At 34.0% G+C, this 57671-nt stretch carries 57 protein-coding genes, 3 pseudogenes, 1 riboswitch and 2 other annotated features (1 of these 63 running past the window's edge); of the genes and pseudogenes, 47 read left to right on the top strand and 13 right to left on the bottom strand.

Annotated features, from left to right (window positions below; genetic code table 11):
• Positions 1–239 carry the 3' portion of a YolD-like family protein gene (locus DN410_RS03610; protein WP_149175386.1) on the top strand. It extends 109 nt beyond the left edge of the window, so 239 of the gene's 348 nt are visible here — the last part of the coding sequence; the start codon falls outside the window, past its left edge; it ends in the stop codon at positions 237–239.
• Positions 240–434: 195 nt separating this feature from the next.
• Here the strand turns inward: DN410_RS03610 and gerPF are convergent, their stop codons facing one another.
• Positions 435–650 carry a spore germination protein GerPF gene (gene gerPF / locus DN410_RS03605; RefSeq protein ID WP_001141569.1) on the bottom strand — a complete coding sequence of 72 codons (216 nt, stop codon included), beginning with the start codon at positions 648–650 and terminating at the stop codon, positions 435–437.
• Between the two features lie 211 nt (positions 651–861).
• Here gerPF and DN410_RS03600 point away from each other — a divergent pair, with 211 nt between their 5' ends.
• From DN410_RS03600 to DN410_RS03585, 4 genes are all read left to right on the top strand, one after another.
• Positions 862–1197, top strand: coding sequence for a hypothetical protein (locus DN410_RS03600; protein ID WP_001066875.1), 336 nt, complete (start codon positions 862–864; stop codon positions 1195–1197).
• Between the two features lie 318 nt (positions 1198–1515).
• The gene (locus DN410_RS03595; RefSeq protein ID WP_149175385.1) at positions 1516–2238 is read left to right on the top strand and encodes an SDR family oxidoreductase; all 723 of its coding nucleotides are present in this window, start codon (positions 1516–1518) and stop codon (positions 2236–2238) included.
• 218 nt (positions 2239–2456) lie between these two features.
• Positions 2457–3131, top strand: a complete 675-nt coding sequence (locus DN410_RS03590) for a DUF6944 family repetitive protein (protein ID WP_149175384.1) — start codon at positions 2457–2459, stop codon at positions 3129–3131.
• Between the two features lie 193 nt (positions 3132–3324).
• Entirely contained in the window at positions 3325–3537 is a 213-nt protein-coding gene (locus DN410_RS03585; protein WP_000990214.1) for a YqaE/Pmp3 family membrane protein, read from the top strand.
• A gap of 70 nt (positions 3538–3607) precedes the next feature.
• On the opposite strand, the gene DN410_RS03580 is transcribed toward DN410_RS03585, so the two are convergent.
• Positions 3608–3817 (bottom strand): KTSC domain-containing protein, encoded by a 210-nt coding sequence (locus tag DN410_RS03580; protein WP_149175383.1) that lies wholly within the window; start codon positions 3815–3817, stop codon positions 3608–3610.
• Positions 3818–4281: 464 nt separating this feature from the next.
• Between DN410_RS03580 and DN410_RS03575 the strand changes: the two genes are divergently transcribed.
• A complete protein-coding gene (locus DN410_RS03575; protein WP_149175382.1) occupies positions 4282–6756 on the top strand; it encodes a transglycosylase domain-containing protein in 2475 nt (824 codons plus the stop codon).
• Between the two features lie 81 nt (positions 6757–6837).
• On the opposite strand, the gene DN410_RS03570 is transcribed toward DN410_RS03575, so the two are convergent.
• On the bottom strand, positions 6838–7071 hold the full coding sequence (locus DN410_RS03570; protein ID WP_255446662.1) for a hypothetical protein: 234 nt from the start codon (positions 7069–7071) through the stop codon (positions 6838–6840).
• Between DN410_RS03570 and DN410_RS28295 the strand changes: the two genes are divergently transcribed.
• From DN410_RS28295 to DN410_RS03525, 9 genes and pseudogenes are all read left to right on the top strand, one after another.
• Entirely contained in the window at positions 7028–7171 is a 144-nt protein-coding gene (locus tag DN410_RS28295; RefSeq protein WP_255446664.1) for a hypothetical protein, read from the top strand. The genes DN410_RS03570 and DN410_RS28295 overlap by 44 nt on opposite strands.
• Positions 7172–7371: 200 nt before the next feature.
• Positions 7372–8517: an MFS transporter gene (locus DN410_RS03560; RefSeq protein WP_149175380.1), complete on the top strand. Its 1146-nt coding sequence runs from the start codon at positions 7372–7374 to the stop codon at positions 8515–8517.
• Positions 8518–8532: 15 nt separating this feature from the next.
• Positions 8533–8756: pseudogene (locus DN410_RS28140) on the top strand (HesB/YadR/YfhF family protein).
• A gap of 414 nt (positions 8757–9170) precedes the next feature.
• Entirely contained in the window at positions 9171–10292 is a 1122-nt protein-coding gene (mmgD, locus tag DN410_RS03550) for a citrate synthase (protein WP_149175379.1), read from the top strand.
• A gap of 98 nt (positions 10293–10390) precedes the next feature.
• The gene (gene prpD, locus DN410_RS03545; RefSeq protein WP_098214746.1) at positions 10391–11827 is read left to right on the top strand and encodes a 2-methylcitrate dehydratase; all 1437 of its coding nucleotides are present in this window, start codon (positions 10391–10393) and stop codon (positions 11825–11827) included.
• An 18-nt stretch (positions 11828–11845) separates the two neighbouring features.
• Positions 11846–12754, top strand: coding sequence for a methylisocitrate lyase (gene prpB / locus DN410_RS03540; protein ID WP_000312630.1), 909 nt, complete (start codon positions 11846–11848; stop codon positions 12752–12754).
• Positions 12755–12906: 152 nt separating this feature from the next.
• Entirely contained in the window at positions 12907–14616 is a 1710-nt protein-coding gene (locus DN410_RS03535; RefSeq protein WP_149175378.1) for an acyl-CoA dehydrogenase family protein, read from the top strand.
• Positions 14617–14632: 16 nt separating this feature from the next.
• Positions 14633–15523, top strand: a complete 891-nt coding sequence (locus tag DN410_RS03530; protein WP_149175377.1) for an NAD(P)-dependent oxidoreductase — start codon at positions 14633–14635, stop codon at positions 15521–15523.
• A gap of 36 nt (positions 15524–15559) precedes the next feature.
• Entirely contained in the window at positions 15560–17020 is a 1461-nt protein-coding gene (locus DN410_RS03525; protein ID WP_149175376.1) for a CoA-acylating methylmalonate-semialdehyde dehydrogenase, read from the top strand.
• Between the two features lie 71 nt (positions 17021–17091).
• Here DN410_RS03525 and DN410_RS03520 read toward each other — a convergent pair whose 3' ends face one another.
• Together DN410_RS03520 and DN410_RS03515 are read right to left on the bottom strand one after the other, a co-directional pair.
• Entirely contained in the window at positions 17092–17724 is a 633-nt protein-coding gene (locus DN410_RS03520; protein WP_149175375.1) for a LysE family translocator, read from the bottom strand.
• Between the two features lie 223 nt (positions 17725–17947).
• Entirely contained in the window at positions 17948–19000 is a 1053-nt protein-coding gene (locus DN410_RS03515) for an enoyl-CoA hydratase/isomerase family protein (RefSeq protein WP_149175374.1), read from the bottom strand.
• Between the two features lie 311 nt (positions 19001–19311).
• Between DN410_RS03515 and DN410_RS03510 the strand changes: the two genes are divergently transcribed.
• The 4 genes from DN410_RS03510 (at position 19312) to DN410_RS03495 (ending at position 24249) form a co-directional block, all read left to right on the top strand.
• On the top strand, positions 19312–19569 hold the full coding sequence (locus tag DN410_RS03510) for a hypothetical protein (protein ID WP_149175373.1): 258 nt from the start codon (positions 19312–19314) through the stop codon (positions 19567–19569).
• Positions 19570–19751: 182 nt separating this feature from the next.
• On the top strand, positions 19752–19991 hold the full coding sequence (locus DN410_RS03505) for a DUF2584 family protein (protein ID WP_149175372.1): 240 nt from the start codon (positions 19752–19754) through the stop codon (positions 19989–19991).
• Between the two features lie 14 nt (positions 19992–20005).
• Positions 20006–21163, top strand: a complete 1158-nt coding sequence (locus DN410_RS03500; protein WP_149175371.1) for an exonuclease SbcCD subunit D — start codon at positions 20006–20008, stop codon at positions 21161–21163.
• A complete protein-coding gene (locus DN410_RS03495; RefSeq protein ID WP_149175370.1) occupies positions 21160–24249 on the top strand; it encodes an AAA family ATPase in 3090 nt (1029 codons plus the stop codon). The genes DN410_RS03500 and DN410_RS03495 overlap by 4 nt, the downstream gene beginning before the upstream one ends.
• Positions 24250–24356: 107 nt before the next feature.
• Here DN410_RS03495 and DN410_RS27820 read toward each other — a convergent pair whose 3' ends face one another.
• Positions 24357–24530, bottom strand: a complete 174-nt coding sequence (locus DN410_RS27820) for a hypothetical protein (protein ID WP_179958573.1) — start codon at positions 24528–24530, stop codon at positions 24357–24359.
• 342 nt (positions 24531–24872) lie between these two features.
• Here DN410_RS27820 and DN410_RS03490 point away from each other — a divergent pair, with 342 nt between their 5' ends.
• A complete protein-coding gene (locus DN410_RS03490) occupies positions 24873–25172 on the top strand; it encodes an ArsR/SmtB family transcription factor (RefSeq protein WP_000214795.1) in 300 nt (99 codons plus the stop codon).
• Between the two features lie 58 nt (positions 25173–25230).
• On the opposite strand, the gene DN410_RS03485 is transcribed toward DN410_RS03490, so the two are convergent.
• The gene (locus tag DN410_RS03485; protein WP_000646790.1) at positions 25231–25416 is read right to left on the bottom strand and encodes a YkvS family protein; all 186 of its coding nucleotides are present in this window, start codon (positions 25414–25416) and stop codon (positions 25231–25233) included.
• Positions 25417–25840: 424 nt separating this feature from the next.
• Between DN410_RS03485 and DN410_RS03480 the strand changes: the two genes are divergently transcribed.
• The 5 genes and pseudogenes from DN410_RS03480 to DN410_RS03460 all read left to right on the top strand — a co-directional run bounded on the left by DN410_RS03480 (position 25841) and on the right by DN410_RS03460 (position 30682).
• Positions 25841–27043 carry an L-lactate MFS transporter gene (locus DN410_RS03480; RefSeq protein ID WP_149175369.1) on the top strand — a complete coding sequence of 401 codons (1203 nt, stop codon included), beginning with the start codon at positions 25841–25843 and terminating at the stop codon, positions 27041–27043.
• Positions 27044–27433: 390 nt separating this feature from the next.
• Positions 27434–27690 (top strand): annotated as a pseudogene (locus DN410_RS03475) (hypothetical protein); the annotation flags it as partial.
• Between the two features lie 286 nt (positions 27691–27976).
• Positions 27977–29056, top strand: coding sequence for an RNA-guided endonuclease InsQ/TnpB family protein (locus DN410_RS03470; RefSeq protein WP_149175368.1), 1080 nt, complete (start codon positions 27977–27979; stop codon positions 29054–29056).
• A gap of 298 nt (positions 29057–29354) precedes the next feature.
• On the top strand, positions 29355–30110 hold the full coding sequence (sfp, locus tag DN410_RS03465) for a 4'-phosphopantetheinyl transferase Sfp (protein WP_149175367.1): 756 nt from the start codon (positions 29355–29357) through the stop codon (positions 30108–30110).
• Positions 30111–30139: 29 nt separating this feature from the next.
• Positions 30140–30682: a chorismate pyruvate-lyase family protein gene (locus DN410_RS03460; RefSeq protein WP_149175366.1), complete on the top strand. Its 543-nt coding sequence runs from the start codon at positions 30140–30142 to the stop codon at positions 30680–30682.
• Positions 30683–30725: 43 nt separating this feature from the next.
• On the opposite strand, the gene DN410_RS03455 is transcribed toward DN410_RS03460, so the two are convergent.
• On the bottom strand, positions 30726–30998 hold the full coding sequence (locus tag DN410_RS03455; protein WP_001043908.1) for an HU family DNA-binding protein: 273 nt from the start codon (positions 30996–30998) through the stop codon (positions 30726–30728).
• 203 nt (positions 30999–31201) lie between these two features.
• Between DN410_RS03455 and DN410_RS03450 the strand changes: the two genes are divergently transcribed.
• Both DN410_RS03450 and DN410_RS03445 read left to right on the top strand, forming a co-directional pair.
• Complete coding sequence (locus DN410_RS03450; RefSeq protein ID WP_149175365.1) at positions 31202–31969, top strand: DUF3891 family protein; 768 nt, start codon at positions 31202–31204, stop codon at positions 31967–31969.
• A gap of 14 nt (positions 31970–31983) precedes the next feature.
• On the top strand, positions 31984–32514 hold the full coding sequence (locus DN410_RS03445; protein ID WP_149175364.1) for a DinB family protein: 531 nt from the start codon (positions 31984–31986) through the stop codon (positions 32512–32514).
• Between the two features lie 49 nt (positions 32515–32563).
• Here the strand turns inward: DN410_RS03445 and DN410_RS03440 are convergent, their stop codons facing one another.
• Both DN410_RS03440 and DN410_RS03435 read right to left on the bottom strand, forming a co-directional pair.
• Positions 32564–33931, bottom strand: coding sequence for an alanine/glycine:cation symporter family protein (locus DN410_RS03440; protein ID WP_149175363.1), 1368 nt, complete (start codon positions 33929–33931; stop codon positions 32564–32566).
• Positions 33932–34038: 107 nt separating this feature from the next.
• Positions 34039–34160, bottom strand: a riboswitch (glycine riboswitch).
• Between the two features lie 208 nt (positions 34161–34368).
• A complete protein-coding gene (locus DN410_RS03435; RefSeq protein WP_149175362.1) occupies positions 34369–34944 on the bottom strand; it encodes a hypothetical protein in 576 nt (191 codons plus the stop codon).
• Positions 34945–35085: 141 nt separating this feature from the next.
• Here DN410_RS03435 and DN410_RS03430 point away from each other — a divergent pair, with 141 nt between their 5' ends.
• The 12 genes and pseudogenes from DN410_RS03430 to DN410_RS28135 all read left to right on the top strand — a co-directional run.
• Positions 35086–35418, top strand: coding sequence for a hypothetical protein (locus tag DN410_RS03430; protein WP_149175361.1), 333 nt, complete (start codon positions 35086–35088; stop codon positions 35416–35418).
• A gap of 143 nt (positions 35419–35561) precedes the next feature.
• Positions 35562–36374: a nucleotidyltransferase gene (locus DN410_RS03425; RefSeq protein WP_149175360.1), complete on the top strand. Its 813-nt coding sequence runs from the start codon at positions 35562–35564 to the stop codon at positions 36372–36374.
• A gap of 252 nt (positions 36375–36626) precedes the next feature.
• Positions 36627–37247, top strand: coding sequence for a YdbC family protein (locus DN410_RS03420; RefSeq protein WP_149175359.1), 621 nt, complete (start codon positions 36627–36629; stop codon positions 37245–37247).
• A gap of 186 nt (positions 37248–37433) precedes the next feature.
• Positions 37434–38141, top strand: coding sequence for a 23S rRNA pseudouridine(2604) synthase RluF (gene rluF / locus DN410_RS03415; RefSeq protein WP_149175358.1), 708 nt, complete (start codon positions 37434–37436; stop codon positions 38139–38141).
• Between the two features lie 124 nt (positions 38142–38265).
• Positions 38266–38489 (top strand) — a binding site (T-box leader).
• 35 nt (positions 38490–38524) lie between these two features.
• Positions 38525–38747: a binding site (T-box leader), on the top strand.
• Positions 38748–38791: 44 nt separating this feature from the next.
• Entirely contained in the window at positions 38792–40714 is a 1923-nt protein-coding gene (gene thrS / locus DN410_RS03410; RefSeq protein ID WP_149175357.1) for a threonine--tRNA ligase, read from the top strand.
• Between the two features lie 249 nt (positions 40715–40963).
• Positions 40964–41731, top strand: a complete 768-nt coding sequence (locus DN410_RS03405; protein WP_149175356.1) for an ABC transporter ATP-binding protein — start codon at positions 40964–40966, stop codon at positions 41729–41731.
• A gap of 11 nt (positions 41732–41742) precedes the next feature.
• Positions 41743–43626: an FtsX-like permease family protein gene (locus DN410_RS03400; RefSeq protein WP_149175355.1), complete on the top strand. Its 1884-nt coding sequence runs from the start codon at positions 41743–41745 to the stop codon at positions 43624–43626.
• A gap of 231 nt (positions 43627–43857) precedes the next feature.
• A complete protein-coding gene (locus DN410_RS03395) occupies positions 43858–44889 on the top strand; it encodes an alpha/beta fold hydrolase (RefSeq protein WP_001226491.1) in 1032 nt (343 codons plus the stop codon).
• 224 nt (positions 44890–45113) lie between these two features.
• Positions 45114–45980 carry an ABC transporter permease subunit gene (locus DN410_RS03390; protein ID WP_149175354.1) on the top strand — a complete coding sequence of 289 codons (867 nt, stop codon included), beginning with the start codon at positions 45114–45116 and terminating at the stop codon, positions 45978–45980.
• 1 nt (position 45981) lies between these two features.
• Positions 45982–46983 carry an ABC transporter permease gene (locus DN410_RS03385; protein WP_149175353.1) on the top strand — a complete coding sequence of 334 codons (1002 nt, stop codon included), beginning with the start codon at positions 45982–45984 and terminating at the stop codon, positions 46981–46983.
• Positions 46984–47310: 327 nt separating this feature from the next.
• Complete coding sequence (locus tag DN410_RS03380) at positions 47311–47631, top strand: heterocycloanthracin/sonorensin family bacteriocin (protein WP_149175352.1); 321 nt, start codon at positions 47311–47313, stop codon at positions 47629–47631.
• A gap of 220 nt (positions 47632–47851) precedes the next feature.
• Positions 47852–47989, top strand: a pseudogene (locus tag DN410_RS28135) (peptide ABC transporter permease); the annotation flags it as partial.
• Positions 47990–48034: 45 nt separating this feature from the next.
• On the opposite strand, the gene DN410_RS03370 reads toward DN410_RS28135, so the two are convergent.
• Together DN410_RS03370 and DN410_RS03365 are read right to left on the bottom strand one after the other, a co-directional pair.
• Complete coding sequence (locus DN410_RS03370) at positions 48035–49735, bottom strand: pyruvate oxidase (protein WP_149175351.1); 1701 nt, start codon at positions 49733–49735, stop codon at positions 48035–48037.
• 82 nt (positions 49736–49817) lie between these two features.
• Positions 49818–50555 (bottom strand): ZIP family metal transporter, encoded by a 738-nt coding sequence (locus DN410_RS03365; protein WP_149175350.1) that lies wholly within the window; start codon positions 50553–50555, stop codon positions 49818–49820.
• Between the two features lie 123 nt (positions 50556–50678).
• On the opposite strand from DN410_RS03365, the gene DN410_RS03360 reads away from it, so the two are divergent.
• From DN410_RS03360 to DN410_RS03350, 3 genes are all read left to right on the top strand, one after another.
• Complete coding sequence (locus tag DN410_RS03360; protein ID WP_149175349.1) at positions 50679–51464, top strand: class I SAM-dependent methyltransferase; 786 nt, start codon at positions 50679–50681, stop codon at positions 51462–51464.
• A gap of 66 nt (positions 51465–51530) precedes the next feature.
• Positions 51531–52160 (top strand): immunity protein Imm33 domain-containing protein, encoded by a 630-nt coding sequence (locus DN410_RS03355; RefSeq protein WP_149175348.1) that lies wholly within the window; start codon positions 51531–51533, stop codon positions 52158–52160.
• A 102-nt stretch (positions 52161–52262) separates the two neighbouring features.
• Positions 52263–53129, top strand: coding sequence for an MBL fold metallo-hydrolase (locus DN410_RS03350; RefSeq protein WP_149175347.1), 867 nt, complete (start codon positions 52263–52265; stop codon positions 53127–53129).
• 74 nt (positions 53130–53203) lie between these two features.
• Here the strand turns inward: DN410_RS03350 and DN410_RS03345 are convergent, their stop codons facing one another.
• Positions 53204–53806: a DUF2441 domain-containing protein gene (locus DN410_RS03345; RefSeq protein ID WP_149175346.1), complete on the bottom strand. Its 603-nt coding sequence runs from the start codon at positions 53804–53806 to the stop codon at positions 53204–53206.
• 211 nt (positions 53807–54017) lie between these two features.
• Between DN410_RS03345 and DN410_RS03340 the strand changes: the two genes are divergently transcribed.
• The 5 genes from DN410_RS03340 (at position 54018) to DN410_RS28285 (ending at position 57643) form a co-directional block, all read left to right on the top strand.
• Positions 54018–54503 (top strand): DUF2798 domain-containing protein, encoded by a 486-nt coding sequence (locus DN410_RS03340; RefSeq protein ID WP_149175345.1) that lies wholly within the window; start codon positions 54018–54020, stop codon positions 54501–54503.
• A gap of 187 nt (positions 54504–54690) precedes the next feature.
• Positions 54691–55584, top strand: a complete 894-nt coding sequence (locus DN410_RS03335; protein WP_149175344.1) for an alpha/beta fold hydrolase — start codon at positions 54691–54693, stop codon at positions 55582–55584.
• A 261-nt stretch (positions 55585–55845) separates the two neighbouring features.
• The gene (locus DN410_RS03330; RefSeq protein WP_255446652.1) at positions 55846–56358 is read left to right on the top strand and encodes a HEAT repeat domain-containing protein; all 513 of its coding nucleotides are present in this window, start codon (positions 55846–55848) and stop codon (positions 56356–56358) included.
• Between the two features lie 75 nt (positions 56359–56433).
• On the top strand, positions 56434–57201 hold the full coding sequence (locus DN410_RS28290; protein WP_255446651.1) for an IS4 family transposase: 768 nt from the start codon (positions 56434–56436) through the stop codon (positions 57199–57201).
• Complete coding sequence (locus DN410_RS28285) at positions 57164–57643, top strand: transposase (RefSeq protein ID WP_255446650.1); 480 nt, start codon at positions 57164–57166, stop codon at positions 57641–57643. Before DN410_RS28290 ends, DN410_RS28285 begins: the two co-directional genes overlap by 38 nt.
• Positions 57644–57671 lie beyond the last annotated feature (28 nt).

The raw sequence follows: 57671 nt of genomic DNA, 5'->3' as shown, positions 1-57671 counted from the left end.
AAAAGCCGGTTTTAACAAACGAAGCGAAAGAAAAAATTTCTGATGAATTGTTAACTTCATTATTGTCTGAGAAAGAGATGTTGGTTACATATTTTGAAGATGGTTACATATTAACAAGCTATATGACAGTCGTACATATAAATCCGGTCAAGCAGATTGTAATATGTACAGACGCTTTTTATAAAACGTATGTATTTAATGGTACGGATATTATTAACGTGCAAGAAGTTGAAATGTAATATTTAATTTTTTGTTGATGAATAAGGAAAAAAGAAAAAATTATACGAAAAAGCAGCTAGCTTCATACTAGCTGCTGAGCCCCAGGGAAAGGGAGAAAAGATAGGGTACTCCAAAAATCAACAATAGCTGTATAACAGCCTGATTATAGTATAGACAAATTTAAAAATCCTAAACAAAATGATGAAAATATAGCGTTAGGCGGTGCCTACTTGGTTTTGATCTGCAAGGTCAGAATCAAACGTATTAGTCGCACTAACACCGCTAAAAGTATTAACGACAAAACCAACATTCGATGCGCCAGATCCATTATAAGCTTTCGTATTTTCTTTCGGAGAAACGTTATAGAAATCACCTAAGTTAAATGAACCGTTACTATTTTGTACAACTAAATTCCCTACAACTGATGGCATAATTTTCACCTGCTTTACAATTGATTGTTAACAATAATATATGGAGCTATAGTCCAAATGGTTCATTTAACAAAAATTGTGGAATAGTAAAACATTTGAATTACCGTTTAATCCTTTTATAAAAGTGTGTTAAAATTAATGTAAGGTTAAGTAATTCAAAGATTAAATTTGTATAATTAATATATACGAAAACAAAAGGAGGCAAAATGTTATGAATAATGTTATAAAAAAAGTGGATTTAACAGATGCAAAATCAAGTCCTCTTGTTGCGCTTATTTATAGCAATGAAGTTATATTGGTTGAAGAAGCATTTTGTCCAAATGAAATAAAATTAAAGTTTAATGAAATAGCGATTTTATCGGCAATTAAAACAGCACATATTACGAAAGTATCTATTAGGAAAGATCTCGAAGTGATTTTTCATGATACTGGTGTTTTATTAGTGAAGCAAAATGTTGATTATAGTAGTAATCAATCTATTACCATGCATTTTGAGCAATTCAAAAAGTTACAAAATGAAATTGAGTATTTACATAAAAGTATGTAAATAGGTTAGATGAAGATTCTTGTATGACAGTGGACTGTTTTGTGTTGGGGATTTTTGGGGTGAATCGTACTATAAACATAAATATAGTTTTATTAAGATGCAAGATAACGAGGTTTTTAAACTGATATATTAGGTGTAGCTCGCATTTTTCAGTGTGAGAAATGTGGGGGAATTAAAAGTAATATTGAATTTATGGATATATAAACAGGAGTAACCACTATGGTTATTCTTTTTTTTTACAATCTCAAAGATGCTACTAAAGTATGAAGTGAGTTGATACTTTAGTAAATGGCTGAATGAAAGTGAAGAGAGTAAAATATGGAAAGGGAGGCGGGGGAATTGAAGCAAAACGAAATTAGGAAACTTGTAATAATTACAGGAGTGACGCAAGGGTTAGGACGCGTAATGGTTGAAAGATTTCACGAATTGGGATGGAATATATGTGGATGTGGACGTTCAAAAGATAAAATTGAAGAACTAAAAAAATATTACGGTAATACACATGATTTTCAAATCATTGATGTTTCAGATTCTCAGCAAGTTAGTAGTTGGGCAAGTTATGTACTTCATAAATATAGGACCCCCGATTTGTTAATAAATAATGCATCAATTGTTAATCAAAATGCACCAATTTGGAAAGTTACAGCTAGTGAATTTGATAATGTAATGAATATAAACGTTAATGGTGTAGTAAATGTAATAAGAGCATTTGTCCCAGCGATGGTAGCTAGGAAAGAAGGGATTATTATTAATATGAGTTCTAGTTGGGGCAGAGAAGGTGAGGCTGAGCTTGCACCGTACTGTGCCTCAAAGTTTGCAATTGAAGGTATTACGAAATCTATGGCACTGGAATTGCCTCGTGGAATGGCTGTTGTCGCTTTAGATCCAGGAGGAAGCATTAAGACCCCGATGCTGTATTCATGTGCACCACAATATGTAAATGAATCACCTACACCTGAAATGTGGTCACATAAAGCAATTCAATATATATTAAATATAACATTAGACAACAATGGGGATTCATTGACGTGCCCAGGATAGCATCAAAAATAAGTATATATTGAATGATATAAATGTTTTTAACTGCTTATATTTTCATTGAGAAATGTGTTGATAAAAAAGTACCGTAAAGGTGCTTTTTTTGTATAATTAACACACTATAGAATGCACAAAATTACATGTGCAAAATAAAATAAGAGATTAAGGGCGACATTTGTTTACTTCGAAAGCAGTAGAAAATTTTGGTACGGGTGATAAAAATGAATCTGCGCAGTTTAAAAGTGACAGGGGCATGGTTTCAAGTAGGTGGAAATCTTACAGCGGCTATCGGAACAACAAGAGGATTTAATGGAGAAGAAAAAATTGAATCGGATCTTGTTATTGTAGGAAGCTCATTACAAGCCCTTGGATATATATTGCAAATGGTGGAAATTAATTGTAGTGAAGATGAAGGGGAAAAAGAAAATCAAAATATAGGTTTGGAAAATAGAAGTAAAATACTTGATAAAATGGGAATTGAATTATTAGCATTAGGAAATATATCGAATGTAATCGGAACGTATTTTAATATAAACGAACAACTGAAAGAGAATGATTATCTTATAATAGTCGGGAACAGTTTACAATCAATTGGTGCTTTTTTAGGAGTAGAAGCAGCATTGATGGAGAGAAAAGCTATACAAAGAATCATTATTCTAGGCAATTCTATGCAAAGTTTGGGGGCTGGGCTTCAAGCGTATCAGGGCATTATTAATTTATCAAAGGATGAAGTTGAAAATGAAGACAGTATTATGGATAAGAAGAATGAGAGGATAATAGCACTCATTGGTATTTGGATACAAGCAATCGGAACTGTTATTTCTGCAATTGGATTAACTATAATAGAGGGAGAAGAGAGTGTGGAAAACAATCAAGGTGTTAAAATATCCATTTAAAGAAAGTATGTAAAATTTCAGTTTTACGACGGGATAAAATTGATGTAGTAGGTTTTTCTTTCATATGAATAGAATATATACCAGTAAAGAAGTTTTTAATTTTTTTGATATGTATGAAATACCCAAATAATCGGGTTGGTTAGTGCATGAAAAGAAGAGAAATAAAAAATATAAAACAAGGAGTTTTCAAGTGATGATGTATTTGCTAGCAATTTTTCTTCCACCTGTAGCGGTATTATTTTGCGGAAAGCCATTTCAAGCAATAATAAATTTCATATTAACATTAATATTTTGGGTACCAGGAGTTATACATGCAATTTTTGTTGTACATGAAAAAAAAGCCGATCGGCGTTTGAAAAAACAAATTCAAGCATATGATGAGATTAATAGGAGAAATAGAAGGTAACCAGTTCGTGAAAATCTTTTTAAAAGAAAGGGGGAATTCTCCTCCTTTCTTTTTTATATGGTGTTTAAGTTTAAATTTTTGTGTAGCGGTAAGAATTTTTAATATAAGTATTATGATAATAACTTTTGGAATGTGCGTTTAATAAACCGTTGTAAATATTTTCTGGTACGTTAAAGAAATCATACATACCATTCTTAAGTTGAATTCTTAAAATCATAGATAAAGGATTATAGCCAACAGCAACTATACTTTTTGAGATAATGGGAGATAACTTCATCATTACGCAACTCCTTACTTTTCATTTTTGTTGATCTCTTGTAAATATTGGGATTGTGGTATTGAAATTGTAATAATTAAAGAGGTATTATACTTATATGCAATATATTAAATGTTCGTTATACGTAATTATAAGGAAGTTCACACGAAGTACATATCGTTGTGCTATTTTTATTTCACCTTTGATTTATAAATAAGAAAATATTGACCATTTGAAAAAAAGGTTTATTATTTATACGAGGTATTAAAAATTCACTTTTTACATTCTATGCTTGAAGGGGCAGCATTATTAGGAAAAATAGAAGTGAAAATAGCTTGTATAAGAAGTATTCTAAAAGTTATAATCTGTGAATTGGGAAAATATTGAATGCTCCAGGTCAATGTGCTTTCTGAATTAAATTTTTTAGAAAGTAACCTCAATATTTTCAAGTAAATCAACGGGAGAATTGAAAGGCAGGAGAAAGTAACATGTCAGAAAATTATCGTTCTCGAGAGGAGCGACGACAAGTTAAAAAGAAAAAACAGCCAGCTTCTAAAAATCAAAAACCAAAAGGTAAAACATCATTTTTTCGTAAGTTTTTAATTAGTTGTTTATTGCTTGGTATTATTGGTTTAGTGGCGGGGGTTGCTACCTTTTTCGTAATGATTAAGGACGCACCAAAACTTGAGAAAGCAAAACTTGTTAATCCGTTATCCTCAAAAATTTATGATAAAAATGGCGATTTGGTATATGAATATGGGAAAGAAAAAAGGACGAATGTAACGTATGATCAAATTCCTAAATTGGTAGAAAACGCCTTTTTAGCGACAGAAGATGCTCGTTTTTATGAGCATAGTGGCGTGGACTATAAAGGTACTGCACGTGCGGTGTTAGTTAGTCTTAAAGGAGATTATGGTTCTCAAGGTGGAAGTACGATAACGCAGCAGGTTATTAAGAATTACTTCTTATCTATGGATAAAACACCAAAGCGTAAGGCACAAGAAGTATACTTAGCGTATAAGCTAGAACAGCAGTATTCAAAACATGAAATATTAGAAATGTACTTAAATAAAATAAATCTAGGAAATCGTTCATATGGAATCGCAACGGCAGCGCAAAACTACTATGATAAAGAATTAAAAGAGTTAACATTGCCAGAGGTTGCGATGCTTGCAGGTTTACCGAAAGCACCAAACAATTACGATCCAACGAAACCAGAAAATGTTCAAAGGGCAACAGAAAGAAGAAATGTAGTTCTAGGCTTAATGAATCGACATGGTTTTATTACAAAAGAAGAAATGGAAAAAGCATCAAAAGTTCCAGTAACAGATGGACTTAAGCCAGCAACTGAACTACAAGCAATGCCACATACTGCATTTATGGATGCAGTAGTGAAAGAAGTAGAAAAGGAAATACCAGATGTAAATATTGGATCTGATGGTTTAGAAATTTATACAACATTAGACCCGAAAGCACAGCAATTAGCTGATAATATTTTGAATACAAATATTATTAATTATCCAAATGAGAAATTCCAAGGGGCTTTCACATTTATGGATACGAAAACAGGAGAAGTTCGTGCTATAGGTAGTGGACGCGGTGAAAATAAAGCAGTATTTAAAGGGCATAATATGGCGATTGAATTAGATCGTGCAGCTGGTTCGACAATGAAGCCAATCTATGATTATGGCCCTGCTATTGAATATTTAAAATGGGCTACATATCATCAAATTGATGATTCTCCATTTAAATACTCAACTGGACAAGAAGTTAGGAATGCAGACAGAAGTCATTTAGGCCCAATTACAATGCGTGAAGCATTAAAAATGTCGCGAAATGTTCCGGCAATTAAAACTGCAAAAGAAGTCGGAAGCAGTAAATCAAAAGACTTCTCCGAGAAATTAGGTATCCCATTAAAGAAAACACCGGATGAATCTACAGCTATTGGTACGAATGAAGTATCGCCAACTGAAATAGCAGGTGCTTATGCGGCGTTTGGTAATGATGGTAAGTATACGAAGCCACATTTCGTTAAGAAAGTAGTTTATCCAGATGGTAAGTCACAAAGCTTTGGACAAAAACCAAAACAAGTTATGTCAGATTATACAGCGTATATGATTACCGATATGCTTCGTTCTGTAGTTACGTCAGGTACTGGTACAGCAGCAAATATAAGTTCTTTAGATGTAGCTGGTAAAACAGGTACAACGAACTATGATCCAAGACAATTAGCGAAATATAACATTCCAGAAAGTGCAACTCGTGATAGTTGGTTTGCAGGTTATACGCCGCAATATACGATGGCAGTATGGACTGGATATATGAAAGATGGTAAAGAAGAGTATATTAGTAGTAAAAATACGAAAATTGCTCAGTTGATCTTTAAAGAAATGATGAGCGAGATGGCTACAGATAAATCACGCTTTAAAATGCCAAGTAGTGTTATTCAAGAAGGTAGTGAATTGCGTATAAAAGGTGAGAAACGTGATTCCTCTCCAAATACGAGCGTACCGGATACAACGGAACAACCAAAGCAAGATCAACAGCAAAAAACTGAAGAAGAGAAAAAGCAAGAAGAATTAAAGAAACAGGAAGAACAAAAGAAACAAGAAGAGCAAAGTAAGCAAGAAGAACAAAAGAAACAGGAAGAATTAAAGAAACAAGAAGAACAAAAGAAACAAAATGAACAAAATCAAGGAAATACAACACCGCCGAATAACGAAGGAAATCAAGGAAATACAACACCGCCGAATAACGGAGGAAATCAAGGAAATACAACACCGCCGAATAACGGAGGAAATCAAGGGAATACAACGCCGCCGAATAGCGGAGGAAATCAAGGGAATACAACGCCGCCAAATAGCGGAGGAGGCCAAGGGAATACAAACCCAACTCCACCAGCGACAACCCCACCGAATAGTGGTGGGAATGCAGGAGAGGTTCCTGTCAATAATGGACAATAAATAATGCATTTAAAAGCACCAAAGATACCGGGAAAAACGGTTTCTTTGGTGCTTTTTGTATTATAACGAGTTACATTATTTTTAAATGTTAAACGTACCATAGAAATTTTGAAAATAAATGGATGGAAAATGATAAAAGACTTGAGCTGGGGGGAGTGGAGCATAACTAGGGTGATAAAAGGTAGTACTACTTGGATGCGTACCATGATGCCAAAATGAGGGGGTGACTTGCCCCGGTAATTGGTATTGTTGCCAAGTTGCGGGAAGTTCAATGCCAACATCGGAACTTCCTGTATGGATGGCGGGAACGTGTATGGAGGGGACAGAAGGAACAGACGGAACAGACGGAACCGCAGCAGTTATTCTTAATGGTAGTTTCATGAAACGATCACTCCTAAGTTCAATAATAAAATAGTATATTCTTTTTGAATGTATAAAGGTACATATACAGGACTTTCGTTTAAAACATAAGTACAAAGTCGTAAGACCAATCTAGATTGGTAGTAGACCATTTATTAAGAAAAGATACGTCTATTTGCTGAGGGAAAAGAGATGGAGAAAATATAAAATAAAGATGTTAATCGCAATGTTTTACGTATTTATGGAGGTGTTTTTATGGAACGATTATGGACGAGATCATTTATTCAAATGACTTTCGCGATGTTATTTTTATTTACAGGGTTTTATTTACTTGTTCCAACGCTGCCTCTTTTTATTAAAGAGATTGGTGGAAATGAATCACAAGTTGGACTCATGATGGGAATATTTACAATAGCGGCAGTCGTAATACGTCCAATTATTGGAGGTATGTTAGATCTATATGGTAGGAGATCATTTATTATTTTCGGACTGATCTTTTTTGGAATAACGATGTATTCTTATAATTTAGCATCGTCTATTATTCTTTTAGCTTTTTTACGTGTAATTCACGGGATGACATGGGCTGTTTCTACAACAGCTGTAGGAACAGCAATAACTGATATTATTCCAGACTCACGACGCGGAGAAGGTATGGGCTGGTACGGGATGGCGATGACAATTGCAATGGCAATCGGCCCAATGATTGGATTATCGGTTGTACAAAATTATTCATTTCACGGCCTATTCTTGTTAGCAACTATTTTATCATTTATGGCAGTCGTATTATCGTTAATGACGAAAATGCCATTCACGCGACAAAAAGAAAAAGGTAAAATTCAGCTGTTTGAAAAATCCGTTTTATCAATTACAATTGTTGTTTTCTTTTTATCGTTTGCATATGGGGGTATTACAACGTTTTTACCGCTATTTGCATCATCCATTGAGGTGAATCCTGGAACGTTCTTTCTTGTATATGCAATTGCTTTAACCATTGTAAGACCAATTTTAGGTAAATTATTAGATAAATATGGAGAAGTATTTATCATACTCCCAGCGCTATGTATTACCATTTTAGCTATAGTTGTATTAACTATTTCAAATAGTTTAATGGGTGTAATTATCGCGGCGGCATTATACGGTGTTGGATTCGGTTCAGCACAGCCTGCTTTGCAAGCAGCGATGCTTACAATTGTTTCTCCGAGTAAAAGAGGAGTTGCTAATGCTTCATTCTTTACTGCATTTGATTTAGGTATTGGATTAGGTGCAATTTTACTTGGATTTGTTTCACAAATATTTGGTTACCGTATTTTATTCACGGGTAGTGCAATTTCAGGATTAATAGCTTTGGTTATATTTGTGATTTTTGTGAAGCAGCGATTAGGAAAAAGGGATTTTGCCTAATCAGTAGGAGCAGAGATGAAAATTTCACTTGATCATGATACTCTACAATGGTTTAAGGAAGAATTGCTTAAAAAGCATGATGAATCTATTTGATTTACTGTAAGATACGGAGGATACAATTAGCGAAATAGTGTCGATTGAGAAAGATGGTATATTGTTTTTTGGATGTTGATGAACTTTGGTACTTCCAAAACTATAATTTCGTTGTTAGCTATCGTAAAGAAACGAAAGAAAATTAATTTAATTATGTAAAATAATAACTTTACTAAAAATGAATAAGTTTTATATAAGAATTATATTTATGGGATAGTGAAATAAATATTATATAAAAACGAGCTGTATATGTGTACAGCTCGTTTTTTCTATTTCACAAATAATTTTGGGAGAATGATATATTTGGCGGGATTACATGAATCATCTTTATATTTTGTTTTGAAAATAAATATAAAGAAGTCTGTCCTTTCTTTCAAAAATATGAAAACTATTTTTAAAAAGTGCTATTGTTACATCGGTAAAAGTATAGGAAACTTATCATTATAAAATAAATTGAAATCTTCTAAAAACTCTGATACATTGAAATAGAAATGTAGTTTCACAGTTTTGTAAAGGCTTACAGTTATGTGCACGAAGATCTATTAGGATTGGAGGAAATAATGATGAAAGCTGAAGAAAAATTTTCCCCGGGATTAGATGGTATAGTAGCAGCGGAGACGAAGATTTCGTTTCTCGACACAGTAAAAGGTGAAATTGTAATTCAAGGGTATGATTTAATTGAACTCTCAAAAACAAAAGAGTATTTAGACATTGTGCACCTTTTATTGGAAGAACATCTACCAAATGAAGATGAAAAAGCAACACTTGAAAAGAAATTAAAAGAAGAATACGAGGTACCAGAAGGTGTATTCAACGTCCTAAAGGCATTACCTAAAGAAACACACCCTATGGATGGGTTACGTACAGGTGTGTCCGCATTAGCTGGTTACGATAATGATATCGAAAACCGCTCTTTAGAAGTGAATAAAAGCCGAGGGTACAAGCTATTAAGTAAAGTACCGAACATTGTAGCAAATAGCTATCATATTTTAAATAATGAGGATCCAATTGAACCTCTTAAGGAATTATCATATAGCGCGAATTTCTTCTATATGTTAACAGGTAAAAAACCAACTGAACTTGAGGAGAAGATCTTTGATCGTTCCCTTGTTTTATATAGTGAACATGAAATGCCAAACTCTACATTTACAGCGCGCGTTATTGCATCTACGCAATCCGACTTATATGGTGCTCTAACAGGTGCAGTTGCATCACTAAAAGGAAGCTTACATGGCGGTGCAAATGAAGCGGTTATGTACATGCTTTTAGAAGCTGGTAATGTTGAGAAGTTTGAAGAGTTGTTACAGAAGAAATTATATAACAAAGAAAAAATTATGGGCTTTGGACACCGTGTTTATATGAAGAAAATGGATCCAAGAGCACTTATGATGAAGGAAGCTTTAAAGCAGTTATGTGATGTAAAAGGTGATTATACACTATATGAAATGTGTGAAGCTGGAGAAAAGATTATGGAGAAGGAGAAAGGAATTTATCCGAACCTTGATTATTATGCAGCTCCAGTATATTGGATGCTTGGTATTCCAATTCAACTTTACACACCAATCTTCTTTAGCTCTAGAACAGTAGGACTATGTGCGCACGTGATTGAGCAACATGCAAATAATCGATTGTTCCGTCCACGTGTAAATTATATTGGCGAGCGACATGTGCTTAGTAAATAAGAACAACTGGGGAGTTGTTAGCGCCGCCCGCCAGATGGGTGTTTGACCGACACCCATCATTAATAATAACGAATTTTCGACAGAAAGGGAAGATTAGCATGATTAAAACAAATGAAATTAAACAAAAAGATGCATTATTAGAAGAAATTACGGATTATGTATTAAATAAAGAGGTTACTAGTGCAGAAGCATTTAGTACTGCTCGCTATGTATTATTAGATACACTTGGATGCGGAATTTTAGCACTTCAATATCCAGAGTGTACGAAATTATTAGGACCAGTTGTACCAGGAACAATCGTGCCAAACGGTACACGTGTACCAGGAACGTCTTACGTACTAGATCCAGTGAAAGGTGCATTCAATATTGGATGTATGATCCGTTGGTTAGACTATAACGATACTTGGCTTGCAGCAGAATGGGGACATCCATCTGATAACTTAGGCGGAATTTTAGCAGTTGCAGATTATATTAGCCGTGTTCGTATTTCAGAAGGAAAAGAACCGTTAAAAGTACGTGAAGTATTAGAAATGATGATTAAAGCTCATGAAATTCAAGGTGTACTTGCTTTAGAAAACAGCTTAAACCGTGTTGGTCTTGACCACGTATTATATGTAAAAGTAGCAACAACTGCTGTAGTTGCGAAAATGCTTGGTGGAACACGTGAAGAAATCTTTAATGCATTATCACATGCGTGGATTGATAATTCTAGTCTTCGTACATATCGTCATGCTCCAAATACAGGATCACGTAAATCATGGGCAGCAGGTGACGCAACGAGCCGCGGTGTTCATCTTGCAATGACTGCTCTAAAAGGTGAAATGGGTTACCCTACAGCATTATCTGCACCAGGATGGGGATTCCAAGATGTATTATTCAATAAACAAGAATTAAAATTAGCTAGACCATTAGAGTCTTATGTAATGGAAAATGTATTATTCAAAGTTTCATATCCAGCAGAATTCCATGCACAAACAGCTGCAGAATGTGCTGTGAAATTACATCCGGAAATTAAAGGAAGATTAGATGAAATTGACCGTATTACAATTACAACTCATGAATCAGCAATTCGTATTATTGATAAAGAAGGTCCATTAAATAACCCAGCTGATCGTGATCATTGCTTACAATACATTACGGCAATTGGTTTATTAAAAGGAGATATCGTTGCGGACGATTACGAGGATGCAGTAGCAAATGATCCACGTGTAGATGAATTACGTAATAAGATGGTTGTTGTTGAAAACAAACAGTACAGTTTAGATTACCTTGACCCGAACAAGCGCTCAATCGCCAACGCTGTTCAAGTTCATTTCAAGGATGGCACTGTAACAGAGAGCGTGGAATGTGAATATCCACTTGGTCACCGTTTCCGTAGAGACGAAGCGATTCCAAAAGTTGTTCAAAAATTCACTGCGAATATGGCAGGTCATTATTCTAATAAACAACAAGAACAAATTCATGAAGTTTGTTTAAATGAAGAAAAACTAGAAAATATGAATGTAAACGAATTTGTAGATTTATTCTTAATTTAATAATAGGGGGAATCTAGAATGGCTTGGGTTGTGGATAAACAGTCAACACAAGAAGAGCTTGCGAATCGCTTCCGAGCTTTAGTAGAAGCAAATGAAATTTTACAAATTCCAGGTGCTCATGATGCAATGGCAGCTCTTGTTGCGAAAAATACAGGTTTTTCAGCTCTTTATTTATCCGGAGCTGCTTATACTGCAAGCAAAGGGCTACCAGATTTAGGAATCGTGACGTCTACTGAAGTAGCAGAGAGAGCAAGAGATTTAGTAAGAGCTACAGATTTACCTGTTCTTGTTGACATTGATACAGGGTTTGGTGGTGTATTAAATGTAGCGAGAACCGCTGTAGAAATGGTGGAAGCGAAAGTAGCAGCTGTCCAAATTGAAGATCAGCAATTACCAAAGAAATGTGGCCATTTAAATGGTAAGAAACTCGTTACGACAGAAGAATTAGTTCAAAAAATTAAAGCGATTAAAGAAGTTGCACCGAGCTTATATATTGTAGCGCGCACAGATGCTCGTGGTGTAGAAGGATTAGATGAAGCAATTGAAAGAGCGAATGCATATGTAAAAGCAGGTGCAGACGCAATTTTCCCAGAAGCGCTACAATCAGAAGAGGAATTCCGTCTATTTAATAGCAAGGTAAATGCACCTTTATTAGCGAATATGACTGAATTCGGAAAAACACCGTATTATAGTGCAGAAGAATTTGCGAATATGGGCTTCCAAATGGTTATTTATCCTGTAACTTCACTTCGCGTTGCAGCGAAAGCGTATGAAAATGTGTTTACTTTAATTAAGGAAACAGGTTCTCAAAAAGATGCACTTTCCAATATGCAAACGAGAAGTGAGTTATATGAAACAATTTCATATCATGACTTTGAAGAGTTAGATACTGGTATTGCAAAAACAGTATTATCAGAAGATCAATAGATAAAACAGCGAAGGCGATGAAAATACATCTTTGGCAAAATAAAATGCTTGATGTGAAAAATCATCGTCTTCTATTTTCAAAAAAGATATTCCACTCATCGTAGACGAGCATAAGCAAAAAGCTATGAAAGCCGAATGATAGGGGGATACATATGGAGAAAACGAAGTTACCATGGGATGAATTTTTTTCACTCAAAAAAGATGTAAATCATACGTACTATACACCAGAAGATTTTTCAGGTGATGAGGAATTAATCGCAAAAACAACGGAACAATTTGTTAAACAAGAAATTGTTCCACAAATGGAGAACATTGAACAACATAACTATAAAGTTTCTCGTCAATTATTTGAAAAGGCTGGGGAACTTGGATTATTAAGTATCGAGGTCCCAGAAGAATACGGCGGGTTTGAGTTAGGAAAGGCAGTTTCAGGACTAGTAGCAGAAAAAATGGGATACGCTGGTGCATTTAGCGTTTCATTTAATATACACGCTGGTGTAGGTACATTGCCTTACATATATTACGGAACGAAAGAACAAAAAGAAAAATATTTGCCGAAAATTGCGTCTGGAGAATGGATTGGTGCTTATGCTTTAACTGAGCCAAATGCTGGTTCTGATGCTTTAAGTGCAAAAACGAGTGCAGTATTAAATGAAGATGGTACTGCTTGGAAGCTGAATGGTGAGAAGCAGTGGATTACAAATGCTCATATGGCAGATGTATACGTTGTTTTTGCAAAGACAAATAAAGGAATGACAGCGTTTATTGTCGAAAGAACATGTGAAGGTGTATCCATTGGATTAGAAGAAAAGAAAATGGGCATTAAAGGTTCTTCAACAGCGACTCTTATTTTAGAAGATGTTGTCATCCCTGCAGAAAATGTTTTAGGGGAAGTTGGGAAAGGGCATCACGTAGCTCTTAATATTCTTAACTTTGCTAGACTAAAACTTGCTTTTGGAAATATTGGAACAGCAAAGCAAGCAATTGGATTGTCCGTTCAATACGGAAAAGAACGCAAACAGTTCCAAACGGAATTAGTAGACTTTACGATGATTCAAGAGAAAATTGCAAATATGATCATTGCTACCTATGGAGCAGAAAGTGCAGCGTATCGTACAGCAGGTGTAATTGATGAGGCAATTCATGAGAGTGATGAGGATCTTATGAAGAAAATGTCTCAATTTGCAATTGAATGTGCACTAAATAAAGTAAATGCTTCTGAAACACTTGGTCACATCGTAGATGAAGCTGTACAAATTCATGGTGGATACGGTTATATGCAAGAATACGAAGTAGAACGTTTATATCGTGATGCTCGAATTAGTCGTATTTTTGAAGGAACGAATGAAATTAACAGATTAACAGTTGCCAAAATGTTAATGAAACAAATGGAACAAATTGAAGATACTGAAGTAGAGATTGATGTAGCAAATGTCGAAAGAAACCATCGTTACATTTTATTAGCGAAAAAATTGTTGAAACAATCTTTGAAAACGCTCTCTAAAACTCCAGGGTTAAAAATTGATCAAGAGCAAGAATATTCACGTGTAGTATCAAATATGTTAACGGACGTGTACGTCATGGAATCAGCATTTTTACGTACGAGTAAAGCGATTAGTAAAAATGGTGAAGAGAAAGAACGTACGAAACAAATGATAACTGACGTTATTTGTGAAGAAGGCTATCGTAAAGTAGAAGAAGCGGCGATTTCTATACTTTCAGCGGCTGTTACAGAAGAACAAGATAGACACGTAATTTTAGCTGAAATTCGTCAATTATTAGTACCTTTATACACGAACGTATTTACAAAAAAGAGAGAAGTTGCGAAAGCTATTATAAATCGCGGAAAGTATATTGTGTAAATAGGAGGAAAGCGATATGAAAAAGATTGGTTTTATCGGCTTAGGTAACATGGGTCTTCCAATGTCTAAAAATTTAGTTAAATCAAGTTACACAGTATATGGAGTGGATTTAAATAAAGAGGCCGAAGCTTCCTTTGAAAAAGAAGGAGGAATTATCGGCTTATCAATCTCAAAATTAGCAGAGACATGCGATGTGATTTTTACAAGTTTACCTTCACCTCGTGCTGTTGAAGCGGTATATTTTGGAGAAGAAGGATTATTTGAAAATAGCCACTCGAATGTCATTTTAATTGATACAAGTACAGTATCTCCACAGTTAAACAAACAGTTGGAGGAGTCGGCGAAGGAAAAGAAAGTAGACTTTTTAGCAGCACCTGTTAGTGGTGGTGTAATTGGGGCAGAAAATCGTACTTTAACATTTATGGTTGGTGGATCAAAAGAGGTATATGATAAAACTGAATCTATCATGGAAGTGTTAGGAGCGAATATTTTCCACGTTAGCGAGCAAATTGATAGTGGTACAACGGTTAAATTAATTAATAATCTATTAATTGGTTTTTATACAGCTGGTGTGAGTGAAGCTTTAACATTAGCGAAAAAGAACAATATGGATTTAGATAAAATGTTTGATATTTTAAATGTAAGTTACGGTCAAAGTAGAATTTATGAGCGTAATTATAAAAGTTTCATTGCATCAGAAAACTACGAGCCAGGTTTTACTGTAAATCTATTAAAAAAAGATTTAGGCTTTGCGGTTGATTTAGCGAAAGAAAGTGAACTCCACTTACCAGTAAGTGAAATGCTATTAAACGTATATGAAGAAGCAAGTGAAGCAGGATATGGTGAAAACGATATGGCTGCTTTATATAAGAAAGTTAGTGAACAATTAATTTCTAATCAAAAATAATAGACTTATAAACATCATAAAAAAGGAGAGAATATAATGATTACAACTGAAATTAAACGAGTAAAAAATCATATTAATGGTGAGTGGGTAGAATCTACTGGTACAGAAGTAGAAGCAGTTCCAAATCCGGCAACTGGAAAAATTATCGCTTACGTTCCACTATCTCCGAAAGAAGATGTTGAAAAAGCTGTTGAAGCGGCAAAAGCAGCTTACGAAACATGGTCTAAAGTACCAGTTCCGAATCGTTCAAGACAATTGTATAAATATTTACAGCTTTTACAAGAAAACAAAGAAGAGCTTGCAAAAATCATTACGCTAGAAAATGGTAAAACATTAACGGATGCAACTGGTGAAGTACAGCGTGGTATTGAAGCAGTAGAACTGGCAACATCTACGCCAAATTTAATGATGGGACAAGCTCTACCGAATATTGCTAGCGGCATTGATGGATCGATTTGGCGCTACCCAATTGGGGTTGTTGCTGGTATTACACCGTTCAACTTCCCAATGATGATTCCATTATGGATGTTCCCACTTGCAATTGCTTGTGGTAATACGTTCGTATTAAAAACATCGGAAAGAACGCCACTTTTAGCAGAGCGACTTGTAGAGTTATTCTATGAAGCTGGTTTTCCAAAGGGAGTATTAAACTTAGTACAAGGTGGAAAAGATGTTGTAAATAGTATTTTAGAAAGTAAAGATATTCAAGCTGTTTCATTCGTTGGCTCTGAGCCAGTAGCTCGTTACGTATATGAAACAGGTACGAAGCACGGAAAACGTGTGCAAGCATTAGCTGGTGCGAAAAACCATGCAATTGTAATGCCAGATTGCAACCTTGAGAAAACAGTACAAGGTGTAATTGGATCTGCATTTGCAAGTAGTGGAGAGCGCTGCATGGCATGCTCTGTTGTAGCGGTAGTAGATGAAATTGCTGATGAATTCATCGACGTACTAGTAGCAGAGACGAAGAAGCTAAAAGTAGGCGATGGTTTCCACAAAGATAATTATGTTGGTCCATTAATCCGTGAATCTCATAAAGAACGTGTGTTAGGCTATATTAATAGCGGTGTAGCTGATGGGGCAACTTTATTAGTAGATGGTCGCAAAATTAATGAAGAAGTTGGAGAAGGTTACTTTGTTGGTGCAACAATCTTTGATGATGTAAATCAAGAAATGAAAATTTGGCAAGATGAGATTTTTGCTCCTGTATTAAGCATTGTACGAGTTAAAGATTTAGAAGAAGGTATCAAACTGACAAATCAATCTAAATTCGCAAATGGTGCGGTTATTTATACGTCAAATGGTAAACATGCACAAACGTTCCGTGATAACATTGATGCTGGTATGATCGGTGTAAACGTAAACGTTCCAGCGCCAATGGCATTCTTCGCATTTGCAGGAAATAAAGCTTCCTTCTTTGGTGATTTAGGTACAAATGGTACAGATGGCGTTCAATTCTATACACGTAAAAAGGTTGTAACTGAGCGCTGGTTTTAATAAAGAATAAATAGCTAAATCAGTTATTAAATGAAAAACACCACACTGTAGATGTGGTGTTTTTCGTCTTGTTAATTACTTTTTTCAAAAGCTAGTTTAATGCCAAAACCAATTAAGACGATTCCTGTCAACCCTTGAATATAACGTTGCGTCTTCGGTTTTTTCATAAAAGCACTAATTTTATCAATTAAAAATATATAAAAAGCGAACCAAATAACTGTTAAAACGAGGTAAGTAAGGCCCATTACGAGAAGTTGGATAAGTGTATTATGATTTGGATTTAAAAATTGCGGTAAAAATGTTAAAAAGAAGACTGCGACTTTAGGGTTTAATAAATTCGTAAGAAACCCTTGGCGAAAGCAAGAAGTGTGTTCGTCTTCATTATTCAAAGAAATATCGTTCGTATCAACGCCTTCTTTATTTCTTACTGCTAAAAGGGCTTTAATACCAATATAAATTAAATATAGAGCTCCAACGTACTTGAAAATAGAAAATAAAAGAGCTGACTTTACAATAAGTGCGGAAAGTCCGATTACAGCTGCTAATGTATGAATCAATAGTGCAACACATGTACCGAACACTGTTTTTACTCCACCCGCCTTACCAGCAACTAATGTGTTTTTCGTAGCCATTGCAGTATCAGGGCCGGGTAAAATAATAAGACAAATAGACATAATGATGAAAAGAAAATAATTTTCAATCATAGTCGCTCCTCCTTTTTATTTTTAGAATATTTGATTAAAATTAGTGTAGCACACATGCCGATTTAATAAAATTAAATTTTATTAAAAAATATTAAATAATAAAAAGGCTATATAGTCATGTAATTACACGACTATATAGCCTCAGTTTTATCCCGCATGAACGGGCGATTGGTGAGGGCGAATAATAAGCAGGCGATGAACCTCCGCTTATTAAAGTTTCACTTTATGCATTAAGTAAGTTAAAGAATCGATTTACATCTTCTTCTGAAACATCACTTAACTGTTTATATTGATAATTCGGATTTTGATCCTTATCAACGACAATGGAACGTACCCCTTCGAAGAAATCTTCATGCCTCATAAAATTTTTAGCAAGTATAAGATCCGTTGCGAAACAGTCTTCAACTGATTTTCCTTCTCCGTCAATAAGTTGCTTTAATGTTACTTTTAAGGAGATAGGAGATTTAGATAATAATATTTCTTTTGTTTTTAAAGCGAAAGGATCGTGTTCGTTCTCTAACGATTGGATAATTTCTTCAATTGTATCGAATGTAAAGTGAGTATTAATTTCTTCTAATGAAGTAGCGAGTTCGCTTTCTAGGTTAGGAGTAGATGTAAATGTTTGAATAACAGCTTTTAAACGAGTATGTACATCTTCAGCATGCCAATTTACATTATTAAGTTCGGCTAGAAAAGCAGGTAATGAATCAGAAGTCATAAAGTAATCAGCAGCATGAATAAATAATACGTCAGGAGCCTTTAAAATGGATGCTGTTAAAGCAACGTAACGACCTGAATATCCAGGTGCTTTGTTTAAGAAATATGCAGCACCGACGTCTGGGAAGAAGCCGATGTTCATCTCAGGCATTGCCCATTTTGTACGCTCTGTAACAATTCGATATTTCGCACCATTTGTAAGACCGACACCACCGCCCATTACAATACCATCTAAACAAGCGATAATCGGTTTTTTATATTGATAAATGTAAGTGTCAATTTCATACTCTTCCTCAAAAAAACGTTCTGCATGCTGTAAGGCAACTTCGTTTGAACGTGCTTCGTAAAGTGTTTTAATGTCACCACCTGCGCAAAATCCTTTTGTGCCAGCTCCTTTTAATACGATAACGGCAATACGCTCATCGTGCTCCCACTCTTTAAGTTTTTGTCCAATGGGCTGTAACATATCATAGGATAAAGAGTTAAGTGCTTTTGGACGGTTTAAAGTAATTGATGCAACACCGTTTTCACTAACAGAAAATAAAACGTGTTCAGTCATGATTCATCCTCCTTTACATATCTTCTTATTCTTAATTCTTTATATGTAGTGAAATGTCCTCTATAAATTTTGTCTAAAGTTGACGGTATGTGTTAAAATGGCCACCGCATATTTTGACGAGTAATATTTGCAGGATTTCGGAGATTGAAGATGAATATTACAACATTACTGTAAGAGTAAATATTTGAAGTCATGGTGATAAAAGCGCTATTATATATGTGTAAAATGTGTATAGTTACTCCAAAATAAAATTGTTGAAATAAAAAGAATGGTTTGCATGTTAATTAGAAATAGGGGAAGGAGAAATCGGAATGCCAGGACCTTTACTATTATCGGTTATTATTTTGTCTTCGTTAATCATAGGGATAGCTCAGTATTTTCATCACACAGATACGACAGAAGAAGTGAAGGATAAAGTACGTCTCGTATTTCCGATTTTTATAATTTCTATTTCCTTTTGCATTCTATTAAATAAGGATGGATACATTGTTGCTGTATTTTCATTTTTTGTAGCAATCGTTTTAATTACAGTTTTATATTATGTAATGAAGGACTTTATACAAAAATAAAGATGCTGTAATAGGCATTTTTATTTTAAGAATATATAAAATTTCACATACCGTATTTTACATAAATACATAAAACATCTCATAATAGAAAAGTACTTACTTTGTCGTGTATGTACTTGTCAATCTTGCATAGCCACTATACTATTAAAATGTAGAGATTATAAAAAGGGGTTGTATCTATCATGAAATTTGAGATGCACACAAAAATTATTTCAAATGAAAAAGAAGTAAGATTACATATAGAAGAAAACATATTTCAATTAATTTTGGATGGCTATCACTTATTTACGGTGCAAGAAATATTACCTTTATATAAATCAAATGAAGAAAGAATTGGTAGTGCAATGATACAAAAGTTAGAGTGGGAGAACGGAACAACTACGGTAACCTATCAACTCGTATCACTAAAATCAGTAAATTAAAGGAGAAGGAAATCATGAAGTTATTCCATACAGCGGATTGGCATTTAGGTAAGCTTGTTCATGGCGTATATATGACTGAAGATCAAAAAATTGTATTAGATCAGTTTGTACAAGCTGTTGAAGAAGAAAAGCCAGATGCCGTAATTATTGCCGGGGATTTATATGACAGAGCAATTCCACCGACAGAAGCAGTAGACTTATTAAATGATGTGCTGCAAAAAATAGTTATAGATTTACAAACACCAGTTATTGCGGTAGCTGGAAACCATGATAGTCCAGATCGTATCCATTTTGGAAGTAATTTAATGAAGAAACAGGGATTACATATTGTAGGACAATTTCAATTCCCATATGAACCTGTTGTATTAAATGATGAATATGGAGAGGTTCATTTCCATCTCGTTCCGTATGCAGATCCAAGTATAGTTAGACATATATTGAAAAACGAAGACGTACGTTCTCATGATGATGCGATGCGTATTTTTATGAATGAGCTTTCTGAAACGATCGATAAAGAGGCTAGACATGTATTTGTTGGACATGCATTTGTAACTTCTTCCGGAGAAGCAGAGGAGAATACAAGTGATGCGGAACGACCACTTTCAATTGGTGGTGCTGAATATGTAAATAGTCATTATTTTGATAAGTTTCACTACACAGCGCTTGGGCATCTACATCAAGCGCATTTCGTACGTAATGAGACAATTCGATATTCAGGTTCGCCACTTGCATACTCTATTTCTGAAGAAAAACATAAAAAAGGATATTACATTGTGGAGCTGGACGAGAAAGGTGAAGCAACAATTGAAAAAAGGCTACTTTCACCACGTCGTAAAATGCGAACAGTAGAAGCGGAAATAGATGATTTATTACAGCATTCAATAAGTGAAGATTACGTATTTGTTAAATTATTAGATGAAAATCCTGTCTTACAGCCGATGGAGAAAATACGCTCTGTATATCCAAATGCAATGCACGTTGAAAGAGCAATTCAAAGGCGAGAGCTTACAGATACAAATGAAGTAACTGTTTCAAGGCATAAAACGGATGATTTATCTCTATTAAAGGCTTTTTATAAAGAAATGAAGGGCTTAGATTTATCTGAAGAGAAAGAACGTCTATTTATTGAAGTTTTACAAACAGTGCAAGAACGGGAAGGTGAACGAGGATGAGACCGATTCAGCTTATTATGACGGCATTTGGCCCATATAAACAGAAAGAAGTAATCGATTTTGATGATCTTGGAGAGCATCGTATTTTCGCCATTTCTGGGAATACTGGAGCTGGAAAGACAACGATTTTTGATGCGATTTGTTATGTGTTGTATGGTGAGGCTAGTGGAGAAGAACGTAGTGATACGAGTATGCTTCGAAGTCAATTTGCTGATGATAATGTGTATACAAGTGCCGAACTAACCTTCCAGCTAAAAGGGAAACGCTATGAAATAAAACGACAACTGGGTCATAAAAAACAAGGGAATAAGACGATTACAGGGCATGCAGTAGAGTTATACGAAATTATTGATGGAGAAAAGGTACCAGCTGTAGATCGTTTTCATGTAACGGATGTAAATAACAAAGTGGAAGATTTAATTGGTTTAAGCAAACATCAATTTAGCCAAATTGTTATGTTACCACAAGGAGAATTCCGAAAACTATTAACATCTGAGACAGAAAACAAAGAAGAGATCTTACGTCGTATTTTTAAAACAGATCGTTATAAATTAATGCGTGAGTTACTTGATCAAAAACGAAAACAATGGAAAGACATTCTGCAAGAAAAACAAAAAGAACGAGAACTATATTTCCGTAATGTTTTTAAATTACCAGTACGTGATGGAGCATTATTAGAAACTTTAGTAGAGCAGGAGCATGTGAATACACATCAAGTAGTAGAGGCACTAGAGCAAGAAACAACTTGGTACGAAGCGGAAGTTGATCAATTGCAAGTAGAACAAGATGCTCAAACGAAGCAATTGAAGGATGCAGAAACACGTTTTCATGCAGCAAAATCTGTAAATGAGAAATTTATAGATTTACAGCAAAAGAATGAGAGATATAACACATTACAAGAAAACCGTACAGTCGTTGAAATGAAAGAGAACTCTTTTAAACGTGCGGAACAAGCGAAGCGTTTATTGCCATTTGAGCAATGGTATGAGGAAGCAATGCAAAATGAGCAGAAAGCTGAAAGTTTGTTAAAACAGATAAACGTAAAAAAAGAACATATACTAAACAATTTTGAGCTTGCTCAGGAGAAATATGAAGCAATAAAGAATAAAGAATCGGAACGAGAAGATGCTAAAAAACTTGTTCAAAGATTAGAAGAGTTACAACCAATTATTGCATCATTAACTGAAAAAAAGTTGGATTTACAAAATGCTGAAATTCAAATAGGGAAATTTAAAGAAAGTATGCAAAAGTTCGATCAAGTACTAGAAGAGCATATAAATCAAAAACAGAAAATGTCCGGTGAATTACAGCAATTAGAACAAGCACTTGAGCAATATGTAAATAAAGTAGAAGAACTAACAAATATGCGAGAAGATGCAAAGGTTTTAAAGCAAGCATATGATGTTTGGCAAGAAAAACAAAAATTCGAGCAAGAAAAAGAAGCCGCATTTACTAAGATGCAAGAGGCGGTTCGTGCGTATGAAAATATGGAACGCCGCTGGTTAAGTGAACAAGCAGGTATATTAGCACTTCATTTACATGATGGTGAATCTTGCCCAGTATGTGGTAGTACGAATCACCCGAAAAAAGCGACAGAGCAAAGTGATGCAATTGATGAAAAAGAGTTAAACGATTTAAGAGAAAAGAAGAACGTTGCTGAAAAATTACATGTTCAAGTAGAGGAGAAATGGAATTTTTATCGACTACAATATGAACAAGTGATAGAAGAAGTCATGAAGCGGGGGTACCACTCAGAACAATTAGTTGAAACATACAGTGCGCTCGTTCAAAAAGGAAAACAATTAGCAGCAGAAGTGAATACGTTAAAAGAAAGCGAAGAGAGACGTAAACAAATTGCTGTGAATATAAAAAGCATAGAAGAAAAAGTAGATGAACTTCAGAAACAAAAGCGTGAAGTAGAAACTATGCAACACCGTACAGAAATGGAGTGCATGCAACTTCGTACGTCATATGAACATGATAAGCAAAATATTCCAGATAACTTACAAACAGTTCAAGCTTGGAAAGTACAGTTTGACCAAGCAACGCAACAACTCAGATTAATGGAAGAGGAATGGAAGAAAGTACAAGAAGCATATCAACATTGGCAAAATGAGCATATACGTATTCAAGCAGAACATGAAAGTGCTTCTAATCAATACGAAAGTATAAAAGCGAAGAAAGAAGAGACTTTCACCCGCTTTATGAAAGAGCTAGAACAGAGCGGATTTACAGATCAATCTACGTATAAAGAAGCTAAGTTAAATGATGCTGAGATGGAAATGTTACAAAAAGAAATTCAAAGTTACTATTCATCTCTTGAAGTACTTGCAAAGCAAATCGAAGAGTTACATGCTGAATTGAAAGATAAACAGTATATGGATATTACTTCGTTAGGTGAACACATACAAGAATTAGAAATTAATCTTGATATAATTAAAGAAAAACGTCAACGCGCGCAAAATGCTGTAGCATATATTTCTGATTTACATGAAAATATTAGACGTATTGATGAACAAATTCATGAAGAAGAAAAAGCATTCCAAGAACTTATTGATTTATATGAAGTAATGAAAGGTGATAACGAAAGCCGTATATCATTTGAACGTTACATCTTAATTGAGTATTTAGAACAAATTGTTCAAATCGCAAATGAGCGACTACGTAAATTATCAAATGGACAATTTTATTTAAAACGAAGTGAACGAATTGAAAAGAGAAATCGTCAAAGTGGATTAGGCTTAGATGTATACGACGCATACACTGGCCAAACACGCGATGTAAAAACATTATCTGGCGGTGAGAAATTTAATGCATCGCTTTGCTTAGCACTTGGAATGGCAGACGTAATTCAAGCGTATGAAGGTGGTATTTCCATCGAAACGATGTTTATCGATGAAGGATTCGGTTCATTAGATGAGGAGTCATTAACAAAAGCGGTTGACGCTTTAATTGACTTACAAAAATCAGGCCGATTTATCGGTGTTATTTCACACGTTCAAGAGCTGAAAAACGCAATGCCAGCTGTATTAGAAGTAACGAAGCAGAAGGATGGGTGTAGTCAGACGAGGTTTGTGGTGAAGTAAGTTTGGAAAACAGAGTAGGAACCCATTTGGTACCTTTAGTGCAGTTTATATAATTAACAAAACGTCGTCTCTTCACAATTGAGGCGACGTTTTGTTTTACTATATATTTATGAATTATCGGAAGATGGCGGTGTATTTGCCAAACGGTTATAAGCCTTAAAAGCTGAAATTGCCGAGATAACACCACCTGCTAAAAATAAAGTTGATCCGCCAACTAAAATGATCCGACTGACATATGTCTCACGTGCTTCTTCGACTTGTTCTTGTGACGTTGTAGGCATATGAAATCCTCCTTTACATAATTGCTTTGTAAATAGTATATACAAACGCCTAAAATATGTTAAAATCACTGGATAGTTTTAAAGAGAAGATAATAGGTGGAGTATCAACTTAGAATATAAGTGGTTTAATAAATCTTCATTATAAATTTATGTAAACTTCACATACAGCACATATTAAAATTGTATTATGTATATGTGCCAAATAAATAAAGTGAATAATAGTAAGTTCTATTTTTGGAAATTGAAAATCCTATTATTTTTATATAAAGGTCTTGATTAGGAATTTTTAGTTTTGGAAATGGTTCTTAATAAAAAGGAATTCATATAAAAGGGGAATGTCTTATGACAACATATACGAGTGAGATGAAGAAAACTTTAGTTTCAGAAGAAGATGTAGATATTTTAAAAATTATGGCGCATCCAATCCGATTACAAATTGTGAATGAATTAAGCACAAGAAAAACGTGTAACGTAACACAATTAACAGAATTGCTAAATATTCCACAATCGACTGTTTCGCAACATTTATCAAAAATGAAAGGTAAAGTGTTACGAGCAGAGAGAAGGGGTTTAGAAATTTATTATCACATTAATAACTTAAAAGCGAGCAAGATTGTTAGTGTTTTAGGATATATAAATTAATGAAGTACTACAATATAAAATAGCCTCTGCTGCTAGGCAGGGGCTATTTTATATTGTTTTATGTACTTGCATTTAAAATTTTATAGTTTTTATGATTTACAATTGTTCGATCAAATTCAAAAGTACCACCGCTTACATTTGTAATTTCAACTAAGACCGATTCAGTATAAAGTTTTAGTACAGATCCTGTAATCTTTAAATTATTTCTTTGAAAAAGTATAGTATCCCCTACGTTTGCTTTCATAGTACCCCCTCATTAAAGACAGAAATATTTTTTTATTATATATATTAAACCACGGATAGATATATTAGTGAATATTTAGTTTTGTTTATCAATAAAATATTTCTTGTCTAATAAAATAGTATAGAGTACTCCTATGTTAAAAGTTATATTTTATTGAAGTTTATTATATGCATTCTAAATTGTTTCAGCATTAGCGAAACAACATCTCTATGTAAATACTGCAGCTTAAAAAGCATTTTGTTGTATTTCGTCCTTCGTATTCTGTAACTGATTCCATGTTTTTGACGCTCTAGCTTGTAAGTGCTTACATAAACAGAAACATTTTATACAATGAGGGTGTTAAATCAAATGAGGTGGTCAAAATGAACATTAAAAAAGCAAATTTGGCGTATGGCATTGAAATAGAAAGAGGAGGCGGGATAATATGAAAAAATCAAATGTAAATCCATGGCTTGTTGTCCTTGGCACAGTCATTGTACAAATGGGGCTTGGAACGATATATACATGGAGTTTATTCAATCAGCCTTTAGTAAGTAAATACGGTTGGAGTCTGAATGCGGTTGCTATAACTTTCTCAATTACTAGTCTTTCTTTAGCATTTTCAACGTTGTTTGCGAGTAAATTGCAAGAAAAATGGGGACTTCGTAAACTCATTATGATAGCTGGACTAGCATTAGGACTAGGATTAGTACTTAGTTCACAAGCTTCTTCTTTAGTATTACTTTATGTACTAGCAGGATTTGTTGTAGGTTATGCAGATGGTACAGCATATATCACTTCACTATCCAATTTAATAAAGTGGTTTCCAGATCGTAAAGGTTTAATCGCTGGTATTTCTGTTTCTGCATATGGTTCGGGTAGCTTAATCTTTAAATACATTAACGCACAGTTGATTGAATCAGTTGGTGTATCACAAGCGTTTATATACTGGGGTGTAATTGTTACAGCTATGATTGTGATTGGTGCTTGTTTAATCCATCAAGCTACTGATCAAGTTGCAGTTCAAGAAACAAAAACTAAGGAATTTACAACAAAAGAAATGTTAGGTACAAAACAAGTATACTTATTATTTATTATGTTATTTACATCATGTATGAGTGGCTTATACTTAATCGGCATGGTAAAAGACATCGGTGTTCAACTTGTAGGGCTTAGCGCAGCAACAGCAGCTAATGCGGTGGCTATGGTTGCAATCTTCAATACATTAGGTCGTATTATTCTAGGGCCGTTATCAGATAAAATCGGTCGTTTAAAAATTGTTACTGGTACATTTGTTGTTATGGCGACTGCAGTCTTGGTTCTAAGTTTCGTAGATTTAAATTATGGTATCTACTTCTTATGTGTAGCAAGTGTAGCGTTTTGCTTTGGTGGAAATATCACTATTTTCCCAGCTATCGTGGGTGACTTCTTCGGTATGAAAAACCATAGTAAAAACTACGGAATTGTGTATCAAGGATTTGGATTTGGAGCACTTGCAGGTTCCTTTATCGGTGCACTTTTAGGTGGATTTAAACCAACCTTCATGGTGATCGGCGTATTATGTGTCGTGTCATTTATAATCGCAATTTTAATTCAAGCACCTAATCAGAAAAAAGAACAAGAGGAAGAATATCGCAGCGTAGCGTAAGTGTTTAAATATATAGTAAAAATATGAAAGGAAAGTGGTTAGCAAACCACTTTCCTTTTCTCTTTATAAACTATTTTTTGATTGTTTTTCTAAACCCAGTCTATATAGTTTACAAAATTTCACTGATAGAAGAGTCAGTAAAATAATTTAGTTGGATAATATCGGGATATTATTAAGTTGTGTATTGTAGGTGCAGGAATCTACAGGCTCTATTTTTGAATTTCAAAAATTATGGATTAAATTATTATTTAAAGTACTTTTTATTGCTTATAGATGGAGTTTGTTATAGAAATTCAAGGAAGTTTTATCTGAAAAATAAAAAAAGATTGACAATATTATTGAGAGACATTATCATTTCGGTGAAGGGGATGAAAATCATTATCAATCTATCAACTTTCTGCTTTTTACAATATTGTACTAGCTTCCATGGGGAGAGCGACTACTATATTTAATGTGCAAAAACGATTAGGATCTGCGATAGGGGTTGCTGTTTTAGCTAGTATACTATCTGGTTTTGGAAGTAATAACGTAAGAATAATGTAAAGTCAGATTTCTTACCATATCAAGCGGAATTAATTGGATCAGCAATATTTTTACTTACAGCTTTTCCCGAACAAGAAAGTCCATCGCCTTTAGGCATAGGATGAAAGTGAGGTCGGATGCGGAGTACCACTAAAAATCGCAAGGTTCGTGGTACTTTAAGTATCCAAAGTATAGGTAGTTTCTTCGGGGGTTTTTGTTGGGATTTTTCAAAAATAGATGATATAAATAGAATAAATGATGATAGAAGAATATTTCAAAGTGTTTGAGAGGAAAATCTCCTCGTTTTATGCAGTTGTAAAGTTTATAAACACGTTCTGATTTCGTGACGATTGCTATAAATGTATCAAATGAACACGATGTTGAAAATCAAAAAACAAGGGGATGAAACGTATGTCACAGACCCTAACAGTGAAAGTGAAATTGATTCCAACAAAAGGACAAACCCGTTTATTGGAACAAAGTAGTCAAGAATATATCAAAGTTATAAATAGACTTGTATCGGAAATGGTTAAAGCAAAGAAAAGTACGAAAAAAAGCACAAAAGATATTGAAGCAAATATCCCAAGTGCGGTGAAGAATCAAGCGATTAAAGACGCGAAAAGTTTGTTTGCTACAAAAGTAAAGAAAAGCCATTATAAAATCATTCCGATTCTAAAGAGACCTGTTTGTGTATGGAACAATCAGAATTATTCATTTGATCCCACTTATATTTCAATCCCATTTAAGGTAGATGGAAAGTCGACTCGTGTAAAAATCCGAGCTTTATTAAGCGATAAAAACAATCGTAATCTGAATCTGTTAAAACATAAATTAGGTACACTTCGCATCACAAAGAAATCGAATAAGTGGATAGCCCAAATATCTGTCATACTCCCTACAAATGTAAGGACAGAAACGAAAATTTTAGGAGTAGACTTAGGTCTCAAGGTCCCCGCGGTAGTAATCACAGATGATGATAAGGTTCGTTTCTTTGGGAATGGTAGGCAAAACAAATATAGAAAGCGTAAGTTTCGTAGTGTTCGTAAGAAGTTAGGAAAAGACAAAAAAGTAAATGCCATTCGGCGAATAGATGATAAAGAGCAAAGATGGATGCAAGATAAAGATCACAAAATAAGTCGTGCGATTATTAATTTTGCGATTGCAAATCATATTTCTGTCATTCGATTAGAAAAACTAACGAATATAAGACAGATGGCAAGAACAAGCCGTAAAAACGAAAAAAATCTACACACTTGGTCATTCTATCGTTTGTCAAAATTTATTTCGTATAAAGCAATGCTAGCTGGTATTCAGATTGAATATGTGAATCCAGCTTATACAAGTCAAAGTTGTCCGAAATGTGCTAAAAAGAATAAGGCTCGAGATAGAAAATATAAGTGTCCATGTGGGTTTAAGACACATCGTGATATCGTTGGAGCGATGAATATTCACTACGCAACTGTGATTGATGGTAACAGTCAATCAGCCTAAGCACCTTTATGGTCTGGTTTAGGAGAGGCAATGAGATGCCCTTATCTTGAAGGCTGTTCAAAACAGAAATGGATTGCGAACGATTAGTCATTCAAGAATCCCACCTGTAAATCCGTAAGGATTCGAGCTTACGACTTTAGTCGTGGGAGTCTCAAGTATTTCTGATAAAGAGGTAATGTCAAAGAAGAAAGAAAAAATGTTATCCGTATCACAAACAGAGAAAGAACTTGTCAATGAATAGCAATATACGTATGCTTTATTAATAAAATTGATATAAGTAATAAAAAGGAGAGTTTACATGATAGAGAGTAAAGTTGTAGATTCTGTACCAACCCTTAATGAGAATGATTGTCAAATTTGGTGGGCAAGAATTTCGGATTTACAATCATGGCATTACAATTTACTAAATGATGTGGAGAAAGAAAAAGCAAATTCCTATCACCATTCAGCAGATCGTGAACGTTTTATAATAGGCTGCGTAATTAGTAGATTAGTTCTTGGAAAGGTACTTTCTATGTCGCCAGTTCAAGTACCGATTGATCGAATGTGCCCAGTATGTAAGTTACAACATGGCAGGCCACAATTGCCAGAAGGGATGCCGCAACTATCAATATCACATTCAGGCGATTGGGTTGTTGTTGCATTTACGAAATCTGCACCTGTGGGCATTGATGTTGAACAAATGAATCCAAATGTAGATGTTAGTAAAATGGCAGAGGGCGTATTAACAGATATTGAAATAGCGCAAGTTATGGAATTACCTAATGAGCAAAAAATAGAAGGTTTTTTAACATATTGGACTCGAAAAGAAGCAGTATTGAAAGCGACAGGTGAAGGATTATTGATTCCACCAGTACATATTACAGTATCAGCTCCAAATGATCCTCCAAAATTGTTGAATTTTAATGATAGGCAAGAGTTAGTTGAACATACAGTGATGGAAGATGTAAGCCCTTGTTTAGATTACATGGCTTCCGTTGCAATATTTAGTGCAGAAGTGACTGAAATTACACAATTAGACGCAGTATCGCTTTTAAATCTTAAATCAGTTTAATAAAATCTTTTATAGAAGAGGTGTTCCTCATGTTAGTAGCGGAAAATAGAACAAATGAATTCACTTATAATGTAAAAGCAATTAAAAATATTTTATTTTCTGGAGATACATCACCTATTCATGCTTTAGAAATGCTTTTGAATGATACAGTTCAGTTCGAGGTTCTCGAACAAGAGATACTTGATAGACAGTACATTCCGAAAGAAGCAAAGAATTTCTTTGATAAAGATGGAACATTTCTTTACCGCGTATCTCATATTAGTTATAAAGGTAAGGTGTTATCTGAAAATCTAATTTTTGCGGACACTTCGTTTTTATCGAACACAATAAAGAGTGAATTAGAGGGTGGAAATATTCCAGTTGAAAAGCTTATAGAAAAAATGGAAGTAAGAAGAAACGTATTATATGAAGGGTATCAGCCTTCTGGAAATATTATTGAGTTGTTTGATGGATGTTCTGTTACGGCGAATGTTTATCTAACTAGAAAATATCAAATTGTAAGTAATTGCAAATGTATATTTTATATTTGTGAAGTTTATCATGCGGAAAATATAAAGGAAATGCTTAAATAAGTAATAAACAAGAAACCAGCCGATAAAATGGCTGGTTTCTTGTTTATTTAACAGCTTCTTTTAATTCTTTACCTGCTTTAAATGCTGGAACTTTACCAGCAGCGATTTGAATTTCTTCACCAGTTTGTGGATTACGTCCCGTACGGGCAGATCTTTCACGCACTTCAAAAGTTCCAAAGCCAATTAATTGAACTTTATCGCCAGATTGTAATGCATTAGCAATTGTGTCAAATACAGACTGTACAGCTGCAGAAGCATCCTTTTGAGAAATATCAGCTGTTTGTGCCACATTTTTAATTAATTCTGTTTTGTTCATGTTTTCACCTCATAAAAAAATTTTGGAATGAATGTTTTAGTATAATGGATAGTAAAGATAGAGCTACTACTATGATTAGAAAGAATGCTATATAGTTATGTTAATTTCGTTGCTAGAGACTGAATCCCTGCTAATATTTGGGGATTTATTAAGAATTGATGTATAGAACAAGCTGTATGATGAAGATGAGGGGGAATATACAGATGATTTTTCGTGGGAAAAATGAGAAAGAGAGTATATTAATTCGTCAACATGATCATGGTTTTTTAGCTGGAGAGATTGCAAAGCATATAAAAGAAGACTTTTTTGAAGATAAAACATATTTAAAAGAGACAATTGATGCAATATATGAGCATGATAGAGGATGGATAGAACTTGATAAAGTACCAATTTTGAATGATGCTAAAAATATCCCATATACATTTATGGATTGCCCAAGTTCATTGCGCTTCGTTTTTTATACGATTGGTTTGAATGAAATTGAAGATTCAAATCCTTACGGAGCATTACTTTGTAGTAAACATTTTTTATCATTTCCATTACACGAGGAAGATGAAGAGATGATGTCTTTTTATAAACAAGAATTGGAACGACAAAAAAGAATATTGAAAACGTTAACAAAAGAACAGTTTGCGATGTTCGATAAACATTATAGATTACTAAAGTTTTGTGATGAGCTTTCTTTATATGTGTGTATGAATAAACCTGGTGTAAAAAAGAATGATGAAATTGATTTGTTTCAAGATGGTTTTGAAGGAACAGAAATGTTTAATAACAAAGATGATAAACTTATACAAGCTGAATGGGTGGATGAAGAAACGATTCGGATTACACCGTTTCCATTTCAAACGGAATTTCATGCGTATGTAGGTTATACAACTATAAATAAATATGTAGTTGAAGAAAAAGGGATTGCAAAAGCTGATAGAGAATCGGAAAAGGAGAAACAAATCATTCGTTTCATACAATAAGGAGGCGATTTCGATTGAAAGAGTACATGTTAAAACAGGTGGATTATCATGCTTGGGCTAATATAAGGTTATTCAATCGACTAAAAGAATTATCAAACTATGAGACAATCTTTAACGAAAAGATACAAAGTGTATTTCCATCAATTAAAGATACTTTTGCGCATATTTATATTACAGATCAAGTGTGGTTACACATATTACATGGTAAAAGTATGAATGAGGCAATACAAGACCGAGAAAATTTACGAAAACAAATCGAAACTAAATCGTTACATGAATTAGAAAAAATGTTTGAAAACATGTCAAACCAATATAAAGAATTTTTAAGTACAATACAAGATGTAAATGCTATATTTGTTATCGAGAATCCATATGTAGGGAAATTAGAAACTTCGATTTTAGAGTTAGTACAACATGTCGTAAATCATGGTACATATCATAGAGGAAATATAACAGCAATGATTCGTCAACTTGGTTATTCATCGACAATGATGGATTTTGTACTGTATTTACATATAGTTCAGAAGGGAAAAGAATTGAAATAGAGCAAAAAGGAATGGCTTATTTTAAATGAGCCATTCCTTTTTAAAGTGACTAACTTGCCTGTTTTTTATGACTTTCTTTCAATTTCTCTGCTTGTAAAAAGCGATTCGTTTCAGCAACAACAATACCGCTTAATCCAATTAGACCAATTAAGTTTGGAATTGCCATAAGTCCATTTGCAATATCAGCAAATGTCCATACGATGCCTAGTTTTAAATTGGCACCAATAGCAATCATGACGATAAAGATTGCTTTATAATATTTAACAGCACCTTCTCCAAATAAATAAGCCACGCATTTCTCACCGTAATACGACCAACCTAAAATAGTAGAGTAGGCGAATAGAATTATTGCGATACCAAGAATCATACTACCAGCAGTGCCGAATACAGATTGAAATGCTAGAGTTGTTGCTTCAACACCAGTTTTACCTGATTTCCATGCACCTGTAGTAATTAATACAAGCCCTGTAATGGTACATACGATAAATGTATCAAGAAAAGTACCAGTCATAGAAACTAAAGCTTGCTTTGCAGGTGAATCAGTTTTTGCTGCAGCGGCCGCGATAGGAGCACTTCCTAAACCAGCTTCGTTCGCAAAAACACCACGTGCCATCCCGATTTGAATAGCTGATGCAACTGTTGCACCGATAAAACCACCAGCAGCTGCAGTACCATTAAATGCACCAGAAAAAATAAGTGAAAATGCTTCTGGAATTTGATCGTAGTGATAGAAAATAATAATAAGACCAGCAATGATATAAAAGAAAGCTTTAATAGGAACAACATATCCTGTCACTTTCCCGATTTTTTTTACACCGCCTAAAATAACGATAGCGATTAAAAATGACATTACTATTCCAGTTAAAGCAGGTGGGAAAGAGAAATTAATTCGCATTGCCTCTGCAACTGAGTTTGATTGCACCATATTACCGATACCGAAAGAAGCAGTAGTACCAAATATAGCAAATAAAACAGCAAGCCATTTCTTACCTAAACCACGCTCTAAATAATACATGGGTCCACCAGAGTATTCGCCATTTTCATTACTAACACGATATTTCACTGCAAGAATTGCTTCGGCATACTTTGTTGCCATTCCAAATAAAGCGGTAATCCACATCCAAAAAACTGCACCAGGACCACCAATTGTTACTGCGGTTGCTACGCCAGCTATATTTCCCATACCAATCGTTGCCGCCATAGCTGTCATGAGTGCTTGGAAGTGACTAATATCTCCAGAGGAAGATGTATCTTCTGATTTTTTAAATGCAAGTTTATGAGCGTATAATAATTTACTAAACTGTAAACCTTTTAGACGCACTGTGAGAATGATACCAGTCCCAACGAGTAACAACAAAGTTGGTAATCCCCACACATAATGATTAATTTGTTCTAATGCTTTACCTACTGTCTCCATCTTTATTCTCCTTTTTTAGAAAAAATAAAAACCACTTCAAGTAAATGAAATGGTCTCTGGAGAAACAAGGAATAGAAAAATAAACCGATATAAATCGGCATTTTCTTTCGCTTGTCTCTGTCCTTTTTACCTGAGAGATTATCCGCTAAAATAGCGGATTTGCTCCTTCGGCGCTCGTTTTCCTCTGCGCTATATATAAGCGAGAGGGAGTCTCTCCAGAGATTCGTCCCCATGCAGTTCTACTTGTAACCAAGACCTGAGAGTTTCAAAGTTAGTTCAGCAACTTTTTGCCCCGTCGGTAGATCAATAGATCTTCTCCTGAATGGTTCATCCGAATTATAAAATTTATAAAAACACTGATTATAAATCAATAAAAACATTATAGACAGACAAAATGTGAATTGCAATCTTTTTTTATTTTAAAATAGTAAACAGTTTTATTTTTTTGCAAGTCCTAATTTCTCTTCGACTTCATTTAAAGTAGATAAAGCGATGACAATATGTTGATCTGCAAGCCCTAAAGCATGTTTTGTATTTTCAATTATCGCACTGTTTGGAGTAGAGTTAGTGGCTCCGTCTATAATTAAATCTGCCGCGTTTTTCATAAATTTAGAAGCAGCCTTAAATTCAGTTGTGAAATAAACTAGTTGTTCTTGTATTTTTACTTCCGATATATTTTCTTTAATTTTCAAAGTGTCTATTTCATTCATAATGTTTTCATATTGTTTGGAAACAGCATTCATTGTAACTAATAGTTTATTTCGATCTACTGAATCTCCATTCGTGTTAATCTCTTCCCAGGCAGGCAACCAATCTTTTTCGATGATGTCATTATAATTAGTAGTCAATTCATTAATTTTAGGTTGTAAATTGGTTTTGAATGATTTTGTATCAACTGTTTCTAAAGTTGCTTTTTCGTTTGTATTTTTATCATTAATTGCATAAAAAACCGTACTTGCAATGATAACAATAGAAACTATAATTGCCCATTTATTTAAAAATGACTTCTTCAATATGTAACGCCTCCAAAAATAAAATCTAATAATTATAATATACATTAATAATGTTATTGGAAATAGAGAATATGTCTAGATTTGATTTTAATTATATTTTTTCTATGCATAAATAATTAAAATTAGTAAAATAATGAAAGAATGTGTGAGAAAAGGGGATTATTAGTGAAAAAGAACAGAAGAAAACTAGTTTCAAATATAGCAGCGGCTATGTTAGTAGTTGGCTTATTTGCACTCATATATATGAACAAAGAATCTGAAATTGAAGATTTTCCACTGCCGATGTCAGCGATACATATTAACGATGATAATGAAAAGCATTATAAATACATAAGTGTAATGCCTATTACAAAGGCAAGTGGATGGGAGAAGTTAGGTGAAAATGGGCATACTGTTAGTTTTAAAAAAGGTGAGCGGAATGTAACCGTATTACATTATCCTGGAGAAATTACGTATTATTTATTTGAAAAATAATTGATGATAATGTGTTAGGAAGTAAGCGATACTACAAGGATGTTTACTTCCTATTTTTTAGGTTTTTAATTCTGAATTATTTGAATTATAATAGTTATGCGTATGGAATAAAAGAACATTATGTATGGAAATGAGCTGATTATTTGCCAAGTATAAAGAGAATAGGTCGTTTTTGTCCTACAGACGATGAAGGATATATTATAAATGATGCACATATTGATAAAATCCAACCTATATTTATGGGGGGCATACGAGAAATAAAAAATACTTGTTGTGAAATGTTACAGGATCATTTGCACAGTGTGTATATAAGAGGTTCTATTCCAAGAGGGATTGGAATGGAAGGAATTGCCGATATAGATGTAATTATATTAGTACGAAAGGATCCTAAATTAATAGACTTAAATTGGCGAAAGAAGCTAGAAGCTCGAATGTTACAAAAGTTTAATTGTATATCAGGAGTAGAGTTAAGTTTTTACAGTGAAAAAGAAGTGATAAACCCTAATGGTTTTTCTTTTATAAGCTTTATGATACAAACGCATAGTGTATGTATAGTGGGGGAAGACGTTAAAGTGTCTTTACCTAAATATAAAGTAAGTCAGGAGTTAGCCTATGAACATCTTATTCAATTGCGGAAACAAATTGGACAAGCTCGTAAAGAGTTAATTCATAATAAAGGTGTGGATGATATAGTAGATTGTTGTCGTTGGATAATGAAGATCATAATCAGGGCAGGCCTGGCATTAACTATTGATAGAGAAGGGCTGTATTCGAGAGATTTATACCCAGCGTATACACTATTTAGTAAGCATTTTCCCGAACAAGAAGAAAATATGAGAAAGGCATTACAATATGTAATTGAGCCAGTGAATGATATAAATGAAATTTTATTATTTTTAGATACGTTTGGTGAATGGCTGATAGAAAGGGCAGAGAAGAATTTAGATGTTATATAATTTTATTATGTAAACAAATATTATTGAATAAAGTAAGAGAGGCAAGGACTTTGAATTTTATTATTCTTAATATCTATTCGCGAGGTAAGTGTACAGGGAATCAACTTGCAGTATGTACGGTTAGTCATTAAATTTTGAATGAGAAAATGCATTCAATAGCAATAGAAATAAATGATCTTAATGTTCGTGTAGGTGGAATAGTAGAAAGGATTGCGATTGGAAAATGGGTTTTATGACAAGGGGGATATAGGAATGTTATTAAAAACAATCTACTGTAAGGTAGAAGAAGAGAAAAAGGAATTGTTTTCAAAAGCACAAGAAAAATGGTGTGATATACAGCATTTAGATGGATTTCATGGACAATTTGGTGGATGGAATGATAATGAGGCGTGTGTATTTACTTTATGGAATGATAGGGGTGCGTATCAATCATTTATGAATGGTGCTCACGATACAATTTATTTAAATAGTAATCAAGAGGATACGTTTCTCTCATGTGAAATTGAACTATTTCAAACGTTGTATGATATTACTGATACGCCTTTGAAAGACATTGTTATAGGAGGATCATTCGTAAGAGTTGCTATTTGTGATGTTAAGGTGGAAAAGGAAAAGCAGTTTTTACATAAGCAAGAAACAATATGGAATAAAGGAATGGAGAATGCAAAAGGGATATTAGGTGGGGTAGTTGGAAAGTCATTAAAAAATGTAAATCGGTACATCGTGTTAACTTATTGGAAAGATGAAATGGCGCATCAAAATTATGTAGAAGAGATTTTCCCCGAGTTGTATAAACTAGCTAATATTCATGAAGATATAGAAGATATAAGAGGTAAACAAGCTGTATGTAAGGAAGAATGGCTTGTATATTAAGCACGGAAAAAGTGCATAAATGAATGTATAATAAAGATAATTTCTTATAAACAAGAAATTAATAGAAGACGTTATATACCCTTTCATGTTAATATATTTAAGTTATAATAGGAGGCTTACCCTTTTGTATTGTACGGTAGAAGCAGTGTGAGCTTGAAATTTTTTTATGAAAAGGATGTGCCTAATTTGCGTATAAATAAATTTATTAGTGAAGCTGGAAAAGCGTCTCGACGTGGAGCAGATAAACTAATTAATGAGAGAAGAGTAATTATTAACGGTAAGGTTGCAAAAATTGGTGACCAAGTAAATCCAGGTGATGATGTACGCGTAAATGGAGAGCAACTTCGTATTGCTCGAGATCACGTATATATTGCTTTAAATAAACCAGTAGGTATTACATGTACAAGTGAAAAATCAGTAAAAGGTAATATTATCGATTTAGTGAATCATCCTTTACGAATTAGTCATATTGGACGTCTCGATAAAGACTCAGACGGCTTAATTTTGTTAACGAATGATGGCGATATTGTTAATGAGATTTTACGTGCTGAAAACAAACATGAGAAAGAATATATCGTTTCAGTAGATAAGCCGATTACACCGGAGTTTTTAGAGAAAATGGCAGCTGGTGTGAAAATTTTGGGTACAAAAACGCTTCCTTGTGAGATCACACAGTTATCAAAATATGAGTTTAAAATTATTTTGACACAAGGATTAAATCGCCAAATTCGCCGTATGTGTGAAGCGTTAGGTTATCAAGTATATACGTTAAAACGTACGAGAATTATGAATATCGAATTGAATAATTTACCGGTTGGACAGTGGAGAGATTTAACGAAGAAAGAGAAAAGACGTCTATTTTCAGACTTAAATTATGAACCACAAGATTGGTAAAATTGTGAAGGGGAAACCAAAAATTTATTTTTGGTTTCTTTTTTTATTAAATAAAAAATCTTTTTTAACACTTGCAAAAATAAAATGAATAAGATATAGTAAATAACAATTAATGGATGTACTTTTAAAAGCAAAGAAAAGGACACGAGTTATTTTATCCGGTTATACAGAGAAGGAAGGAAAGCTGAGAACTTCCTAACGCAGAAAAATAACTTACCACCTTAGAGCTGCACTGGGGAAATTAAGTATCTAGTGCCGTGTAAACGACGTTACCGTAAAAGAAGCCATTGTATATTTTACAATGGGAATCTGGGTGGAACCACGGATATAAGCATATTCGTCCCTATTTTAGGGATGAATATGCTTTTTTGCATTCAATTTCATAATAAGCGAAGAAGAGGACACGAGTTATTTTACCCGGTTATACAGAGAAGGAAGGAAAGCTGAGAACTTCCTAACGCAGAAAAATAACTTACCACCTTAGAGCTGCACTGGGGAAATTAAGTATCTAGTGCCGTGTAAACGACGTTACCGTAAAAGAAGCCATTGTTTGTTTGCAATGGGAATCTGGGTGGAACCACGGGTATAAGCACACTCGTCCCTATTTTAGGGATGAGTGTGCTTTTTATTATGAAAAGGAGAGATGAAAAATGAAAGAACAGATGATTGAAATTAAATTTCCAGATGGTAGCGTGAAAGAATTTGTAAAAGGAATTACTTTAGAAAAAATTGCTGGATCCATTAGCAGTAGTTTAAAAAAGAAAGCAGTCGCAGGGAAAGTAAATGATCAGTTATATGATTTACGCCGAAACGTTGAAAATAATGCGAAAGTAGAAATCATTACTCTAGATTCAGACGAAGGTGTAGAAATTGCAAGGCACTCCGCGGCACATATTTTAGCGCAAGCTGTAAAAAGATTGTATGGTGATATAAATCTTGGAGTAGGGCCTGTTATTGAAAATGGATTTTATTATGATATGGACCTTCCGAGTAGTGTAAACATAGAAGATTTACCAAAAATCGAAAAGGAAATGAAAAAGATTATAAGTGAAAATATAAATATAGAGCGAGTTGAGGTTTCTCGAGAAGAAGCGGCAAAATTGTTTCAAGAAATGAACGATGGTTTGAAATTAGAACTTTTAGAAGCAATTCCTAATGAGGAGAGTGTAACACTTTACAAACAAGGTGAATTTGTAGATTTATGTAGAGGACCACATTTACCATCTACAGGTTATTTGAAAGCATTTCAATTAACTAACGTTTCTGGTGCATATTGGCGAGGTGATAGCAACAATCAAGTGCTTCAGCGCATATACGGTGTTGCATTTTCTTCTCAAAAAGCATTGGAAGAGTATTTACATTTTATTGAGGAAGCAGCAAAAAGAAATCATCGTAAGTTAGGTAGTGAATTAGAGTTATTTATGTTTTCTGAAGAGGCTCCGGGAATGCCGTTTTATTTACCGAAAGGACAGATTATTCGTAACGAATTAGAAGCATTTTTAAGAGGAATTCAAAAAGAGTACAATTATCAAGAAGTCCGCACTCCGTTTATGATGAACCAAGAATTATGGGAGAAGTCAGGGCACTGGGGACATTATAAAGATAATATGTATTTCTCAGAAGTGGATAATAAAAGTTTTGCATTAAAACCGATGAACTGCCCAGGACATATGCTTATGTTTAAAAATAAATTGCATTCTTATCGTGAATTACCGATTCGTATGTGTGAGTTCGGTCAAGTGCACCGACATGAATTTAGCGGGGCATTAAATGGATTATTAAGAGTACGTACTTTCTGCCAAGATGATGCTCATTTATTTGTAACACCAGAACAAATTGAAGATGAAATTAAATCAGTAATGGCACAAATTGATTACGTATATAAAACTTTTGGATTCGAATATGAAGTAGAACTTTCTACTCGTCCAGAAGATTCAATGGGTGATGATAAATTATGGGAGCAAGCAGAAGCGGCGTTAGCAAATGTATTACATTCATTGAATTATAAATATAGACTAAATGAAGGTGACGGTGCATTTTACGGACCGAAAATCGATTTCCATATTAAAGACGCTTTAAATAGAAGTCATCAGTGCGGAACAATCCAGCTGGATTTCCAAATGCCAGAGAAATTTGATTTGAATTATATAGATGAGAAGAACGAAAAGAGAAGACCAGTTGTCATTCACAGAGCAGTATTAGGATCTTTAGATCGCTTCTTAGCGATATTAATTGAGCACTTTGGTGGTGCGTTCCCGGCATGGGTGGCACCAGTTCAAGTGAAAGTTATTCCCGTTTCGAATGCAGTTCATGTACAATATGCGGATGAGGTTGCAGATAAATTAGCGCAAGCTGGTATTCGAGTTGAGCAGGATATGCGAGATGAAAAATTAGGATATAAAATAAGAGAAGCACAAATGCAAAAAGTTCCTTATGTACTTGTTATTGGGGATAAAGAAATGGAAAGTAAAGCTGTAAATGTACGGAAATATGGGGAAGAAAAGTCAGAAGTTGTTGTGTTAGATGTATTTGCGGCTAGTATTAAAGCGGAAATAAAGAATAGAAAATATTGATTGTGAAGAAAACACACCATTAGAAAGTGGTGTGTTTTCTTTTTTACCTTACAAAAATGTAAGGTAAATGTAAGCGAAATCGAAGGAACGAGTTGTAGAAAGATGAGAATATGAAGTAGGAAATAAATTTATGTTACCTGTATAACTCTTTTAGTTTGAAGAATTAAAAAATTCTTAAGAATTTACATGAGAAAAAGATAAGAAATATGTGAGAAATTAAATTTATACAAAAGGGATGGAGTGAAAGAGATGTCAACAAATGTAGTGACTGTAGAACGTGTAGAAAAAACGTATGGGAAAAGAAATGAAAATCAGTCAAAAGCATTAAGGGGTGTTTCATTAAGCATTAAAGAAGGAGAGTTTGTAGGGATTATGGGTCCTTCTGGATCTGGAAAAACGACTTTACTTAATGTGATTAGTACGCTTGATCAAGCGACAGGTGGCAGTGTGACAATAGCGGGCACAAATATTACTTCTATGAAGGGAAATGCATTATCAGATTTTCGATCTCAAAAATTAGGGTTCATTTTTCAAGATTTTAATTTACTTGAAAATTTATCAATTTATGAAAATATTGCTTTACCACTTTCTTTGCAAGGTGTACCGTCAAGTGAAATTACTGGAAAGGTAAATGAAGTAGCAAAAAAATTAGGCATTACTGAAATTTTAACGAAATATCCGACTGCTGTTTCTGGTGGACAAAAGCAAAGAACAGCGGCAGCACGAGCTTTAGTACATAATCCGGCAATCGTATTAGCAGATGAACCGACTGGGGCGCTTGATAGTAAAAATGCCAAAAGCTTATTAGAAGCGATGCAAGATTTACATGAAAATCACAATGTAAGTATTTTAATGGTTACACATGATGCATTTAGTGCAAGTTATTGTGAACGTATTTTATTCATTCAAGATGGTCTTCTTTATAAAGAGTTAAAGCGTCAAGGGACACGAGAAAATTTCTATCAAGACATTTTAGGTGTGCTCGCTCATATGGGCTCAGCTTCTGAGTCTAAGTAGGGGGCGAGAATATGTTATTCAAATTATCACGTCATAGCATGAAAAAGATGTTAAAAGACTATATGGTTTTACTGATTGGTCTCGTTATTAGTATTAGTATTTTCTACATGTTCCAAACGATGGCGATGAATAGTGAATTTACGAAAGATAATAGTCTTATTAGTAGTATTAGACTCGTATTTTGGGTAGGTGCCATATTACTATCGTTCATTACCGTATTTTATATTATATATGCTAATTCTTTTTTACTTACATTAAGAAGAAAAGAACTCGGTATGTACATGATGCTTGGGGCGAAAAAGAAAAAAGTAGCACAGTTATTATTTATTGAAACATTCGGTATGGGTATTGTCAGTATTATTATCGGTATTGTAGTAGGGATGTTACTAGCAAGTGTAGCGGGAAACTTTTTAATGAATGGCATGGAGATTTCAGCAAAAGGTAGTTATTCATCTGTATATACACCAGCAATCATAGTTACAGCTATATTCTTCTTAATACTATTTTTTATTACTGGTTTAATGAATAGCATCCGTTTATTACGTAAAACAGAACTAGAGTTAATTCGTGAAGATGAAACACTAGATGAAGTGAAGAAAAGTAAGGCTCGCATTATCATCATGACGGTGCTTGGTGTATTACTAGTAAGTACAGGATACTATTTTATGGTAAATATAAGGACATATGCTGAAATTGGTTTTATAATAGCGACGGTTGTTACAACACTTGGAACGTATTTTATTTTCAGTTCATTGCTCCCATTTTTTGTGATGAAAATTAAAGGAAATAAAAAACGAAATGAAACGGGCTTAAATAGTTTTACATATGCACAGCTACGCTTTCGAGTAAATAGTTTATCGAGAGTATTAGGTACTGTAGCGATGCTAATTGCATTAGGTGCAGGTGCAATGACAGCAGGTATGGCGTTTCAAAAAAATGTAGGCATTATGACAGACTTCTCACGTGTATATGATGTTGTAATTCATGATCCAAATGAACAAGATACAGCAGCATTAAAAGAAATGGAAATTGTTGAAGAAAGCAAGTATAAGTATAAAGTAGATGGAGAAGCGGTTTATTACTTACGTAACGACTTAACTGCAAAACCGCCACTTGTTTCCGATCATTTTGATACAAAAACTTTAAAAGAGCCTGCACGTAAACGTGTGGCTGAACCTTTAACTGAACCTGTTTATTCTGCATTGGAAGCTCCCGAAGCAGCGAAAAAGTTTCCTCCTATGCCAAAAGATTGGGAAGATGCAGTTGTAAGAGAAATACAAATTACACATAATCAATTTAACGGAAAACCTGTAAGAATTGCTGATGAGGAGCATTATAAGGCAGTTCAAGGAACAGAACATAGTGTAACGTTAGTAAAAGTAGACGATATGAAAAAATATAAACCATTGTTGCTCGACATAGATAAGAGACAAAAAGAATTAATTGAAAAAACAACAGGTGCAAAAGTAGATTTATATACGAAAATGACAATTTATCAGTTCATGAACAGTTTCATGAGCGGAACAATGTTTATGGGATTCTTCCTCGGAATTGCCTTCTTAGCAATGATGGCAAGTTCCCTTATGTTCAAAATATTAACAGGTGCTTCTCGTGACGTACGTCGTTATGAAATGTTACGAAAAATCGGTGTGAGACGCAGTATGTTAACAAAAAGTATATATAAAGAAATTTCATATTTATTTATCTTCCCAGCAATTATTGGAATTTCCCACGTTTTAGTAGGGCTTAATTTATTCAGCTTTATATTAGTTGACCCATTTGTGAAAGTATGGGTGCCGATAGGGGTTTTCTTAGTAATTTATTTCATTTATTACTGGATAACTGTTCAACTTTATAAAGGTATGGTAATGCCGAAAGAAGAAGTAGCGAAATAGTTTAAGAAAAGAGTCCTTGTTATGAAAACAAGGGCTCTTTTGTGTTTCTCATACATAAAAAGGTGTATGAGAGATTTTATTAAGCCACTCTGAGATTAAAATATTGAAAATTAAGAAAATATTAAGGGTTTATGTAGCGGAAAGTTAAGAAGTGTATGGGAGACTTATAAAGTACTAACAAATTGAGATAGGATGGATATTTCTATAAATTTAAAGGAAAGGGAACGGTGTATGAGGAAAATAAAAAATCTAATAAAACTTATTGGAGTCATTACTATATTATTACTAATCATAGCGCTAGTATTTCCAACATGGACTTCGCAAATAAAGGGGAAAAACAGTATAAGTATATTAGAACAGGTTGAGATAAATGGAAGTGGTCATGAGATTATGATACGCGGCAAAGATAAGGGAAATCCAGTTATTATTTTTGTGCACGGTGGGCCAGGCTCATCGGAAATACCATATGCTCAAAAATACCAAGACTTATTGGAAGAGAAATTCACAGTTGTTAATTACGATCAAAGAGCAAGCGGGAAATCGTATCATTTCTTTGAAGACTATTCGAAACTGTCGTCAGACCTACTTGTAGAGGATTTATTAGCTATGACAGATTACGTATCAAAACGTCTCGGAAAAGAAAAAGTAATATTAATTGGCCATTCTTACGGTACATATATTGGAATGCAAGCTGCCTATAAAGCACCTGAAAAATATGAAGCGTATGTTGGTATAGGACAGATGAGTGATACAGTACAAAGTGAAATGGATAGTTTAAAGTTTATTATTGATCAAGCGAAAAATACGGGGAATGAAGAGGAAGTTTCATATTTAAAAGGGTTAACTGAAAAAATTAAAAATGGTGATACATACACTCCGCGAAATTATGTTGCGAAATATGGTGGAACATCAAGACTCATTGAAAATCCAGATGGTGATAATATGGGGATGCTATTTAGCAATGAATATAACTTGCTTGATGTAATTCGTTATAACGTTGGATTATCACACTCTCAAACTGTCTTATTAGAAAAAGATTTAAAGAATCCGTTACCTACAAAAGTAGCTAAGCTAAAGATACCGTTGTATTTTCTTATGGGCAAATACGACTATAATACTTCATTTCATGCAGCAAAACAGTATTTTGACAGGATTGAGGCGGATAAAAAAGAATTTATTACTTTTGAAAAATCCGCTCATTATCCGCAATTTGAAGAGAAGGAAAAGTTTTATGAGTGGATGTGTGATATGTTTTTAAAATGAAAATAAATAAAAAAGCACTTATTTTAAAAATAAGTGCTTTTTTATAGTATGTAATCCATCAAGAAGGAAAATGTTGGATAATAGTCGAAAAATATAATACAGCTTCCGAAGAATGCCGGAAATCATTATGTTTTGTCGAGAGAGGGGTTAATTCATTACATGGTATAGGCACAATACATGGTATTTATTTCTGAATATTCATTTAAATAAAAGGGGTAATTGTTATGTTTATTCGAATTGGTAAGTGGTGTGGGGTTACATGTTTACAATTGTTTGCCGCATTTATTTGTATTCTTTTTTTAGGGGCACTCCCGCGTTTATTTAAGGGATTGCAAATTGATTTAATCGGTTTTTGGAATACAGTTGTATTTCTTGGAGAGAAATTACTTCAACCAGGTGAAATTACTTATGGATTTCGGAATTCAAGAAAGTTATTTCCACAAATATGGATTCATTATGTAGAGACAATGTTTGTGTTTCTTTCCGCATTTATACTATCTTTACTCATTGCGTATCTTATCGTTGTGTGGGTATTACAACGTTCTCAATCAAAGCAACGAATATGGAATGGAGTTTTTGTAGCGCTTGAAAGTATTCCTGATATTTTATTAATTTTACTATCTCAGCTTCTAGTAGTAATTATCTTTCAAAAAACAGGACTTATGCCGGTGAAACATGCAGGATTGGGTGAAGAAAAAGTACGCATGTTACCAATAATATGCCTTGCTATACCTACAACATTATTATTTATTAAGCTACTATTATTACGTTTTAGGGAAGAATTAGAGAAAGATTATAGTATATTTGCAAAGAGCAAAGGACTAAGTTTAAGACATATTTTGACGCACCATATTTCAAGGAATGTCTTGTTAACAACAGTCTATTATGCAAAAACAAATATTTTATTTATGTTATCAAATTTATATATTATTGAATGGTTATTTAATACGTACGGCATGTTTGTTTTTGTAAAAGAAAATTCTAAATTAGAAATATTTACAGTGAGTTTAGTTATATTATACGTACCGCTTTTTATACTATTTCGTATATTACATACGCTGCTGCAAAATGTTATAAAGGAGCGTGTGTAACATGTGGCAAGTTGTAAAAAGAGATGTTAGGTTTTGGATAGGTGTTACTTTTTTGAGTGTATTAATGATTGTTAGTATTGGAAATACGGTGTTTTTTGACGGGAATATTCGTGAAATAACGATGATGTATAACGAAAAGGGACAATTAGGGGCTGCTCCGTTTTCACCATCTAGTAAATTTTGGTTCGGAACTGATGTGAAAGGACGCGATCTTTTTCAATTAATAATAGAAGGGGCAAAATGGACCGTAGGAGCGAGTATCGTAATCGCAGTTTTACGTGTAGCAATTGGCGGAGCTATTGGCTTATTACTTGGTATGTACAGTAAACGCTCATTTCCAGTTATTTCATCCTTTTTTGATCCCTTTAGTATTGTACCGATGATTATGATTTCCTATTTTATATTAAAGGAAGTTTTAATGTTCGAAAGTGGGGAGGCAGCTGCTCCGTTTCATTTGCGAGTTGCGTTTCAAATTTTAGTTCTTACATGTCTTGCAGTACCGACAGTTATGTTATATGTAGCGCAAGAAGTGAAGCGTATTAAGAAAGAAGAATTTATGTTGGCGGCAACAGTGCTTGGAGGAAGTAAGTGGCAGAGACTGAAGCGCCATGTATGGCCACATATGTTACCTTCTTTTCTTTTATTAGTAGCTCAACAATTTGTAAGTGTGCTATTACTTCTTATGCATCTTGGTTTACTTAAGTTGTTTTTCGGAGGAACGATATTGTTTGGATTAGATCCAGATAGTGTAACAAAAGAATGGACAGGCTTAATTGGCCAAAATTTCCGTCACTTAACTACACACACATGGATTGTACTAACACCAATCGCTTTCTATAGTATGACAATATTGTCGGGAAATCTGATTAGTAATAGTATGCAAGATGCGATAACACTAGGAAACGTAAGAATGCCAAAGAAGAAAGATAAAGAAGTGAAAGTAGAGAAACAATCGCAGCCTACCGTGAACGATTTTTCATTTCATAGAGAGGTATCAAAATAGAGAAAGGTAGCTGAAAATAATAAGTTTTCAGCTACCTTTCTTTTATATTTTAAAGGGGAGATAAAACTGCAAATACTTGTTTATCCGGAAATGCAATTTTCTCAGCAAGTGCACCAGGAAAATTATAATTTCCATTTATAAAAATGAATCCATAGTAAAAAAACTAAAAATAGGTATATGAACAAGGTGCATCATCTAGTGATAGGTCATATTTTGTTGGTGTACGTATTGAACTTAGTTTATAGCGCTATTTCTACTTAGATTTAACAAAACAGAAATATAGGAAAGCATCGATGGGGTTGTAGTTAACAAACGGAGGTTATGAAAATGAATAAGTTTCAACAAGAACTACAAGCGTTAAGTCTGAATGATTATCATTCTGGAAATATTGTGTATTGGGACCAGCAAAATCAATATCCATATTACCATATAGAAGATACTGCTCGTCGCTGTGGCGGTTGTGGTCGTTGTGGCGGTTGTGGTCGTTGTGGTGGTGGTGGATTTCGTTGTGGTGGATTCCGTTGTTTTGGTTGCTTCGGTTGCTTCGGTTGCTTTAATTGCGGCGGCTGTGGCGGTTGTGGTGGTTGCTCTAATTGTTTTAATGGTTTTACTGATACTACTGGTACTATTGTAACATATGAATATTGATAAGAGACAAAATGAATCCATTTTGAAAAAGATTGATTAAAACGGATTCATACTTTTTAAAGCATTATACAATTTTTATAAAAAAGCGCTAACAAGTTTGCAAACGAACTTGCTAACACGTATACGAAATAGATATAAAATAACGCTGATATGTCACTTGAAAAAAAGACTTAATTAAGTAAATAATATTAATGTGAATACTCAAAAAATCATTCGTGATATTAGTAATAGTATGCAAGATGCAGTTAAGCTAGGAAATGTGAAAAGGCCGAAGAGGGAAAATAAAGAAGTGAAACTAGAAAAGAAAATACAGTCTAATGTGAATAATTTTTCTTTTTATAGAGAGGTACAAAAATAAAGAAAGATAGCTGAAGACAAATTGTTTTCAGCTATCTTTTTTCGTTTAAAGGGGAGGTAAATCTATCTTCCCTTCTTCAAATAATTCTTTTATCATATGTTTCGTATAACCAGCCGCTTGACCAAATGTGATTTTTGCTGGCATTGGTGCTTCGTTTACATCTACAACTACATCTATAATACATGGTTTATTTTGTTTTACTGCGTTTTCAAAAGCTGGGAGTAGTTCATCTAAATTCTCAACACGGTATCCAATACCCCCACAAGCTTCCGCGTATTTTGCGAAATCAGGATTTGTTAAGTCTGTACCAAATTCGATATTACCCATAACCTCTTGTTCGAATTTAATCATTGCAATTTTATTATTGTTCAATACGACAACAACGATTGGTAGCTTATATTTAACAGCTGTTACAAAGTCGTTCATTGTCATTCCAAACCCACCGTCACCACAAACTGCAAATACTTGTTTATCCGGGAACGCAATTTTTCCAGCAAGGGCACCAGGTAAACCGCAGCCAAGTGTTGCGAGCCAGCTAGAAATGATAAATTGTTGGTTTGTCATACGGAAGTGTCTTGCTGTCCATACTGTTACATTTCCGACATCGACCGAAAGAATTGCGTCATCATGAGCTACTTGCTGCAAGGCATGCATAACTCGCTGTGGTTTAATTGGAGTGGAAGAATCTTCTTCTTGATTGTGTAATTTTTCTTCCCACTTTTTCATCATTTCTTGATGGTGTTCTAAGAAAGTATGGTCTTCATGTTTTTCAACATTTGCAACTAACCATTTTAATGTTTTATCAGCATCACCAGCTAAGCCGATATCTGTCATATAACGTTTTCCGATTTGTGCGGGATCTGTATCGATATGAATGGTTTTTGCCTTTTCAGGTAAGAAACCAGTAAATGGATAAGAAGTACCAACCATAATTAAAGTATCCGCATGCTTCATTGCTTCATAAGAAGGTTTCGTTCCAATTAATCCTAATCCACCAATGCAAAGAGGGTGTTCATCAGGAATAATTCCTTTAGCTGGTAATGTAAGTACGATAGGAGCACCAATATGTTCTGCAAATGCAAGTAAAGATTCTCTTGCATGTTTTGCGCCTTTTCCAGCTAAAATAACAGGCTTTGTCGCTGCATTTATTGCGAGTTTCGCTGCAGCTAAATCTTCTTTTTGCGGAAATAGCTCAGGTAGTGTAAAAGAAGTGTTGGTAACACGAGCACCATTTTTTACTTCGAATTTCGGAACATCATCAGGAATCGTAAGAACAGATACACCTTTTTTCGTATATGCCATTCGAATCGCTTGATTCACTACAGAGGGTAACTGTTCTGCAGACATAATGCGCTGGTTATAAACCGCAACATCATCAAACATTCTTTCTAAGTTTACTTCTTGGAAAAAATCGGTTCCGAGTAAATCAGATTCCACTTGTCCTGAAATTGCTAATACCGGGGCTTTATCGAGTTTCGCATCATATAAACCATTGAGTAAATGGATTGCACCTGGTCCTGCAATAGCCATACATACGCCTAGTTTTCCTGTTAATTTTGCATAGGCAGCCGCTGCTAATGCACCAGCTTCTTCATGGCGAACTTGAATGAATTTAATTTTATCTTGTTTTTTTCTTAAAGCTTCAATTATAGAATTGATGGAATCTCCGGGCATTCCGTATATGTGTTCTACTCCCCAGTCAATTAATAGATCAACTAATGCTTCACCCGCTGTTTTTCCAAACATAATTGTTCCTCCTTATAAATAGGTAGATAACAATATGATTTGGAGAAAAAGGAAAAATATACAAATGATAAAATTATTCGTCTTAGTGGTGACCAGCGAATAGTGTAAATACTGAAATTAATAAAAATCCACTAGTCGCCCACGTTAGAAATGAAAAGAAAGAGAGCTGTTTCTTTGCCTTCCAAAGCATCTCATGAATTGTGACATAGCCAAGTGAACCGATAGCACTTCCCATAATGAGTCCTTGCAGGTGAAGAGCTTTTCCTTCCATCAAAATTCCAAAAATTGTACCTGTACCGAGAATAAGAGAAAGTAATAAAGTTGTTAATAAAAATGAAATATATTTATGATTTGTAAAGAGAAAGGGGATAATTAAAGCTAATCCTTCTGGAATATGGTGAATGACGATTGCTATTAAAAAGGGAATGGCAGAGTTAGCATGATTAATAAAAGCTGTACCTAACGCAAAGCCACTTGGCATATTGTGAATGAATATAGCGAAAGAAAGAAAAAGGAAAGTTTGCCATGCTTGTTGATCTTTTTTATGTATCATTGGATGATGACAATAGTTACCTAATAAGCTCATAACTAAAATACCGATAGCTATACCAAGTATAGTCCCAATTATTTCATAGCTTGAAAATGTTTCAGGAATAATTTCAAGTGATAATAATCCAAGTAAAATTCCGCCACATAATGCGTATAAACGATGCATTTTTTCTTCAATTAGCTGGCGTGTTACTACTCCAACAGCACCGCCTAATAGTAATCCACCGAATGAAAAAAACGTAACAATCATTGGAATCCATAATCGTTCCACAGTATCACACTCCGATTCTATACCCTTGTTTTTAGCTTACGAGAAGGAAAGTTAGATTAGTCCAAATTATTATGATTAATTATAGAGAAAAAACTGTAAATTCATTATAATTTATATATTGAAATGAAATGGAGAGTACAAATGCAAACAAAATGGAGTTTATCTGAATACGAAAATCCAAAACGATATGATATTGAAAATAAAAGTTTGTCAGATTTTCCGTTCTTACTATCATGGGCACAAAAACTAAATATACAAAATGAATGGATTCTAGATATTGCTTGTGGAACAGGAAGAGTTACAATTCCGTTTATAGAAAACGGATATCAAATGATCGGTGTAGATATACATGAAGGAATGCTTGCTGAAGCGAAGAGAAAAATTACAGGCTGTAAGAAGGTAAAATGGTTACAACAAGACTGCTTACAATTGAACATTGAAGATACCATTTCGCTAGCATTTATGGTGGGGCATGGATTCCAGCATTTCCTTACAAATATTCATCAAAATCAATTATTAACATCTATTCATCATGTGTTAGCTGAGAATGGTATATTCATATTTGATACACGTTTCCCTTCAAGAGAAGAATTAATACAACCATCTACAGAAGAATATTGGACAACTGTTAATGATGAAAAGGGTAGGAAATGTGATTTATATACTGAAATGACATACGATTCAATTCAGCAAATACAGCACTACATAACAACAAGAAAGTTTTATGAGGGTGATACGCTAGTAGAGGAACTAAAAACAACGATTGATCTTCGTTATACGTATCCGCAAGAATTAGAAAGATTGTTAGAGTTGAGCGGGTTCGAGTTGCTACATATATATAATGATTGGGACGGGAATGAGTTAGGAGAGGATTGTTATTCAATGGTGGTTGTTTGTCGGAAGAAATAATAGTATAAAAATCTCTAAGGATTGAATTGGTGTCTTACATAATTATTATTTTAGGAGGGTGAAAAAATGTCCTGGTATTTAGATAACGTTTATGAGTTAAATAAAAAATCTCCATATACATTTTATGTTCCCGGTGCAGAAGTTTTGAGGGAATTAAATGTTGGAGATTTGGTAAAGTTAATTTTTGTAACTAAAAACGAAGAAGAAGATGGGTTTCATGGTGAAAGAATGTGGGTTGAAATCACTGAAAGAAATGAAAAGAAGTTTGTAGGGAAACTGAGCAATGATCCGTATCGTTTAAATTTAAAAATAGGTGATGAAATTTCATTTGGAATTGAAAATATATGTGATACGGAATATAACGATCCAGCTTCAAAAGATTGGGATTATTATTTTGACACGAAGGTAATTGTTAGTAATGATGTACTTGAAAAAAGAGAATTTAACTTCATGCTTAAAGAGGATCCAAGAGAAGAAGGTGACTCTGGTTGGTCAATACTAAGTGGCTATGAAAGTGATGACTATGTAAATGATCCTAAAAACTTTCAAATTATTTCAATTGGAGTCATATTGAATATAGATGATTCTATTTTAGAATTTATTGGGGAACCACCTTTATGTGCATATGAAAGAAATGATAAAGGTGAATTTTATAAGATAGAAGATTATAATTGGGATGCTTATTTAAATGGATAGAAGAAGTTACTACGTTTTAAAGAAAGCAATATATATTATTTCACGCTATGCGCTGGTACAAATAAAAATTGAAGAGAGTAGTAGTAAATGGAGGTACTAATTATGCAACAAATTAAAAAAATAGGAAACTCATTTTGGTATATGACACCTGTCTCTGAAACAGATAGACCTATATTAGGAATGGTCGTTGGACAAGAAAAAACTTTAATGATTGATGCGGGGAATTCAGAAGCACATGCACAATTATTTTTAGAAATGCTAAAAGAACAGAATGTATCAAGTCCTGACTTTGTAGCATTAACGCATTGGCACTGGGATCATATTTTTGGATTGCCTGTATTGCAAGATGCATTAACTATTGCGCATACTGAAACGAAAAAAGAGATGCAGAAACTAGTATCTTATGAATGGACAGATGATGCGTTGGACGCACGGGTAAAAGAGGGTACTGAAATTGAATTTTGTGCGGATTGTATCAAAAAAGAGTTTAGTGAACAAACGAGAAACATTAAAATTATTCCTCCAACTGTAACGTTCCAAACTCAAATTGAATTAGACCTTGGTGAAGTGACATGTGTGTTAAAACATGTTGGCGGAGATCATGCACATGACTCTGTTGTTATGTATATTAAAGAAGAAAAGATATTGTTTTTAGGAGACTGTATTTATGCTGATATTTTTTCTTCGAATTGGAATTATACGACGAAACGAACGTTTAAATTAATAGATGAATTAGAGAAATTTGATGCTGAGACATATATTCTTTCTCATGGGACGGCTATAAATCGGGATGAGTTTTTACAAGAAATGCATTTGCTGAAAACAGTAGGAACTTATACGAAAATACATAAAGGCGATGAAGAGAACATAAAGGGAGCGTATAAACGAGACATAGATAGAGAATTAAATGAAGATGAACTAGAAACTATAACGTTTTTTGTAAATGGTTATGAGATGAATAATCTGTAAAATATAACTTTAGTCAAAGAGCATTAAATTACACAAAAAGAGTATTGAGAGTAAGTGCAATACTCTTTTTGAAATTAAATTTGAATTGATGAAAAATCATCAATAATTTCCACTACTTCAATTTTCCCATTAATCAATAGCTCAGGAAGTTCATTTTCAACGTTTCCCTTCCAATACTCTCTAGCTTGTTCAATCTTATGAGAGAAAGGAATACCATCTTCTTTCGGTAAAAGGTTCCCGTCACCTTCAAAAAAATTACCATTGACTCGTAGTTTAACAACCTGCAAAACCTCTCGATTGTAAGAATCAAATAAAGCTTTCCATTTCAAAGCATCTTCATAGTTTTTGGCAGCATATAAGCAAGATAATCTGGAAGGATATTCAGGATATTCTTGTAGCCTAACCATTTCTACAATTGTTTCCCTAACTGCTCTAATTGTTTGATCCATATAACTCATAACTACTTTCGCATTTTCATTTTTTATATGTAATCCGCCATTTACATAATGATTTTTTAAAATTTGTATCGAATCTTCACCGTTAGAATTTAATTGCTCTCTTTCAAAAAAGAAGCGATATAGGGTATTCGTTTGATTTTTGTCAAAATGAATGATTTGCCCTATACTCATTTTTTTCCTTGTAACGATGTGATAAGCGTAAAATTCTGCTTCATGCATGGTAATCCTCCTAGTAGTTATATATTTCAATGTTAAATTTAATAATTCAACATTGAAATATATAAAACCTCTATAAATAAAAGTGAGAGTTCGAGTTGAGAGGAAAAAAACATATGAAAACGTTTTAAATTCGTTCACAAAATGTTCACTTACGAAGAGGTTTGCAATATCGATATAATGACAAAGACTCAAAGAGAAGGGATGATGAAAATTGCCAACAACAAGAAAGGAAAATCTCCAATTTGGCATGATGATGTGCCTAGGGATGGTTATCGTAATGACGTTTTACAATGTATTGATGAATGGAGCAGGAGGACCAATTCATATTAAGGAGATCGTATTAGAACTACTCATTGGATTTATAATTGCACTATTAATTGAAATATGTATCGTTGGACCTTGTGCGAAAAAAATTGTATTCGCGTTACCGTTTGATAAATCGAAGAAAATAAATATTATTGTTGTGATGGCGACAGCAATGGTAATCGGAATGGTGTTCTTTATGTCATTTTTCGGTATGGCTATGATGTATTTACATAATGAGTTACATGGTGACTCATTCATTTCTATTTACTTTTCAATTTTTATTAAAAACTTTATGATGGCATATCCCCTACAATTAATCATTATGGGACCGTTAGTACGTTTCTTATTTACAAGATTTGTTATGAAGAAGAAATCTGTTAATATAGCGTAATCTTAATTTGTAAAATATTATATATTGATAAAATAATTAAAGTGCAACTCAAATATTCTGAGGTGTGCTTTTTTTGTTCATTCCTATAAATAAGGATAGTGTCTAAAGAATATAAAGGGAAAAAGTGTTAATGGTCAGAACTTATACATTTAGATAGTAATAAGTGAGCGATAAGGAGAAAGGATAAATGAATCAGTTTATGTTGCAAGATGGTGTACACTATTTGAAAATCAATGGGATTTTGCATTGGTGTAAAGTTGCAGGGACAGCTCATAATACAGTTCCTCTTATTATTGTACATGGTGGTCCAGGTGGTAATCATTATGTATTCGAAAGAACACTTGGATTGAGGTTAGAAGGAAATATGACTGTAGTTTATTACGAACAAAGAGGATGTGGACGAAGTGAGGCACCACAAGATGATGGTGAGTACTCAATCCATACTCTAGTTGAAGATTTAGAGGAATTAAGAAAGCAATTAAATGTAGAGAAAGTAAATTTGTTAGGATATTCTTTTGGTGGACAACTTTGTTTAGAGTATGCTTTGAAATATCCGAAAAACATTGGGAAAATGGTATTACAAGCACCATCGTTAGATGATTACGATGTAATGTATAATGTGCAGATAGAAGGTTTTCTACAAATAACGAAAGGGGAAATGAAAGAACAAATATCAAAAATAATTAAGTCAGAAATTCCTTTGAAAGAAAGATATCATCAAGTTTGGAATATAGTTGATACAGAAACTGTAGATCGTCTATTATTTAAAAATGAAGAATTTGCAAAGCTAAATCGAAGTCTTTGGGAGGAAAGTAAGTTAAGTAATACAGGTAAGATGAGTAAAGTTATTTTTGAAACAAAATCACTTTTACCGCTTATTGAGCGCATTAAAGATTTAGAAATTGATACGTGTGTCATAGTCGGGGCGCATGACTATAACACGGGTGTAGGAATGAGTAATAGAATAACGAGACAATTGAAAAATAGTAAACTTTTTATATTTGAAAATAGTGCGCATTTTCCAGATATTGAGGAGACGGATAAAGTATATGAAACGATTATTGAATTTTTGGGACGATAGTGGGATCGCTAGCATTTCGGAAAATCCTCACGCTAAGAGTATACAAGATTTTATACAGTTTTTCGGCTAATCCAGTAACAAATGAGAACTCGAAACCTTACACTATGATAGGAATGTATAAAAAATTGCATAGATTGATAAAAAGAAAAAAAGGCGAATCCCTTATGGAAGTAAGGATTCGCCTTTTTCTTTGCTACCGATAATGATGCGTTATGTTAATTGAGCATGAATATGGTATACAATAAATTAGAGGTGAAAATTATGAATCGAGAACAAGCCATTCAAATACTTGAAAAATACTCTCCTATGCCTGATGACGAGGATTTAACTGAAGAAATGATAGATGAATACGCAAGTGCAATTACATATTTTGAGGAGAATCCACATCCAAGTTGCATAGAGCCTATTATGATGACCTTTAGTTTAGATGATTGTTATGGTGTATATGACCATGCAACAGGTGTATTATGTGAGTTTAGTAACGATGAGATAGTACCATACCTAATTAGAGCTATACAAGATAAACATGAAGGTAGAAGATACTGGGGAACAGAAGTAGCTAAATTCTTTCCGGATATAAGATTAATTAGTTCTTTATTGACTTGTATTGACGATCCAAATGATGAAATTCGAGAATATGTAGCTTACGTATTAAGTAAGATTGGTGATAAGTCAGTTTTGCCTGTATTACTTAATAGACTACTAAAGGAACACAATGAAGATGTTTGTGAGGAATTAAAACAAGCTATCTCAAAACTAGAAAGACTTAAATAACTTCCGAGAACGATAATTATGTAAATAAGCTGTCGACGAAAGCGAAATAGAGCACAAGACCTCGTTTCATTATGCGTGTTTCTCAGCCAAGCAATTGGGACAGAATCCCTAGTTAGTTTATGTGCGAAACTAACTAGAGCTACGGGAATCCAATTATCTAGTCAAGGTCTGAACGAACGATTTAATGCACAGACTGTACAATTCTTAAAGGAATTGTTTTTACAAGTATTTCGAAAGAAGTTTTCTCCAATGACTCCTTTATCTAACCGTTTTACACGTATCCGTATACTAGATTCAACAGCCTTTCAGCTTCCAGCTCAATATGCATCTTCTTACAAAGGGGTAGGCGGAGGTGGTTCAGAAGCTGGTGTGAAAATTCAATTAGAGTGTGAACTGATTTCCGGAGAATTTTTAGAAACAGCTGTAAGAGATGGAACAAGTAGCGATTGCCGTTATGGACAGGAACGTACGCAAACATTAGAGCCAGGGGAACTTTCTCTTCGTGATCTTGGTTATTTTTCTATTTATGATTTAGAAAAAATTGCGGATCGAAAAGCATTTTATGTGTCACGTATTCGCTGGAATACACAAGTCTATCAAAAAGAGAAAGGTGGAAAATGGACTCTTCTCGATTTAGAAAAATTGACGAAAGATCTATCTGAAGGACAAATACTAGAATTACCGGAAATCTATATAGGACTTCACCAAAAACATAAAACACGCCTTGTCATATATCGTCTAACACAAACTGAGTGGGCGAAACGTTTGGAACATCACAAGAAAGCGAAAAAGAAGATGCCGAAATATGCAAGCCGTATACCTTCTTATTACGAACGTATCTAGTAAACACCTTCCGCACAATGAAGTATATGAACTGTATTCTTTACGGTGGCAAATTGAAATTATATTTAAAACATGGAAGTCTATTTTTAAAATTCATGAAGTGAAACCTGTGAAACTGGAACGATTTCAATGTCATTTATATGGGCAATTAATTGGTTTGTGTTTGGTAGCTAGCATTACATATCGAATGAGAAGACTTATATGGGAGAAAAAACAAAAAGAGGTTAGTGAGTATAAGTGTACATATATCGTCAAAATTTACTTCTCTAGTATACACGACGTGCTTTTCACAACCTTTCAACATCCTGTATCAGTGCTAACCAGGCTCTTTCAGGATCTTGTCAAAAACGGACGAAAAGCACGAAGGTATAAGTGTCGTACACCGTTCGATATCCTTAGTATCACTCAAGAATGTACGAAAAGACTTCACAAAGCCGTATAAAAAATACGAAATCCAGAGAGTCTTATTT

The sequence above is a fragment of the Bacillus sp. SH5-2 genome (assembly GCF_008368905.1).
GTDB classification, from domain to species: Bacteria; Bacillota; Bacilli; order Bacillales; family Bacillaceae_G; genus Bacillus_A; species Bacillus_A luti.
This window is presented reverse-complemented; position numbering and strand designations above follow the sequence as displayed.

What these genes read in the sequence shown, in the direction of transcription:
- gerPF (WP_001141569.1), bottom strand. Translation starts at nt 650, where the DNA reads ATGCCATCAGTTGTAGGGAATTTAGTTGTACAAAATAGTAACGGTTCA.
- DN410_RS03600 (WP_001066875.1), top strand. Translation starts at nt 862, where the DNA reads ATGAATAATGTTATAAAAAAAGTGGATTTAACAGATGCAAAATCAAGT.
- DN410_RS03595 (WP_149175385.1), top strand. Translation starts at nt 1,516, where the DNA reads ATGGAAAGGGAGGCGGGGGAATTGAAGCAAAACGAAATTAGGAAACTT.
- DN410_RS03590 (WP_149175384.1), top strand. Translation starts at nt 2,457, where the DNA reads ATGAATCTGCGCAGTTTAAAAGTGACAGGGGCATGGTTTCAAGTAGGT.
- DN410_RS03585 (WP_000990214.1), top strand. Translation starts at nt 3,325, where the DNA reads ATGATGTATTTGCTAGCAATTTTTCTTCCACCTGTAGCGGTATTATTT.
- DN410_RS03580 (WP_149175383.1), bottom strand. Translation starts at nt 3,817, where the DNA reads ATGATGAAGTTATCTCCCATTATCTCAAAAAGTATAGTTGCTGTTGGC.
- DN410_RS03575 (WP_149175382.1), top strand. Translation starts at nt 4,282, where the DNA reads ATGTCAGAAAATTATCGTTCTCGAGAGGAGCGACGACAAGTTAAAAAG.
- DN410_RS28295 (WP_255446664.1), top strand. Translation starts at nt 7,028, where the DNA reads ATGCCAACATCGGAACTTCCTGTATGGATGGCGGGAACGTGTATGGAG.
- DN410_RS03560 (WP_149175380.1), top strand. Translation starts at nt 7,372, where the DNA reads ATGGAACGATTATGGACGAGATCATTTATTCAAATGACTTTCGCGATG.
- mmgD (WP_149175379.1), top strand. Translation starts at nt 9,171, where the DNA reads ATGATGAAAGCTGAAGAAAAATTTTCCCCGGGATTAGATGGTATAGTA.
- prpD (WP_098214746.1), top strand. Translation starts at nt 10,391, where the DNA reads ATGATTAAAACAAATGAAATTAAACAAAAAGATGCATTATTAGAAGAA.
- prpB (WP_000312630.1), top strand. Translation starts at nt 11,846, where the DNA reads ATGGCTTGGGTTGTGGATAAACAGTCAACACAAGAAGAGCTTGCGAAT.
- DN410_RS03535 (WP_149175378.1), top strand. Translation starts at nt 12,907, where the DNA reads ATGGAGAAAACGAAGTTACCATGGGATGAATTTTTTTCACTCAAAAAA.
- DN410_RS03530 (WP_149175377.1), top strand. Translation starts at nt 14,633, where the DNA reads ATGAAAAAGATTGGTTTTATCGGCTTAGGTAACATGGGTCTTCCAATG.
- DN410_RS03525 (WP_149175376.1), top strand. Translation starts at nt 15,560, where the DNA reads ATGATTACAACTGAAATTAAACGAGTAAAAAATCATATTAATGGTGAG.
- DN410_RS03520 (WP_149175375.1), bottom strand. Translation starts at nt 17,724, where the DNA reads ATGATTGAAAATTATTTTCTTTTCATCATTATGTCTATTTGTCTTATT.
- DN410_RS03515 (WP_149175374.1), bottom strand. Translation starts at nt 19,000, where the DNA reads ATGACTGAACACGTTTTATTTTCTGTTAGTGAAAACGGTGTTGCATCA.
- DN410_RS03510 (WP_149175373.1), top strand. Translation starts at nt 19,312, where the DNA reads ATGCCAGGACCTTTACTATTATCGGTTATTATTTTGTCTTCGTTAATC.
- DN410_RS03505 (WP_149175372.1), top strand. Translation starts at nt 19,752, where the DNA reads ATGAAATTTGAGATGCACACAAAAATTATTTCAAATGAAAAAGAAGTA.
- DN410_RS03500 (WP_149175371.1), top strand. Translation starts at nt 20,006, where the DNA reads ATGAAGTTATTCCATACAGCGGATTGGCATTTAGGTAAGCTTGTTCAT.
- DN410_RS03495 (WP_149175370.1), top strand. Translation starts at nt 21,160, where the DNA reads ATGAGACCGATTCAGCTTATTATGACGGCATTTGGCCCATATAAACAG.
- DN410_RS27820 (WP_179958573.1), bottom strand. Translation starts at nt 24,530, where the DNA reads ATGCCTACAACGTCACAAGAACAAGTCGAAGAAGCACGTGAGACATAT.
- DN410_RS03490 (WP_000214795.1), top strand. Translation starts at nt 24,873, where the DNA reads ATGACAACATATACGAGTGAGATGAAGAAAACTTTAGTTTCAGAAGAA.
- DN410_RS03485 (WP_000646790.1), bottom strand. Translation starts at nt 25,416, where the DNA reads ATGAAAGCAAACGTAGGGGATACTATACTTTTTCAAAGAAATAATTTA.
- DN410_RS03480 (WP_149175369.1), top strand. Translation starts at nt 25,841, where the DNA reads ATGAAAAAATCAAATGTAAATCCATGGCTTGTTGTCCTTGGCACAGTC.
- DN410_RS03470 (WP_149175368.1), top strand. Translation starts at nt 27,977, where the DNA reads ATGTCACAGACCCTAACAGTGAAAGTGAAATTGATTCCAACAAAAGGA.
- sfp (WP_149175367.1), top strand. Translation starts at nt 29,355, where the DNA reads ATGATAGAGAGTAAAGTTGTAGATTCTGTACCAACCCTTAATGAGAAT.
- DN410_RS03460 (WP_149175366.1), top strand. Translation starts at nt 30,140, where the DNA reads ATGTTAGTAGCGGAAAATAGAACAAATGAATTCACTTATAATGTAAAA.
- DN410_RS03455 (WP_001043908.1), bottom strand. Translation starts at nt 30,998, where the DNA reads ATGAACAAAACAGAATTAATTAAAAATGTGGCACAAACAGCTGATATT.
- DN410_RS03450 (WP_149175365.1), top strand. Translation starts at nt 31,202, where the DNA reads ATGATTTTTCGTGGGAAAAATGAGAAAGAGAGTATATTAATTCGTCAA.
- DN410_RS03440 (WP_149175363.1), bottom strand. Translation starts at nt 33,931, where the DNA reads ATGGAGACAGTAGGTAAAGCATTAGAACAAATTAATCATTATGTGTGG.
- DN410_RS03430 (WP_149175361.1), top strand. Translation starts at nt 35,086, where the DNA reads ATGTGTGAGAAAAGGGGATTATTAGTGAAAAAGAACAGAAGAAAACTA.
- DN410_RS03420 (WP_149175359.1), top strand. Translation starts at nt 36,627, where the DNA reads ATGTTATTAAAAACAATCTACTGTAAGGTAGAAGAAGAGAAAAAGGAA.
- thrS (WP_149175357.1), top strand. Translation starts at nt 38,792, where the DNA reads ATGAAAGAACAGATGATTGAAATTAAATTTCCAGATGGTAGCGTGAAA.
- DN410_RS03405 (WP_149175356.1), top strand. Translation starts at nt 40,964, where the DNA reads ATGTCAACAAATGTAGTGACTGTAGAACGTGTAGAAAAAACGTATGGG.
- DN410_RS03400 (WP_149175355.1), top strand. Translation starts at nt 41,743, where the DNA reads ATGTTATTCAAATTATCACGTCATAGCATGAAAAAGATGTTAAAAGAC.
- DN410_RS03395 (WP_001226491.1), top strand. Translation starts at nt 43,858, where the DNA reads ATGAGGAAAATAAAAAATCTAATAAAACTTATTGGAGTCATTACTATA.
- DN410_RS03390 (WP_149175354.1), top strand. Translation starts at nt 45,114, where the DNA reads ATGTTTATTCGAATTGGTAAGTGGTGTGGGGTTACATGTTTACAATTG.
- DN410_RS03385 (WP_149175353.1), top strand. Translation starts at nt 45,982, where the DNA reads ATGTGGCAAGTTGTAAAAAGAGATGTTAGGTTTTGGATAGGTGTTACT.
- DN410_RS03380 (WP_149175352.1), top strand. Translation starts at nt 47,311, where the DNA reads ATGAATAAGTTTCAACAAGAACTACAAGCGTTAAGTCTGAATGATTAT.
- DN410_RS03370 (WP_149175351.1), bottom strand. Translation starts at nt 49,735, where the DNA reads ATGTTTGGAAAAACAGCGGGTGAAGCATTAGTTGATCTATTAATTGAC.
- DN410_RS03360 (WP_149175349.1), top strand. Translation starts at nt 50,679, where the DNA reads ATGAAATGGAGAGTACAAATGCAAACAAAATGGAGTTTATCTGAATAC.
- DN410_RS03355 (WP_149175348.1), top strand. Translation starts at nt 51,531, where the DNA reads ATGTCCTGGTATTTAGATAACGTTTATGAGTTAAATAAAAAATCTCCA.
- DN410_RS03350 (WP_149175347.1), top strand. Translation starts at nt 52,263, where the DNA reads ATGCAACAAATTAAAAAAATAGGAAACTCATTTTGGTATATGACACCT.
- DN410_RS03345 (WP_149175346.1), bottom strand. Translation starts at nt 53,806, where the DNA reads ATGCATGAAGCAGAATTTTACGCTTATCACATCGTTACAAGGAAAAAA.
- DN410_RS03335 (WP_149175344.1), top strand. Translation starts at nt 54,691, where the DNA reads ATGAATCAGTTTATGTTGCAAGATGGTGTACACTATTTGAAAATCAAT.
- DN410_RS03330 (WP_255446652.1), top strand. Translation starts at nt 55,846, where the DNA reads ATGAATCGAGAACAAGCCATTCAAATACTTGAAAAATACTCTCCTATG.
- DN410_RS28285 (WP_255446650.1), top strand. Translation starts at nt 57,164, where the DNA reads ATGCAAGCCGTATACCTTCTTATTACGAACGTATCTAGTAAACACCTT.